Source organism: Saliphagus sp. GCM10025334, from assembly GCF_042663485.1.
Classification (GTDB): domain Archaea; phylum Halobacteriota; class Halobacteria; order Halobacteriales; family Natrialbaceae; genus Natronosalvus.
In genome coordinates this window covers 221,633-276,724 of the sequence record NZ_JBHTAF010000003.1, presented here as the reverse complement: position 1 = coordinate 276,724, position 55,092 = coordinate 221,633, and the positions used below count along the sequence as shown (strand labels likewise).

Annotated in this window: 58 protein-coding genes and 2 pseudogenes (2 of these 60 only partly in view); 37 read left to right on the top strand and 23 right to left on the bottom strand. The window is 65.5% G+C overall.

Features of this window, described 5'->3' with window-relative positions; genetic code table 11:
• The 5 genes from ACFQO4_RS13560 to ACFQO4_RS13540 form a co-directional block, all read right to left on the bottom strand.
• On the bottom strand, positions 1-492 hold the 5' portion of the coding sequence (locus ACFQO4_RS13560; RefSeq protein ID WP_500261419.1) for a dihydrolipoyl dehydrogenase. The gene continues 1,020 nt to the left of window position 1, outside the view; only the first 492 of its 1,512 coding nucleotides appear in the window; it begins with the start codon at positions 490-492; its stop codon lies off the left edge, out of view.
• Between the two features lie 72 nt (positions 493-564).
• The gene (locus tag ACFQO4_RS13555; RefSeq protein ID WP_500261418.1) at positions 565-795 is read right to left on the bottom strand and encodes an Lrp/AsnC family transcriptional regulator; all 231 of its coding nucleotides are present in this window, start codon (positions 793-795) and stop codon (positions 565-567) included.
• A gap of 1 nt (position 796) precedes the next feature.
• Complete coding sequence (locus tag ACFQO4_RS13550; protein ID WP_500261417.1) at positions 797-1,540, bottom strand: potassium channel family protein; 744 nt, start codon at positions 1,538-1,540, stop codon at positions 797-799.
• Positions 1,541-1,648: 108 nt separating this feature from the next.
• The gene (locus ACFQO4_RS13545; RefSeq protein ID WP_500261416.1) at positions 1,649-2,797 is read right to left on the bottom strand and encodes an MFS transporter; all 1,149 of its coding nucleotides are present in this window, start codon (positions 2,795-2,797) and stop codon (positions 1,649-1,651) included.
• A 213-nt stretch (positions 2,798-3,010) separates the two neighbouring features.
• Positions 3,011-3,607: a winged helix-turn-helix transcriptional regulator gene (locus ACFQO4_RS13540; RefSeq protein ID WP_500261415.1), complete on the bottom strand. Its 597-nt coding sequence runs from the start codon at positions 3,605-3,607 to the stop codon at positions 3,011-3,013.
• 439 nt (positions 3,608-4,046) lie between these two features.
• Between ACFQO4_RS13540 and ACFQO4_RS13535 the strand changes: the two genes are divergently transcribed.
• From ACFQO4_RS13535 to ACFQO4_RS13510, 6 genes are read left to right on the top strand one after another with little or no spacing between them, the layout of a single operon-like run.
• Positions 4,047-5,666 carry an ABC transporter substrate-binding protein gene (locus ACFQO4_RS13535; protein WP_500261414.1) on the top strand — a complete coding sequence of 540 codons (1,620 nt, stop codon included), beginning with the start codon at positions 4,047-4,049 and terminating at the stop codon, positions 5,664-5,666.
• A gap of 30 nt (positions 5,667-5,696) precedes the next feature.
• Entirely contained in the window at positions 5,697-6,644 is a 948-nt protein-coding gene (gene nikB, locus ACFQO4_RS13530) for a nickel ABC transporter permease (RefSeq protein ID WP_500261413.1), read from the top strand.
• Positions 6,641-7,567, top strand: coding sequence for a nickel transporter permease (nikC, locus tag ACFQO4_RS13525; RefSeq protein WP_500261412.1), 927 nt, complete (start codon positions 6,641-6,643; stop codon positions 7,565-7,567). Before nikB ends, nikC begins: the two co-directional genes overlap by 4 nt.
• A gap of 2 nt (positions 7,568-7,569) precedes the next feature.
• Positions 7,570-8,640 carry an ABC transporter ATP-binding protein gene (locus tag ACFQO4_RS13520; protein ID WP_500261411.1) on the top strand — a complete coding sequence of 357 codons (1,071 nt, stop codon included), beginning with the start codon at positions 7,570-7,572 and terminating at the stop codon, positions 8,638-8,640.
• Positions 8,637-9,692, top strand: coding sequence for an ABC transporter ATP-binding protein (locus ACFQO4_RS13515; protein WP_500261410.1), 1,056 nt, complete (start codon positions 8,637-8,639; stop codon positions 9,690-9,692). The genes ACFQO4_RS13520 and ACFQO4_RS13515 overlap by 4 nt, the downstream gene beginning before the upstream one ends.
• Positions 9,693-9,712: 20 nt before the next feature.
• A complete protein-coding gene (locus ACFQO4_RS13510; RefSeq protein ID WP_500261409.1) occupies positions 9,713-10,297 on the top strand; it encodes a hypothetical protein in 585 nt (194 codons plus the stop codon).
• Between the two features lie 38 nt (positions 10,298-10,335).
• Here ACFQO4_RS13510 and ACFQO4_RS13505 read toward each other — a convergent pair whose 3' ends face one another.
• Positions 10,336-10,533, bottom strand: a complete 198-nt coding sequence (locus ACFQO4_RS13505) for a heavy-metal-associated domain-containing protein (protein ID WP_254157503.1) — start codon at positions 10,531-10,533, stop codon at positions 10,336-10,338.
• Positions 10,534-10,694: 161 nt separating this feature from the next.
• Here ACFQO4_RS13505 and ACFQO4_RS13500 point away from each other — a divergent pair, with 161 nt between their 5' ends.
• The gene (locus ACFQO4_RS13500; RefSeq protein WP_253437094.1) at positions 10,695-10,925 is read left to right on the top strand and encodes an Lrp/AsnC ligand binding domain-containing protein; all 231 of its coding nucleotides are present in this window, start codon (positions 10,695-10,697) and stop codon (positions 10,923-10,925) included.
• A 181-nt stretch (positions 10,926-11,106) separates the two neighbouring features.
• On the opposite strand, the gene ACFQO4_RS13495 is transcribed toward ACFQO4_RS13500, so the two are convergent.
• The gene (locus tag ACFQO4_RS13495; protein WP_500261408.1) at positions 11,107-11,649 is read right to left on the bottom strand and encodes a DUF5813 family protein; all 543 of its coding nucleotides are present in this window, start codon (positions 11,647-11,649) and stop codon (positions 11,107-11,109) included.
• Between the two features lie 209 nt (positions 11,650-11,858).
• On the opposite strand from ACFQO4_RS13495, the gene ACFQO4_RS13490 reads away from it, so the two are divergent.
• Positions 11,859-12,005 (top strand): hypothetical protein, encoded by a 147-nt coding sequence (locus tag ACFQO4_RS13490; protein WP_500261407.1) that lies wholly within the window; start codon positions 11,859-11,861, stop codon positions 12,003-12,005.
• Between the two features lie 6 nt (positions 12,006-12,011).
• On the opposite strand, the gene ACFQO4_RS13485 is transcribed toward ACFQO4_RS13490, so the two are convergent.
• A complete protein-coding gene (locus ACFQO4_RS13485; RefSeq protein WP_253437085.1) occupies positions 12,012-12,401 on the bottom strand; it encodes a DUF7522 family protein in 390 nt (129 codons plus the stop codon).
• A 159-nt stretch (positions 12,402-12,560) separates the two neighbouring features.
• Between ACFQO4_RS13485 and pan2 the strand changes: the two genes are divergently transcribed.
• Together pan2 and ACFQO4_RS13475 are read left to right on the top strand one after the other, a co-directional pair.
• Entirely contained in the window at positions 12,561-13,787 is a 1,227-nt protein-coding gene (pan2, locus tag ACFQO4_RS13480) for a proteasome-activating nucleotidase Pan2 (RefSeq protein ID WP_500261406.1), read from the top strand.
• A gap of 110 nt (positions 13,788-13,897) precedes the next feature.
• On the top strand, positions 13,898-14,380 hold the full coding sequence (locus ACFQO4_RS13475; RefSeq protein ID WP_500261405.1) for a pyruvoyl-dependent arginine decarboxylase: 483 nt from the start codon (positions 13,898-13,900) through the stop codon (positions 14,378-14,380).
• Between the two features lie 120 nt (positions 14,381-14,500).
• Here the strand turns inward: ACFQO4_RS13475 and ACFQO4_RS13470 are convergent, their stop codons facing one another.
• The 3 genes and pseudogenes from ACFQO4_RS13470 to ACFQO4_RS13460 form a co-directional block, all read right to left on the bottom strand.
• Complete coding sequence (locus tag ACFQO4_RS13470; protein ID WP_500261404.1) at positions 14,501-16,420, bottom strand: aldehyde ferredoxin oxidoreductase family protein; 1,920 nt, start codon at positions 16,418-16,420, stop codon at positions 14,501-14,503.
• A gap of 206 nt (positions 16,421-16,626) precedes the next feature.
• A complete protein-coding gene (locus ACFQO4_RS13465; RefSeq protein ID WP_312909103.1) occupies positions 16,627-16,809 on the bottom strand; it encodes a DUF1328 family protein in 183 nt (60 codons plus the stop codon).
• A 103-nt stretch (positions 16,810-16,912) separates the two neighbouring features.
• Positions 16,913-18,481, bottom strand: a pseudogene (locus ACFQO4_RS13460) (bacterio-opsin activator domain-containing protein); the annotation flags it as partial.
• Between the two features lie 107 nt (positions 18,482-18,588).
• Between ACFQO4_RS13460 and ACFQO4_RS13455 the strand changes: the two are divergent.
• On the top strand, positions 18,589-18,798 hold the full coding sequence (locus ACFQO4_RS13455) for an HVO_0649 family zinc finger protein (protein ID WP_254157481.1): 210 nt from the start codon (positions 18,589-18,591) through the stop codon (positions 18,796-18,798).
• A gap of 163 nt (positions 18,799-18,961) precedes the next feature.
• On the top strand, positions 18,962-19,591 hold the full coding sequence (locus ACFQO4_RS13450) for an HAD family hydrolase (protein ID WP_500261403.1): 630 nt from the start codon (positions 18,962-18,964) through the stop codon (positions 19,589-19,591).
• Here ACFQO4_RS13450 and ACFQO4_RS13445 read toward each other — a convergent pair.
• The 3 genes from ACFQO4_RS13445 to ACFQO4_RS13435 all read right to left on the bottom strand — a co-directional run bounded on the left by ACFQO4_RS13445 (position 19,588) and on the right by ACFQO4_RS13435 (position 23,726).
• Positions 19,588-20,235, bottom strand: a complete 648-nt coding sequence (locus ACFQO4_RS13445; protein WP_500261402.1) for a helix-turn-helix domain-containing protein — start codon at positions 20,233-20,235, stop codon at positions 19,588-19,590. The two genes, ACFQO4_RS13450 and ACFQO4_RS13445, sit on opposite strands and share 4 nt — an antisense overlap.
• An 80-nt stretch (positions 20,236-20,315) precedes the next feature.
• Entirely contained in the window at positions 20,316-22,190 is a 1,875-nt protein-coding gene (locus ACFQO4_RS13440; RefSeq protein ID WP_500261401.1) for a molybdopterin biosynthesis protein, read from the bottom strand.
• A 234-nt stretch (positions 22,191-22,424) separates the two neighbouring features.
• A complete protein-coding gene (locus ACFQO4_RS13435; protein ID WP_500261400.1) occupies positions 22,425-23,726 on the bottom strand; it encodes a molybdopterin molybdotransferase MoeA in 1,302 nt (433 codons plus the stop codon).
• A gap of 91 nt (positions 23,727-23,817) precedes the next feature.
• Between ACFQO4_RS13435 and ACFQO4_RS13430 the strand changes: the two genes are divergently transcribed.
• The 5 genes from ACFQO4_RS13430 to ACFQO4_RS13410 all read left to right on the top strand — a co-directional run bounded on the left by ACFQO4_RS13430 (position 23,818) and on the right by ACFQO4_RS13410 (position 29,201).
• Entirely contained in the window at positions 23,818-24,642 is an 825-nt protein-coding gene (locus ACFQO4_RS13430; protein WP_500261399.1) for an E3 ubiquitin--protein ligase, read from the top strand.
• 165 nt (positions 24,643-24,807) lie between these two features.
• A complete protein-coding gene (locus ACFQO4_RS13425) occupies positions 24,808-25,203 on the top strand; it encodes an Hsp20/alpha crystallin family protein (protein WP_500261398.1) in 396 nt (131 codons plus the stop codon).
• A gap of 75 nt (positions 25,204-25,278) precedes the next feature.
• Complete coding sequence (locus tag ACFQO4_RS13420; protein WP_500261397.1) at positions 25,279-26,883, top strand: ABC1 kinase family protein; 1,605 nt, start codon at positions 25,279-25,281, stop codon at positions 26,881-26,883.
• Between the two features lie 83 nt (positions 26,884-26,966).
• Positions 26,967-28,049 (top strand): enolase-like domain-containing protein, encoded by a 1,083-nt coding sequence (locus ACFQO4_RS13415; RefSeq protein ID WP_500261396.1) that lies wholly within the window; start codon positions 26,967-26,969, stop codon positions 28,047-28,049.
• Positions 28,050-28,112: 63 nt separating this feature from the next.
• Positions 28,113-29,201 (top strand): aminotransferase class I/II-fold pyridoxal phosphate-dependent enzyme, encoded by a 1,089-nt coding sequence (locus tag ACFQO4_RS13410; protein WP_500261395.1) that lies wholly within the window; start codon positions 28,113-28,115, stop codon positions 29,199-29,201.
• Position 29,202: 1 nt separating this feature from the next.
• Here ACFQO4_RS13410 and ACFQO4_RS13405 read toward each other — a convergent pair whose 3' ends face one another.
• Positions 29,203-29,769: a DUF8102 family protein gene (locus tag ACFQO4_RS13405; protein WP_500261394.1), complete on the bottom strand. Its 567-nt coding sequence runs from the start codon at positions 29,767-29,769 to the stop codon at positions 29,203-29,205.
• Between the two features lie 112 nt (positions 29,770-29,881).
• Here ACFQO4_RS13405 and ACFQO4_RS13400 point away from each other — a divergent pair, with 112 nt between their 5' ends.
• The 5 genes from ACFQO4_RS13400 (at position 29,882) to deoC (ending at position 33,624) form a co-directional block, all read left to right on the top strand.
• Positions 29,882-30,676 (top strand): DNA polymerase sliding clamp, encoded by a 795-nt coding sequence (locus ACFQO4_RS13400; protein WP_500261393.1) that lies wholly within the window; start codon positions 29,882-29,884, stop codon positions 30,674-30,676.
• A gap of 111 nt (positions 30,677-30,787) precedes the next feature.
• A complete protein-coding gene (locus tag ACFQO4_RS13395; protein ID WP_500261392.1) occupies positions 30,788-31,162 on the top strand; it encodes a translation initiation factor IF-5A in 375 nt (124 codons plus the stop codon).
• Positions 31,162-32,013: an arginase family protein gene (locus tag ACFQO4_RS13390; RefSeq protein ID WP_500261391.1), complete on the top strand. Its 852-nt coding sequence runs from the start codon at positions 31,162-31,164 to the stop codon at positions 32,011-32,013. Before ACFQO4_RS13395 ends, ACFQO4_RS13390 begins: the two co-directional genes overlap by 1 nt.
• Positions 32,014-32,319: 306 nt before the next feature.
• Complete coding sequence (locus ACFQO4_RS13385) at positions 32,320-32,820, top strand: DUF5797 family protein (protein ID WP_500261390.1); 501 nt, start codon at positions 32,320-32,322, stop codon at positions 32,818-32,820.
• A 165-nt stretch (positions 32,821-32,985) separates the two neighbouring features.
• A complete protein-coding gene (gene deoC, locus ACFQO4_RS13380) occupies positions 32,986-33,624 on the top strand; it encodes a deoxyribose-phosphate aldolase (RefSeq protein ID WP_500261389.1) in 639 nt (212 codons plus the stop codon).
• A gap of 37 nt (positions 33,625-33,661) precedes the next feature.
• Here the strand turns inward: deoC and ACFQO4_RS13375 are convergent, their stop codons facing one another.
• Positions 33,662-35,050 carry a M28 family peptidase gene (locus ACFQO4_RS13375; RefSeq protein WP_500261388.1) on the bottom strand — a complete coding sequence of 463 codons (1,389 nt, stop codon included), beginning with the start codon at positions 35,048-35,050 and terminating at the stop codon, positions 33,662-33,664.
• Positions 35,051-35,263: 213 nt separating this feature from the next.
• Here ACFQO4_RS13375 and ACFQO4_RS13370 point away from each other — a divergent pair, with 213 nt between their 5' ends.
• The 6 genes and pseudogenes from ACFQO4_RS13370 (at position 35,264) to ACFQO4_RS13345 (ending at position 40,283) form a co-directional block, all read left to right on the top strand.
• Positions 35,264-35,728, top strand: a complete 465-nt coding sequence (locus ACFQO4_RS13370; RefSeq protein ID WP_500261387.1) for a universal stress protein — start codon at positions 35,264-35,266, stop codon at positions 35,726-35,728.
• 82 nt (positions 35,729-35,810) lie between these two features.
• Positions 35,811-37,574 carry an archaeosine synthase subunit alpha gene (arcS, locus tag ACFQO4_RS13365; RefSeq protein ID WP_500261386.1) on the top strand — a complete coding sequence of 588 codons (1,764 nt, stop codon included), beginning with the start codon at positions 35,811-35,813 and terminating at the stop codon, positions 37,572-37,574.
• 74 nt (positions 37,575-37,648) lie between these two features.
• Positions 37,649-37,759: pseudogene (locus tag ACFQO4_RS13360) on the top strand (ArsR family transcriptional regulator); the annotation flags it as partial.
• 13 nt (positions 37,760-37,772) lie between these two features.
• Positions 37,773-37,985, top strand: coding sequence for a hypothetical protein (locus ACFQO4_RS13355; protein WP_500261385.1), 213 nt, complete (start codon positions 37,773-37,775; stop codon positions 37,983-37,985).
• Positions 37,986-38,133: 148 nt separating this feature from the next.
• Positions 38,134-39,042, top strand: coding sequence for a universal stress protein (locus ACFQO4_RS13350; protein WP_500261384.1), 909 nt, complete (start codon positions 38,134-38,136; stop codon positions 39,040-39,042).
• A gap of 11 nt (positions 39,043-39,053) precedes the next feature.
• Positions 39,054-40,283 (top strand): inorganic phosphate transporter, encoded by a 1,230-nt coding sequence (locus ACFQO4_RS13345; RefSeq protein WP_500261383.1) that lies wholly within the window; start codon positions 39,054-39,056, stop codon positions 40,281-40,283.
• A 14-nt stretch (positions 40,284-40,297) separates the two neighbouring features.
• Here the strand turns inward: ACFQO4_RS13345 and ACFQO4_RS13340 are convergent, their stop codons facing one another.
• Complete coding sequence (locus ACFQO4_RS13340) at positions 40,298-40,729, bottom strand: universal stress protein (protein ID WP_500261382.1); 432 nt, start codon at positions 40,727-40,729, stop codon at positions 40,298-40,300.
• Positions 40,730-40,878: 149 nt separating this feature from the next.
• On the opposite strand from ACFQO4_RS13340, the gene gatD reads away from it, so the two are divergent.
• The 3 genes from gatD (at position 40,879) to ACFQO4_RS13325 (ending at position 43,422) form a co-directional block, all read left to right on the top strand.
• Entirely contained in the window at positions 40,879-42,147 is a 1,269-nt protein-coding gene (gene gatD / locus ACFQO4_RS13335) for a Glu-tRNA(Gln) amidotransferase subunit GatD (protein WP_500261381.1), read from the top strand.
• Positions 42,148-42,150: 3 nt separating this feature from the next.
• Positions 42,151-43,149, top strand: a complete 999-nt coding sequence (locus ACFQO4_RS13330; RefSeq protein WP_500261380.1) for a GNAT family N-acetyltransferase — start codon at positions 42,151-42,153, stop codon at positions 43,147-43,149.
• Positions 43,150-43,287: 138 nt separating this feature from the next.
• On the top strand, positions 43,288-43,422 hold the full coding sequence (locus ACFQO4_RS13325) for a hypothetical protein (RefSeq protein WP_312909079.1): 135 nt from the start codon (positions 43,288-43,290) through the stop codon (positions 43,420-43,422).
• Positions 43,423-43,492: 70 nt separating this feature from the next.
• Here the strand turns inward: ACFQO4_RS13325 and ACFQO4_RS13320 are convergent, their stop codons facing one another.
• The 3 genes from ACFQO4_RS13320 to ACFQO4_RS13310 are packed head-to-tail and all read right to left on the bottom strand — an operon-like array spanning position 43,493 to position 46,324.
• Positions 43,493-43,792 carry a ubiquitin-like small modifier protein 1 gene (locus ACFQO4_RS13320; RefSeq protein WP_500261379.1) on the bottom strand — a complete coding sequence of 100 codons (300 nt, stop codon included), beginning with the start codon at positions 43,790-43,792 and terminating at the stop codon, positions 43,493-43,495.
• A gap of 31 nt (positions 43,793-43,823) precedes the next feature.
• Entirely contained in the window at positions 43,824-45,044 is a 1,221-nt protein-coding gene (locus ACFQO4_RS13315; protein WP_500261378.1) for a DUF8167 domain-containing protein, read from the bottom strand.
• On the bottom strand, positions 45,041-46,324 hold the full coding sequence (locus tag ACFQO4_RS13310) for a DUF8167 domain-containing protein (RefSeq protein ID WP_500261377.1): 1,284 nt from the start codon (positions 46,322-46,324) through the stop codon (positions 45,041-45,043). The genes ACFQO4_RS13315 and ACFQO4_RS13310 overlap by 4 nt, the downstream gene beginning before the upstream one ends.
• 184 nt (positions 46,325-46,508) lie before the next feature.
• Between ACFQO4_RS13310 and ACFQO4_RS13305 the strand changes: the two genes are divergently transcribed.
• Positions 46,509-47,693 carry an NAD-binding protein gene (locus ACFQO4_RS13305; protein ID WP_500261376.1) on the top strand — a complete coding sequence of 395 codons (1,185 nt, stop codon included), beginning with the start codon at positions 46,509-46,511 and terminating at the stop codon, positions 47,691-47,693.
• 91 nt (positions 47,694-47,784) lie between these two features.
• Here ACFQO4_RS13305 and ACFQO4_RS13300 read toward each other — a convergent pair whose 3' ends face one another.
• From ACFQO4_RS13300 to ACFQO4_RS13290, 3 genes are all read right to left on the bottom strand, one after another.
• Positions 47,785-48,039, bottom strand: a complete 255-nt coding sequence (locus tag ACFQO4_RS13300; protein WP_500261375.1) for a hypothetical protein — start codon at positions 48,037-48,039, stop codon at positions 47,785-47,787.
• Between the two features lie 101 nt (positions 48,040-48,140).
• Complete coding sequence (locus ACFQO4_RS13295; RefSeq protein ID WP_500261374.1) at positions 48,141-49,196, bottom strand: sensor histidine kinase; 1,056 nt, start codon at positions 49,194-49,196, stop codon at positions 48,141-48,143.
• Between the two features lie 84 nt (positions 49,197-49,280).
• Entirely contained in the window at positions 49,281-50,225 is a 945-nt protein-coding gene (locus tag ACFQO4_RS13290) for a calcium/sodium antiporter (RefSeq protein WP_500261373.1), read from the bottom strand.
• Positions 50,226-50,361: 136 nt separating this feature from the next.
• Here ACFQO4_RS13290 and ACFQO4_RS13285 point away from each other — a divergent pair, with 136 nt between their 5' ends.
• From ACFQO4_RS13285 to ACFQO4_RS13265, 5 genes are all read left to right on the top strand, one after another.
• Complete coding sequence (locus tag ACFQO4_RS13285) at positions 50,362-51,171, top strand: shikimate dehydrogenase (RefSeq protein WP_500261372.1); 810 nt, start codon at positions 50,362-50,364, stop codon at positions 51,169-51,171.
• Between the two features lie 79 nt (positions 51,172-51,250).
• Positions 51,251-51,934: a helix-hairpin-helix domain-containing protein gene (locus tag ACFQO4_RS13280; protein ID WP_500261371.1), complete on the top strand. Its 684-nt coding sequence runs from the start codon at positions 51,251-51,253 to the stop codon at positions 51,932-51,934.
• Between the two features lie 126 nt (positions 51,935-52,060).
• On the top strand, positions 52,061-53,767 hold the full coding sequence (pabB, locus tag ACFQO4_RS13275; RefSeq protein WP_500261370.1) for an aminodeoxychorismate synthase, component I: 1,707 nt from the start codon (positions 52,061-52,063) through the stop codon (positions 53,765-53,767).
• Positions 53,760-54,470: an anthranilate synthase component II gene (locus ACFQO4_RS13270; RefSeq protein ID WP_500261369.1), complete on the top strand. Its 711-nt coding sequence runs from the start codon at positions 53,760-53,762 to the stop codon at positions 54,468-54,470. The genes pabB and ACFQO4_RS13270 overlap by 8 nt, the downstream gene beginning before the upstream one ends.
• 48 nt (positions 54,471-54,518) lie before the next feature.
• Positions 54,519-55,092: the 5' portion of an aminotransferase class IV gene (locus tag ACFQO4_RS13265; protein WP_500261368.1), read on the top strand. The gene runs 326 nt beyond the window's last position; 574 of the gene's 900 nt are visible here — the first part of the coding sequence; the start codon lies at positions 54,519-54,521; its stop codon lies beyond the right edge, outside the window.

Below are 55,092 nucleotides of genomic sequence, written 5' to 3'. Positions count from 1 at the left end.
CTCGGTACTGGTCAGGTACTCGACGTCCTGAATGCCCTCGATCGGCGGGATTGTCGGGCGAGTCCCAGCCGCGATGAGGATCGTGTCGGCCCGGAGGCGTTCGCCGTCATCCTCGCCGCCGGAGATCTCGAGCGTTCGGTCGTCGACGAACCGTCCCTCGGCCTCGAACAGCGCGTGATCTGGTGAGGAGCGCAGGCCGCGACGGATCGATTCGGCGTCCGCTTTCACGTCTTCGTTGACCTCGTGGACGATACCGGCGAAGTCGACGTCGTCGACGCTCGCATCGATTCCGAACTCGCCGGCGGACTCGATCGTCTCGAGGACGTCGGCGTGATAGAGCAACATCTTCGAGGGGATGCAGCCACGATTGAGACACGTTCCGCCGAGACGCCCCTTTTCGACCACGGCAACGGACTGTCCCTGGTTGACGGCTGCGTTCGCCACGTCGAGGCCCGAGCCCGATCCAACGACGAGAAAGTCGAACTCTTGCATACGGGTTTCACGGGACAAAACAGCATAAATCACTGAGGTCGAACCGATCGCCTGGCAACTCGAGACTACCGATCAGTCCATCGCGATGTACGTCTGGGTGTCCTCGACGCCCTGAATGCCCTGAATCCGCGTCGCGGAGATGTCCTTCACCGCAGCGGGCGTCTCGACGCGCGCCTTCGCGATGATGTCGACGTCGCCCGCGACGATGTGCGCCGATTCGACGCCCTCGATCGCTTCGACGCTATCCCTGAGTCGATCCGCCTCGCCTGTATTCGCCTTGATCATGATGAACGCAGTGACCATACTAGTTGCCTCCGTCGTGTTCGCCGTCGCTCGCTGCACCCGGGGCCCGATCGACAATTCCGCCGTCGGCGGACACCGCCCGATCCGGTGACTCGCCCACGAGAATTTGCCTGACGTCGCTCAACACGTCGAAATCCGCCAGGACGACCAGGCGGTCGCCGGTCTCGAGCGACTCGTCCTCGGTCGGAATCGCGAGCTGGTGGCCCGCCTTGCCGAACGCGAGCAGGGTTGCGTTGGCCGGCAGCTGGAGTTCGCTGATCGTGTACCCCCGAACCGGGGCTTCGTCGGTGATCGTCAACTCGACGACCTGGAGGTGCTGGGCGATGTCCGCGATGGCCCGGATCGTCCCGCCCAGGAGCGCGTTCTTCGCGCCCATCGCGCCCAGCCGCTCGGGGTAGATCACGTCGTCGACCTCGTCGGCGTACTTGCGGTAGATCTCCTCGCGGTAGTCCTCGTCGATGCGCATGATCGTCCGACAGCCGTGGTGTTTGGCGATCATACAGGCCGCGAAGTTGACGTTCAGGTCGCCCGTCAATGCCCCGAGGGCGTCGGCTCGACGGACCCCCGCTTCCTCGAGGACCTCCTCGCGGGAGCCGTCGCCCTGGACGACCTCGAAGTCTTGCCCGCGCGCACGGCGGACCTTCGCCTCGTCGTACTCGACCAGCGTTACCTCGTGGCCCTCCTCACGTAAGACGCGCGCAGTGCGGAGGCCGACCCGACCGGCGCCGATGATGACGAACCGCATGGAGTGGGCTACGCCGGCAGCCGTGAATAATGTTACCCCGGTTCACGGCTTCGTTCGAGGGAGCAAGTAGGCGAGATGATTCGTCGTTCTAACGAGGCCCGTGAGCCGTTAGTCCGACGAAATCTTGGCTACCGTGTCGTCACTTCGAAGCGGCGAACTCAACGCGAGCAATGCCCCCGAGCCAGCTATGAGGACGAGACCGGCCAGAGAGAGGGCCAGAATCGGGCTCGTCACGTCCGAGATGACGCCGCTTCCGAGCTGGAACGGGATCACGGTGACCGAGCTGACCATCGCCATCGCGCTCAACACGGAGGCACGGCCGGTCGTTCCGACGTGGATATTGACGTGCTGGATCGCGAGCGAGCGCGATGTTTCAACGACGCTACGCGCGCCCAGAAGGACCGGGATGGCGAGTACTGGTGCGAACCAGAGTGCCACTAACCCCGTACCGACGAGAAACGGGACCGTGGCGAACCAGCCTTTGACGCCGACGGTCTCGTAAATTCGACCGGTGTGATAGCTCAACCCGCCGGATACGAGGCTCACAATCGCGTAGAACCAGCCGAGAAGCGGCTCGACGGTCGACTGCGAGGCGCCTAACTCGAGGACGGCCGTTTCGAAGACAGGCTGGAGGAATATCGAGGTGACGTATAGGACCGCTGCAAAGAGAACAAAGTAGTACAGGACGAACGCTCTAATCTGGCGGATTCCGATGGTCTTTTTAATCAGATTCACCGATTCCCGAAACCGTAATCGATCGGTAGTAGCGCGTTGGTAGCTCTTCGGCTCGGGCATCGTAAACACGACGGCAATGCCGATAGCCATCACCCCCGCGGCGAGAAAGAACGGATACGCGAGGTTTATCCCGCCGATGTAGCCACCGATGACTGACGCACCGGCGCCAATAGCGAGCGCGAGCGCTTCGCCCCGTCCACGAACGTGAGGAAAGTGATCGCTTCGGTCCAGGTCAGTCAGACTGTCGTACAGCCACGCGTCCTCGCTCCCGGACCGGAAGTTATAGCCCATCGACCAGGTGACGAACAGTACCAGTAACTCGAGAAACGAGTTCGCGAAACCGATCGCAACGAGAGTCGCTGTGATGAGTACCGACCCGATCAGTAACGACGGTCGGCGACCGAACCGGTCGCTCACGTAACCGGTCGGCACCTCGCCCAACAGGGTGGTCAGGTTGTACGCGGCCTCGAGGATTACGACCTGCGTAAATGAGAGCCCCTGTGAGAGAAAATAGAGGTACATGATAGGGCGGTAGAACTCGACAGCCTTTGTCGATTTGTAGAGATAATACTTTAGAATCGTAGGCGAAATCGACAAATTACTTTTGATAGGCATAGTGGTTAATGAGGTCGGCTATCGAGCATTAATCTTGTTATGACAGAACACGAGACAGCGTAATACTTCGGTTACCGGCGTTCGCGACGCGGTGAACGAGTCGTTACGAGCGAGACCGTCTCAGGATTCGGATTGCGGGCGTAACCGGTCTTGGCGTTCGGTAAAGCGATTCTCGCAGGAGGTACAGCAGAACTGTTTCAGCTCGCCATCGACCCGCGTTACGACGCCCTCACTGGTGACGGTGTTGCCGCACTCGGCACAGGAGAGGGCGAATTCGGTCCCGCTAAGCGTGAACGAGCGGTCGGTTTCCGTCAGCAGCGTCACTTCATACTCAAGGATCATCGATTGATCGAACTGTGTGACAATCCACTCTCGTGGGTTGTTCTCTGGTACGTTCGCGTAAAAGATGAAGTCGGAGCTGATCGTCGCGTAAATGTGTTCCACCTCGGGGATCGTCGCCAACTGCTGTTTGATGATGTCGAAGCATTCCGGGCGAACGGAAAGGGTGACGAGAATTGGGAGGCTCCGCCGTAGCTGTGAGCGGTCGATGTCGATGGTAAACTGGCGAATAATCCCCTGTTCCTCAAGCTTGCTGATCCGGTCGGAAACAGCGGGAGCCGAGAGGTCAACCGCGTTTGCGACTTCGTTAAATGGGCGTCGACCGTCTTCGGCCAGTAGGCGAAGAATCTCGAGGTCCGTCTCATCGAAGCTTCTCATGCTAATGATAGTTCTAACCGACCATTATATAATTTACTTTGGAGCTCATCATTCCTATTGATCTTAACCAGATCGGGACGCCCGGAAATTGGATAGTCTACACAGCATGGGCTTTTCGGCGGGTATTGTGATCGAATTCACCAATTCCGTCGTCAGCGGTCCAGATGAGAGGTTACGGTGGATGGAAACACGAACATCGATCGTTCGGTTTTCATTATTCGAACTTGCTGTAGTTATGCTAAATACAGTATTTGCCCTGGTAAGTAAACTGCAACCAGTAATATTGGATTGATATAGTCTCAATTTATGAATTAAGATTATATATTAAACTACAACTCTCTCTAAAACACGAGCTTATATAAATAACCAGCCGTACGGACATACAACACTTATGTTTGGAGGGGCCAGATGGATGGTATCGATTACGAAGTGTTAGAATATGACACGCAATAAGCAATTGAACGATAGACGGAAGGTACTAAAGGCTCTGGGTGGCGCTGGTATCGTCTCATTAGCCGGATGTCTTGGTGGCGATTCAGATGACGGTAACGGAAACGGGAATGGCAACGGCAATAGCAACGGTGACTCGGACGATCAGGACCGGAGTGAACAGGAGCAACTTCCGGGCGCGACGATCGCGCTGAACGACGATCCGACGCGAGACGACTGGAACCACTATGGCGGAGTAATCCCCTACTGGACGAACATTCTCGAACCACTAGTCTGGGTCTCGGCGGACATGGAACTGGAACCGTGGCTCGCGACCGACTGGGAACAGGTCGAAGACACGGTGTGGGAGTTCTCACTCCGCGAAGGCGTCACGTTCCACAACGGCAAGGAAATGACCGCCGACGACGTCGTCTTCTCGTTCGAGGCTGTCCTCGAGGAGTGGGCGTGGGCCCCGGGGTGGATCCACGTCGAGTCGGGTGACGTCGTGGCGCTCGACAACTACACGGTCGAGTTCACGACGACGGATCCGTTCCCAACGTTCCCAGGGACGATCGCACACAACCTGGTCGCGATACAGCACCCCGATCGAGATCACGAGTCCGGCACCGTTATCGGCACCGGACCATTCCAGGTCGACGAGATCGAGAAACAGCAGGAGGTCAGGACAACGGCCTTCGAGGACTACTGGAACGACGAACCGATCCTCGAGGAACTCACGTTCCGCGTGATCGAGGATCCCAACACCCGAACGCTCGCGCTGGAAAATCGCGAGATCGACCTCGCGCTCGCGCCGCCCCGCACGCGAGTCTCGTCGATTGAGGACGACGACTCGCTCTATCTCGAGCGCCAGAACCGCCCCGGTGCCGGGTACGTCGGCATCAACCTCTACAAGTCGCCGACCGACGATGCGGACCTCCGTCGCGCGCTGAACCACGCCGTCTCACAGGAGACGATTGTCGAGACGATACTCGAGGAAGTCGGCCAACCCGCCCGCGGCCCGATCTCACCGGTCATTTACTGGTCCGCCCACGACGACATCGACGGGTACGAGAAAGACGACGACCGCGCTGCCGACCTCGTTTCGGATTCGAGTTACAACGGTGAGGAACTGTCGATCCTCGTGGCGAACGACATGGTCGACGGTCGCGAAATCGCCCAGGTCATCCAGGGAGCGCTCGACGGGATTGGGGTCGACTCGGAGATTCAAGTCCTCGAGCGGGCTGCCTTTTCGGAAGCCGAACGAGACGGAGAGGCCCACCTCATCCTGAAAGAAAGCGGATCGAACAGCGGCGACGCCGACTACATCATCTACGAGGGATTCCACTCGGAGGGCGACGTCAACCAGCGCCTCTACGGGGAGGACGGTACGGGGCTGCACAACCTCGGCGGGGAGGTTGACGAACTGATCGAACAGGGGTTCCAGACGGGCGACGAGGTGGAGAAGGCCTCGGCCTACAAGGAGGCTCAGCAGCACATCGCCGACCAGGCCGTGACGATCCCGCTCTACTACAGCGAGTTCATTGCGGCGGCCCACGCGAACATCGACGGCGCCGAACTGGGTGCGATTCCACAGTTCTCCCGCTGGACGAAACTCGAGCACTGGGAGTAGCCTACGAGTCTCTTCCAGAATAGATATACGATGTGGAAATTTGTCCTCAGACGGTCCGTAACGTCCTTGTTCGTCCTCTTCGGGGTGTCAGTCCTGACCTTCCTCATGGTGTTTTTCACGCCGGGGGATCCCGCGGAGACGATTCTCCGCCAGCAGATGGGTGGACGGACGCCACCGGATACAGCGATCGAGCAGTTTCGAATAGAACAGGGGTTGAACGATCCAATACTCGTTCAGTACGGAGATTGGGTCACGAACATCCTGCAGGGGAACCTCGGCCAGTCCTACCACAACGACGCCTCGGTCGTCCAGTTGATTTTCGAAAACCTCTGGCCGACGTTCGAACTGGCTCTCGCCGGACTGTTCGTCGCCCTCGTTATCGCGGTCCCGACGGGCGTCATCAGCGCCGTTCACAAGGGCGGTCGACTCGACTACGGGAGCCAACTTGTCGCGCTCCTCGGACTATCGATGCCGAACTTCTGGCTGGGTTACCTGCTTATGCTCGTCTTCGCGATTCAGTTGGGCGTGTTACCAACGTCCGGGTACGGCACGGCCGATCGACTCGTGTTGCCGGCGATCACACTCGGTACTGGCATGGCGGCGATCGTCACCCGCCTGCTCCGGTCGTCCATGCTCGAGGTGCTCGACGAGGAGTACATTCGCACAGCGCGATCGAAGGGATTGCGTGAGCGTATTGTGGTCTACAAACACGCCCTGCGTAACGCTCTCATCCCCGTGATCACGATCGTCGGGCTTCAGTTCGGGTATCTCCTCAATGGAGCCGTCATCATCGAGATGGTCTTTCAGCGACCAGGTCTTGGGCGACTCCTGATCGATTCGATCTTCGCCCGCGACTACCCGATCGTCCAGGGACTCGTCCTCGTAATCGCGATGTTCTTCGTCGTCACGAACTTCCTGGTTGACGTCACCTACCGATACGTCGACCCCCGAATCTCGTTCGAAGGTGCATCCAAATGACTGACGCAAACCTCGGCAAACGCGCGTCGCTCGACGGTCAAACCCGCCGCGAGCGGTTACGATCGCTGTACAACTCACGAAAGGCACGACAGTTTCGGTCGAACACGTTGAACGTCGTCGGACTGATGATCGTTCTGACCATCCTTTTCAGCGCCCTGCTCGCCCCGTTTCTGACGCCGTACGAGCCGGCCAAACAGGATCTCGAGAACCGCCTCGAGTCCCCGTCGGTCGACCACCCGCTGGGGACCGACCAGCTCGGCCGTGACATCCTGACGCGATTGCTCTACGGCGCTCGCATCTCACTGCGAATCGGCGTCGCCGTCGTCGGTATCTCGCTGGCGATCGGCACGGCAGTGGGAGTGACGGCCGGGTATGCTGGCGGCTACGTGGACGAAGCGCTGATGCGGTTCGTCGACGTCCTGCTGGCGTTTCCGGGGCTCTTGCTCGCGCTCGTCATCGCCGGCATCCTCGGGCCCAGTCTGACGAACATCATGATCGCGCTCGCCGTCGTCGGCTGGACCAGATACGCTCGCGTGATACGCGGGAGCGTACTCTCGGTCAAAGAACAGGAGTTCGTCAAGGCTAGCCAGTTGATGGGTGTCGGTCGTCTCACGATCGTCGGTCGCCACATCGTGCCAAACGTCATCGGTCCGGTGGTCGTCCTCGCGACGATCGACATGGCCGGCGTGATCCTCGGGACCGCCGGACTGTCGTTCCTGGGTCTCGGCGCTCAGCCGCCGACGCCCGAGTGGGGGACGATGATATCCGAAGGACGAAACTACCTGCAGGACGCCTGGTGGGTCGTGAACTTCCCCGGCCTGGCGATCATGCTCGCGGTTCTCGGATTCAACTTGCTCGGTGACGGGCTTCGTGACGTCCTCGATCCCCGGGAGACGGACGCGGTACAGAACGAGGGATTCTAAGCATGACAGAACCACTGCTCTCGGTCGAAAATTTACACACCTGCTTCGATACGTACGAAGGAACCGTTCACGCCGTCAACGGTGTGAGTTTCGACGTCGCCCAGGGAGAGATCCTCGGCATCGTGGGCGAGAGCGGCAGCGGGAAATCCGTCACCGCGCTCTCGACGATGCGACTCGAGAACCCTGGACGGATCGCCGAAGGATCGATTCGGTTCCGGGACACGGAGTTGACGACGGCCAGCGACCGCGAGATCCGACGGATCCGCGGCGATGGCCTCTCGATGGTGTTCCAGGATCCGATGACGACGCTCAACCCCGTCTTCACGGTCGGGGAACAAATCGTCGAGTCGCTGAAGATCCACGACGACCCGACTGATCAAACGCTTCGGGAGTATCTCCGCGTGCCGCTCTTGCACGACCGCTCGGACTGGCGGGAAAAGCGCGCGCGGGTCGTCGAATTGATGGAGGAGGTCGGAATCCCTAACCCGGCCGAACGACTCGACGCCTATCCACACGAGTTCTCGGGCGGGATGCGCCAGCGGGCGATGCTCGCCATCGCGCTCGCCAGCGAACCCGATCTCTTGATCGCGGACGAACCGACGACCGCCCTCGACGTGACGATTCAGGCACAGATCCTGCGAATCATTGCCAGACTCAGGGACGAACGGGACATGTCCGTCGTCATGATCACCCACGACTTGGGCGTCGTCGCCGACATCTGTGACCGGGTGGTCGTGATGTACGGCGGCGAGGTCATGGAGAGCGGACCGGTCGAAGAGATCCTGCAGGAACCCAAACACCCCTACACGCAGGCGTTGCTCGAGTGCATGCCCCAGGAAACCGCTCGAAAGGAGCGCCTGGAGACGATCGAGGGGCAGGTTCCGGATCAACTCGGCGACGTCACGGGGTGTCCGTTCGCGTCTCGGTGTGACTACGCTCGCGAGGCGTGTCGGTCGGGACCGATGCCGACGGTCGACTGCGGCGAGGATCACCGGGCGAAGTGCTGTGAAATTCGTCGGGTAAATGATGATCCCACGCTGGCCTCGACCCTCGACGCGGAGGGAGAACGATGAGCGCGCGAGTCGAATCGACGGACGACCGCGATCACGAGCGCGACGCGAGCAGGGTCGTCGAACTCGAGAACGTCACGAAGGAGTTCGCCCTCGACGACTCCCTGCTCGATCGTCTGTTCGGTACGCGGACGACGATCACCGCTGTCTCCGGCGTCTCGCTGGACGTGTACGAGGGTGAGACGCTCGGAATCGTCGGCGAGAGCGGCAGCGGAAAGTCGACGCTCGCGAACCTCGTTACGGGGCTTCACTCGCCGACGGCGGGCGACGTTCGGATCGATGGGCAACCCGTTGGGTCCGTAACGAAGCGCTCGAGCGAATTGCTGGCCGACGTAGGGGTCATCTTCCAGAACGCCAAATCGAGTGTCGATCCGCGGATGACCGTCAAGCAGGCGATCGCCGAACCGCTCAAGACGCAGGGTTGGTCGCGGGCCGATCGGAGAGACCGTATCGCCGAGTTGCTGGAACAGGTGAACCTCTCGGAGCGCCACGCTGATCGATACGCCCACGAACTTTCGGGTGGTCAAGCCCAGCGAGTCGCAATCGCCCGGGCGATCGCGACAGAGCCGCGGGTGCTCATACTCGACGAACCGGTATCCGCGCTCGATGCCTCGGTGAAAGGGAGCATCATCAACCTGCTGTTGCGTCTCCAGCGCGAGCTCAATCTCACCTACGTCCTCATCAGCCACGACCTGAGCGTCGTCAAGCACATCGCCGATCGCATTGCCGTCATGTACCTAGGTGAGTTGATGGAGGTTGGCGAAGCGGGTCGACTCTTCGAGTCGCCAGCCCATCCCTACACGGAGGCGTTACTCGCATCGATTCCCGACCTCGATCCCACCACGTCGGTGCTCGATGCAACCATTCTCGAGGGTGACATCCCGAGTCCGGTGGATCCGCCCAGTGGATGCGTCTTCCACACGCGATGTCCGATCGCCGAGGACCAGTGTCGAACGGACGTTCCCGACGCGGTTGACCTCGAGGGGACGGTTTCGAAGTGCCACTTCGCCGAGCGCGTCGCTCGGACGAACAACCAGCAGGAATATGGGTCATGACTCGAGATAGCGACGAGAGAATGGACGGCGACTCTCCGGCGAAAACGACCGACGATACGGAAGAAGCGAGCGACGCGGCACCAGTGGACCCGTCGGACGCCGAAGCGACCGTCCGGTCGGCGATCAGCGACGAACTGGGCGTCCCCGACACCCCGCCGGACCCGGAAACGAGTTCGCACGTCCTCCCCGACGAGAAACTCGCCTACCCCGACTTCACCTTCGAGTCGGGGTCGATGGACGAGGACGGGGGATTCGACCTCGAGCAACCTCTCGACCGCGAGTCGATGGGCGCGTGGCTCGAGGACCTCTCGAGCGGGCTCGCCAGTCACGACGTCGGGGTGTCGACGCCGACCGACCGAGCCATCTTCGGCGTCGGCACCGGCGACGTCTCGATGCGGTTCGATCCCGACGAAAACTACACGGGCACGCTCGAGGTCACGTTTTCGGTGAAGGCGAAGCTCATGACCTTCTCCGACGATCCCGACGAGCGCGAGGCGGGGGCTCGCGGCGGCGAAGGATTCATCCCGCTCGAGATGCTCACGAGCGAAAAGCGGCCGGAGCACTTCCGGTGTTACAACTGGATCGACGATCCGATCGATCGGTAAAACGTGTAGAACGAGCGGGCGTTCGCGGTGGGCCGCGTTCAGGCGGAGGCGTCGTAGCCCGCGTTCTGGATCGCTTCGACGAGCGCGTCGACGTTGGCGTCACCCTCGACGGTGACGGCGTCCGATTCGTTGTCCGCCGACGCCTCGACGACACCGTCGACGTCCTCGAGCGCCGATTCGACCGTGTCTTCGCAGCCGCCACAGCTCATGCCAGTTACCGTGATGGTTCGTGCCATACACTCACTTTGGGCTCCAGGTTTTTGCCAGTTACTGCTTCGACGTCTCGTTGCACTCACCGCGGGACTTTTGATACGAAAGTTTCGACGAATCCTCGAGCCGTCGGCGTCGGTGGCCGGGCAAACACTTTAGTCGTGCCAAGGAGTACCACACGAAAGAAATGGTTCACGCGTTCATCATGGTGAAGACCGCTGCCGGCAAATCCGAAGGACTCCTGGCGGGCATCCGCGACCTCGAGAGCGTGTCGGACGCCCACATCGTCGCCGGCAACTACGACATCATCGCCGAGGTCGACGCCGACGAGGTGTACGGCGTCCTGAAGGCGGCTTCGGGAGATATCCAGAGTCTCGATGGTGTTTCGGATACGAAGACCTACATCGCGATGGACTGAAGCGACGGTCACGAGACCGCGTCCAGCGCGGCGGGTTCGTCGCTCGAGTTCGTGTGGACCGGATCGAGCCCGCCGGAGGAATCTATCGCTCGAGTTCGTAGGGATGAGAGAGGACACAGTCCACCTCGAGCCAACAATGCGGACGCATCCGTTCAGCGTGGGACGAGGCGAGTGAGCATGATCAAAACGGGCTGTCGTAATCGTCGCCGTGGTCGCCAGCAGTACCTTCGCCAGCCCGCTCTCCCGCAGTCTGGGCGTTCTCGAGCAGCGTCGCCGCGGGGCCCCCGTACTCATATCCCGGAACGATGCCCTGCGCGTAGGTTCCCTCGACGTACTCGATCAGGGCCTTGGCGTCGTCGACCCCCTCCCTGGCGTCCCAGGCGACGTACTCGAGGGTGACCGTCACGACTCCGTCGTCGCGGTCAATTCGCGGCGCGTCGTGCGTGTCCGTTTCGGCGACCGTGAACACGTCCGCGAGTCGGCGTTCGAATGTCTCGAACCAACCGTCTTCGACTACGGGGGCGACGCGGTCGGCAGTCGCCGCGTCGAGCGTCGGCAGTCGGACGACGACGGTAATTGACCCATCTCGCGGCCCCTCGGCGGCGGTCGCTGTCACGCGCGCCTCGAATACCGTGGTCTCGAGCGCGTACGTCGCGTCGTCGACCGGCGAAAACGCCTCGTGCGCCTCGAGTGCGTCGGCGACGGCCGTCGGTAGCTTCGTCATACGTGGGCGAACGGTGGGTACGAAAATGGGTGTTACGCCAGCGGTGCGGCCTCGGCCTGCGATGTCAGGGTCTAATAGAACCGTCCCGTCACTTCGGCTACCATTTCACTGGCGTTCGGTCGGTTCCCGTCCATTTCGCCGCGAACAACAGTGGGATACAGCGTTAATGTCGTGCATAACTACACGTGGGTCGACCGTTCGTCGGAAGCATGGCACTCGATAAGTACGCTGCGGAGAAGCGACGGTTCGCTCGACTGCTCGGCACCGACGGGGAACTCGGTTCGGGATTACCGATCGGCTCCCCCGACGGACGGAGCGAGTCAGGCGACGACGACGAGCGGTCGGAAGCGTGTTGACGGCGCTTACTCGCGGTTGCGCTCGCCCAGGAACGACTCGAGACCGGTCGCGACTTCTTCGAAATCCTTGACCGTCAGCCCGTCGGTCGTCGCGAAGACGCCCTCCCGATCGGTCGTCACGCGGATGAGAAAGCCGTTTTCGAACACACGGATGGTGTACTCGTAGTCGCCCAGTTCGGAGCCCTCGTAGGCGGTCTGGGCGGTCTTGAAGCCGCGCCACTCGTGACCGATGAAGCTCGTGAGGTCGGCGTCGCGCTCGAGGTCGCCGCGGAGGTACAGCTGTTCGAAGTCGTCCCGGGTGAAGTACGTCACCGACCGGAGGCTGTCGCCGACGGCGGTTCGACAGGTGGTGACGATCTGATCGGCTCGTTCGTCCGTGAGCAGACCCGTGGCCATACCGGGAAAGGGAACCCCGGCCGCATAAATGGCGCGGGCGACGCTCGACGGGTTCTGGGCCCGCGCCGTGGACGTTCGCCGGCGAACCGAGGCCGCATCGATATCCTCACCGGGACCCAAAGGCAGATGTACCGTCGGCAGTTATGCTCGGTTGTCAGGATGTCTCGAAGTCCCTCGCTCCCCGACACACCGAGCCGGGAGATCGATCCCGATCTCCCGGACGAAGAACGGCTTGAAGCGCTCCACGACCACTTTCTACAGCTGACAGCTGCCAGCGAGCAACTGTCAGAGCAACTCGACGCCGCCCGCGACCGGCGAACGCGACTCAAAGAACAGGTCGACCGTACCAAACGCGAAAACGAGGTCCTCAAGAGTTCGTCGCTGTACCTCGCGACCGTTGAAGACCACCTGGGCGACGAGGTCATCGTCAAGCAACACGGGAACAACCAGGAGGTGCTCACCGAGATCGGCCCCGACCTCGCCGAGGAACTCGACTATGGTGACCGCGTCGCGGTCAACGATTCCTTCGGTATCCAGCGGATCCTCTCGGCGGAGACGGACGCCCGCGCGCAGACGATGGAGATCACGGAAAAACCCGACGTCAGCTACGACGACATCGGGGGGATCGACGACCAGGTTCGCGAGGTCAGAGAGGCCGTCGAGCAACCGCTCGCCCAGCCCGAGCTCTTCGAGAACGTGGGAATCGAACCGCCAGCCGGCGTCCTGCTCTACGGGCCGCCGGGCACGGGGAAGACGATGCTCGCCAAAGCTGTCGCCACCCAGACCGACGCCACCTTCATCAGGATGGCTGGCTCCGAACTCGTCCGCAAGTTCATCGGCGAGGGCTCCCGACTGGTTCGGGACCTCTTCGAGATGGCTCGCGAACGCGAACCCGCCGTCATCTTCATCGACGAAATCGACGCCATCGCCGCGAAGCGAACCGAGTCGAAGACCTCCGGCGACGCCGAGGTCCAGCGGACGATGATGCAGCTGCTGAACGAGATGGACGGCTTCGACGAGCGCGGCGACATCCGCATCATCGCAGCGACTAACCGCTTCGACATGCTCGACGACGCGATCCTCCGTCCAGGGCGGTTCGACCGTCTCATCGAGGTCCCCGAACCCGACGAGGACGGCCGCAAACAGATCTTCGAGATCCACACGCGGAACATGAACGTCGACGACGAGGTCGACTTCGAGGATCTCGCCGAACAGACGGTCGGGTTCACGGGCGCGGAAATCGAATCCGTCGCCACCGAGGCCGGGATGTTCGCCATCCGCAACGACCGGACGACCGTCGGGCAGTCGGACTTCGAGGCTGCCCTCGAGAAGATCGAGGCCGGCGAAGCGGAAGTCGTCACGTCGGCAAACTACTTCTTCGACTGAGCAACGCTGTCGACGCCTTCGAGCGACACACTCGAGGCCCGCAATTTACGTACCGGCACGACGCCACCGGAATCGCAAGCCCTTACGCCGTCGATCCCCGACTCCCGCTCATGAGTGCAATTCGCGTCGTCTGGGGGTCGGCGGTCGCCTCGACGGAGATGGCCTCCTACGACGCCGCCCTGGCCGACGCTGGCGTCGAAAACTACAACCTCGTGACGGTCTCGTCGGTGATTCCCGCAGCCGCCGACGTCGAGGCGGTCGGCACGGCGCCCGACCTCGGCCCCGCCGGGGAACGACTCACCGTGGTACAGGCTCGAGCCACCGTTCACGGCGAGGGACGCACCAGCGCCGCGCTCGCGTGGGCCCAGTCCGATTCGGGGAACGGTCCCGGCCTGTTCTACGAGAGCGCAGACGAGACCGACCCGGAATCCGTCAAATCCCGGGTACTCGAGGGGCTGGCGGGCGGACAGACCCTGCGCGAGTGGGTGTTCGACGAACCCGAGACGCGAATCGAGACAGTTCGGGGGGAACCGGACGGCTACGCGACGGCCGTGGTGCTGGCGGTGTACGGCGAGAGCGAGCCGATCTGCTAGCGGATTTTCGGAGCCGATTCTCGAGGCGCAGATGGAGCTAGCGCGCCGGCTGGACGCCGCTCGAGTGGGTCGGCTCGCGTCGAAAAATGGCAGGTGATCGGAAGCGAGTCGGCCTCGCAATCAGTCGTCCGCCGGAGCCGGCGAGTCGCCGGCCGAAACGCCGGTGCCGGGGCCCATATCGATGCCCAGTTCGTCGAGTTTCTCGTCGGGGACGACGCCGTCGACCCAGCCGCGGTGTTCGTAGTACTCTTCTTTCATCTCCTCGAGTTCGCAGTACTCGCCCTCGCTGGCGCCCTGGCCGCGGATACCGTCCTCGAGGAACCGATCCGGCAGGGAGTCGTCCGCGCCGTCGAAGCCGGCGAGGTTGTTGTAATAGCGCTCCAGGTTGTAGATGCGCTCGCCAGCCTCCATGAGTTCGTCCTCGCTCACGTCGAGCCCGGTCATGCCGTTGTACTGGGAGACGTACTCCTCGATGCCCTCCGCGAAGGCGTTGAACTTGCAGATGTCGAAGCTGTCGGAGATGGCGTGGAGGTCCTGGAAGGCGGCGGTCAACTCGCCTTTGCCTTCCCACTCGTAAGGATCGACCTTCTCGGGAATGCCGAGGATCTCGGCGGCGGGGGTGTATCCGCGCAGGTGACACGCCCCGCGGTTCGAGGTGGCGTAGCCGATGCCCATCCCCTTCATGCAGCGCGGGTCGTAGGCGGCGATGGTCTGGCCCTTGACTGCGAGCGAGTTGTCCTGAGCGTCCTTGCGGTCGGCGACCCGGCGCGGCCCCTCCGCGAGCAGGTCGGCGAGGTCGTCCTCGCGGCGACCGATTCGGTCGATCATGTCGATCATCGTCTCGTAGTCGCCCCACTCGAGGTCGCCCTCCTCGAGTTTGCCCTGCTCGGACATCTCCATGGCCATCGCCATCATGTTCCCCGTCTCGATGGTGTCGACGCCCACGTCGTTACAGCGCTCGATCATGAGGGCGACGGCGTCGCGGTCGGTATGTCCCGAGTTCGGGCCGAGCGCGTAGGCCGACTCGTACTCGTAGGACTCCGTCCGGACGTTCATCTCCTCGCCCTTGTGCATGGTCTGCACCTCGACTTCCTTCTTGCAGGCGACTGGACAGGAGTGACAGGTCGGTTCGTCGACGAGGATGTTCTCGCGGACGTTCTCGCCGGAGACACGCTCGGCGTCGATGTCGACGCCTTCGGCCTCGCGCATGCTCTCGGTCGAGGTGTACTGGGCGTTCTTCGTCGGGAGGCCGTCCATCTCCTCGCCGATGTTCATCAGGACGTTCGTCCCGTACATCGAGAGACCGCCCTCGTTTGGCGCGGTGACGTCCGACTCCTGGATCGCCTTCATCGCTTGCTGGTGGCCCTCCCTGAACGTCTCCTGGTCCGCGGGCTTGGGCATCTTCGTCGTCGACTTGACGACGACCGCCTTGAGATTCTTCGAACCCATCACGCAGCCGGTGCCACCCCGACCGGAGGCCCGATCGTCCTCGTTCATGATGCAGGCGTACTTCACGCCGTTCTCGCCGCCCGGGCCGATAGCCATCAGCGAGAGGTTCTTGCCGTAGGAGCCGTCTACTTCCTCCTCGAGTCGGTCTCGCGTCTCGTGGACGCCGCTTCCCCAGAGGTGAGAGGCGTCACGGAGTTCGACCTCGCCGTCCTCGACGACGGCGTAGACGGGGTCGTCGGCCTCCCCTTCGAACAGCAGGCCGTCGAATCCGGCCCACTTCAGCCGAGCGCCGGACCAGCCGCCGTGGTGGCTGTCGGTGACGGTGCCGGTCAGCGGCGATTTGGTACAGACCGCGATCCGACCGGACATCGGGACCTGCGAGCCAGTGAGCGGACCGTTCATGAACGCGAGCAGGTTCTCGGGCCCCTCCGGGTCGACGTCCGGGCCGTTTTCGAAGACGTACTTCACGCCGAGACCGCGAGCCCCGATGTACTTCCTGGCGTCCTCGTCGTCGATCGGCTCGTAGTCGACCGACCCCGAGGAGAGATCGATGCGAGCAACCCTGTCGTGAAAGCCGCCGAGTTCTGTCATGGTAAACTCTCTTCGTTATATTCGTTTCGTAGCCTGTTAGGCGTTCCCACGGGTCCGTAACCAATTGTACTTACGTCGTGGAAAACGTCGACGGACTCGGCCCGATGACGAGTCCGAACGCTGGCGTCGCTTCTCTGGTTTCGGGTCTCTAGCCTCTGGTTTCGGGTCTCGAGTCTCGGTACACAGAAACCGAGACTCGAGGGCGGCTACAGTAACAGGGCGACGATCGCGAGGATGATGAAGATCAACACGAAGATCCGTGCGATCTCCATACTCACCCCGGCGACGCCGCGGGCGCCGACCGCCGCGGCGATAATCGCCAGGACGAAGAAGATGATCGCCCAGTACAGGAAGCCGCCGCCACCGATCTGAAGCGGGATCTCGAGCATGTGTGATCAGCCACCACAATCGAGTATATAAACGCTGGTGACTGTCCTACTCGATTTTCGACGCTAAGGGACGACTACGCGATGGGCCGCGAGAATAAGCCGATCATTCTTCGGTCCGCTCGTCGCCGAAGAACGCCCGACAGAGTTTCGCTTCGGCGTTTCTGAGGTGTTCGTGAAACGTCGGCCGGGAGACGCCCATCGAACTGGCGAGTTCCTCACCGGTGGTCGGACGAGGCCACTCGAAGTAGCCGCCGAGGTAGGCCCGCTGGAGGGAAGCGAACTGGCGGTCGGTGAGTGCGTCCTCGAGTCCGGCGGCGAACTCTTCGCTGGTCTCGCCGCCGCGTTCGCGCTGACGAAACGAGAACACGTCCGCCCCGTCGTAGCGGGCCTGAACCGCCTCGACGACGCCACGGACGTTCGTCGAGTGTGGAATCTCGAGGCTGACCCGGGCACGGCCGTCCTCGGCCTCGATCGACTGGACGAGGATGCCGCGTTCGGAGAGCCACTCGACGAGGTCGTCCTCGGCGTCGAGTTCGATCAGCGTGCGGTCCGCCCGCTCGACGAGAACGGCGAGGTCGACCCCCTCGAGACCGTCGGCGGCCCCCGTTAGCTCCTCGGCGTCGGCGTTCGTGACCGTAAACAGCGATGCCGTGTCGTCGCCCGTTCGGTGAACCGATCGGCGGTACTCGAGGCGGCCGTCCGTTTCCGCGCTGATCGCGACCGGCGCGAGGGCGCGGTCGCGGATCTCGAGTTCGACGACGACGACGGCGTCGGTCGCGAGCATGCGACTCGTCTCCCGGGCGTTGATCCCGCTGGCGACCGCTCGCGCCAGTGCCGAGAGGATGATCGTTTCCCGGTCGTCGACGTCGCGTTCGGCGGCGCTGCAGACCGTCAGCGTTCCGTACTCGACGCCGTTGTAGTCGAGCGGAAACGAGGCGTGGGTCCACCCCTCGATCGTATCGACGGCGACCGACCCCGTGTCGAGGGTGGTCGTCGCCGGGTGGTCGGCCTCGATCGGCACGTCGCCGGGATCGACGCCGACGCTCGCTCGTACCTCGAGCGTGTCTGTTGCAGGGTTTCGCTCGCCGATCCAGGCCCCCTCGTAGGCGGCTTCCTCGGCGATTCGGTCACACACTGCAGTCTCGAGGTCGCTCCGGGATATCGATCCGGCGACGGCGCTGGTCACGTCCTGGATCAATCCCTCGACGCGCTCGAGGAGGTATTCGAGCTCCTCGGTTCGTTCCTCGAGGGCGAACTCGGCTGCCTTTCTGGCCGTGACGTCGTTCTGGAAGCCGACGTAGTGCGTGACGATTCCCGACTCGTCGCGAACGGGGGCAATCGTCACCTCATTCCAGAACTCGGTGCCGTCGTCTCGGTAGTTCCGGAGTTCGACCGTCGTCGGCCGTTCGTCCTCGATCGCAGCCCGCATTTCCGCGACGGCTTCGGGGCTCGAGTCCGGCCCCTGGAGGAATCGACAGTTTCGTCCGAGAACCGCCTCACCGTCGTAGCCGGTGAGTCGCTCGAAGGCCGGATTGATGTAGACCAGCGGATTGTCCTCGCGGGACGGATCGGAGAGCGAGACGCCAATCGGTGCCTCGTCAATAGCCCTCGCCATCACGGCTCGGTCAACGTCGCCTTCTCCGTGTCGTCCGTCCGTGTCGTCCATGTTCGTTCTAGTTTCGGACCGATCATAAAACGTCAGTCTCTGTCGTGGTGGTGAACATTCAGGGTATGTGATTGATGCGGACAATTATACGACCTCGAGTTGTATGTTAACACATGTCTATACAGCGAAGTCGGTCACCGTTCGAACGACTGCGCCAGCGACTCGATCGAACCAGCGCCCGGTGCCGAGAGTGCGGCTACGACGGCGACGACGCGGGCTGGCACGTGACGACGTCCGGACGGTCCGTCCACTACCGGTTCGTCTGTCCCTCCTGTGCCGGCGTCGAGACGAGGGAGGTCAGGCTCGAGTCACCGCGTCGGTGAGGGTCACAGTTCTGTGAGTTCCGCGCCCTCGAGCGAGTGACGAATGACGTCTGACCCTTGACGCCCGACGTCCGGTGTCCGGCGCCCGACAGAGGAAACCCCGTCACCGACGGCGCTTGCGGCGACACACACTTATAAGCGGAGCGATTATTGGTAGCTCCACATGGTCTCGGAGTACGACTTCTGGCTCCTCGATCTCGACGGAACCCTGGTCGACGTCGAGTGGTCCTACACCCGCGAGGTGTTCGACCGCGTCGGTGACCGGCTCGGTCGAGAGTTCACCGACCGGGAGGCCGACATCCTCTGGAACGGCCTCACCGGCTCTCGCGACGCCCAGCTCAGGGCCTGGGGCATCGAGCCATCGGCGTTCTGGGACGCCTTCCACGCCGAGGAGGACCCGCTCGTTCGCGCCGAACAGACGTACCTCCACGAAGACGCCGCGTTCGTCGGCGACCTCGAGACGCCGGTCGGCCTCGTCACTCACTGCCAGCAGTTCCTGGCCGATCCGGTCCTCGACCACGTCGGGATTCGCGACTGGTTCGACGACGTGCTGTGCTGTACCCCGGAGACGGGCTGGAAGCCCGACCCCACGCCCGTCGAACGGGTGATGACGAATCTGGGCGTCGCGAAAAACGGACACCGGGGCGTCCTCGCTGGCGACGGTGCTGGCGACGTCGGCGCAGCCTGGAACGCGGGTCTCGACGCGATCCACGTCGAACGCGTCGGCCACGACAGGCGCGGACGCTGCGTGCTCGGCGATTACCGCGTCCACTCGTTCGAAGAACTGTTCTAATCGGTCGTTTGCTCGTTCACTGGCTGTACCTCCGCGTCGACCAGCGTCCCGTACGCGCGCCGCAGTCGTTCCGAGAGCGCCTGGTGGGAGATGCCGAGGTCGCTCGCGAGTTCCTCCATCGAAATCTGGCGCGGAATCTTGAAGTACCCCTTCTCGAACGCGGCCGTCAACGCCTCGTGTTGCTCCGGCGTGAGCCGCGTATTCCCCGTCGACACCGTCGTGACGTCGGTAACGCGGATCAAATCGACCACGATGCCCTGGCTCTCGAGCGTCTCGTGGGTGTCGACGAGGTGTTCGCGCGTCCGAAACCGCATCTTGAACTGCCACCAGGAATCGACGCCGCTCGCCTCGAGCAACGAGCCGCCAGAGGAGAGCAACTCGTCGTAGAGGTACTGCGCGCGCTCGGAGTCGACGTCGTAGAGGAGCCGATCTTCGGCGCTCGCGACCAGTTCGAATCGCTCGATCGTGTCGTCGGCCGCGAAGGCGTTCTCGATCGCCTCGCAGGTCGTCCCCGAGACCCAGATCGACGGGAGCGTCTTCGACACCGAGGACTCGAGCTCGAGCCTGGCCTGTGGCGCTCGCTCGAACGTCGTTTCCATGGCCGTATCCGAGGCCGGGATCCGAAACTCGGCAATCGTCGACATCAGGCCCACTACACCGCTCGGGCGTAAAACTGCTACTTCGAAGATCCTGACTACCGGGGCCCTGAGACTGTCTCCGTGCGTTATTCGAGTTTCTCACGAAGGGCGGACTCGAGTTCTCGAACGCCCGGTTTGTCGACGCGGTCGGCCGCCGCCCAGACCCGGACGGGTTGCTCGCCGCAGGAAACGAATCCGAGGCTCAACCGCTTTGCCGTCTCCTGGAGTCCGAGTGCGACGTCCGCTTCCCCGCCGATGACCCGTCGAGCAGGGCTCTCGTGAGCGCGCAGCCCCAAGTTGAAGCCGTCGATGGCCGCGGTGAGGTCGTGACGGTCCCGGCCGCGTTCGTCCGCGAGTTCCGCGAGGGCGACGCCTAAGCTCGTTCGCAACCCCGAGTCGGTCGTCCGATTGACGAACCGCAGGTCGCGGTCGACGAGCGACTCGAGTCCCTCGATCTCGGCCGGGTTCCCCGCAGGCACGATCAGCCCCCACTCTCGATCCCAGGAACCGAGTTCGGTGCCCTCGGGTTCGCGATCCGGCTCGACCGGCCCGGCGACCACGGCCACGTCCGGCGTTCCCGTCCGAAGCCGCCGCAGTGCGGGTCGGGATCCGATCGGGAGGTATCGTGGTCGCTCGAGGCGGTCGAGAACGCGGTTGAGGGTTGGATCGTCCTCGCCGACGCCGAACAGCGTCGGGAGCCGACGATCGGGCGAGAACAGTCGGACCTCGAGTGCTGCGCCGACCTCGAGGTAGTCCGTGTTGGCATCGATCTCGACGACGCCGTCGGCCTCGACGAGGCTGGTCGTCGCCCCGCTCCCCTTGTCGACGGGGTAGACCAGGTACTCGCCGTCGCCGTCGGTCGTGACGCCGACCGGAAGCAGGCGATGACGGCCCTGCTCGGATCGCTCCTCTCGAGCCAGGCGACCGGTCAGCGTCGCCGTCTCGGGTTCCGGAACGCCGGCCGCCTCGCGGATGGCGGGCGCGACGAACGTCCGGAAGACCATCATCGCCGAGACGGGGTAGCCGGGGAGGCCGACGTAGGCGGACCGTCCCGCCGAATCCGACCGCTCGAGGCGCCCGATCAGCATCGGCTTGCCGGGTTTGACGCTCACGCCGTGCAACAGCAACTCGCCTTGTTCCTCGATCACGCGGTAAATCACGTCGACCGCGCTCGCGCTCGTCGATCCGGACGAGAGCACGAGATCGCACTCCTCGGCCGCCTCCCGAAGCACGCGCTCCATCTCGGCGGGGTCGTCGCCCGCGTGCGGGTAGAGCACCGCCTCGCCGCCTGCCTCCTCGACGCCCGCGGCGACCGTGTAGCTGTTGACGTCGTAGATCTGCCCGCGGGCACTTTCGAGGTCGTCGCCCGGGCGAACGAGCTCGTCACCGGTCGAGACGATTCCCACGCGAGGGCGGGCGCGAACGGGTACCTCGTCGACGCCCAGCGCCGAGAGCAGGCCGATCTCCCGCGGCGTCAGCTCCGTCCCCGGCCCAAGCGCCCGCTCGCCGGCGGCGACGTCGGCACCGGCGAACATGACGTTGTCTCCCGGCGCGACGCTCGTGCGGACCAGGACCGTCCCATCCTCGAGATCCGTCCGCTCGACGGGAACCATCGCGTCGGCCCCCGGCGGCATCACCGCCCCGGTCGAGATTTCGACCGCTTCGCCTGTTCCGACCTCGAGTCCCGGCTCCTCGCCGGCGTGAACCTCCCCCACCAGTTGGAGGCGGGCCGGATCGGCCTCGTCCGCGCCGAACGTGTCGCTCGCGCGGAGGGCGTAGCCGTCCAGGCTCGATCGATCGAAGCCGGGGACGTCGAGTTCTGCGTCGACGCGCGCCACCAGTACCCGGCCGCGCGCCTCCGACAGGGGAACGCGGTCGATGCCGCCCTCGAGCGACAGCGACTGGATCGCCTCGTGGGCTTCCTCGGGCGTCGCGAGATCCCGAAATTCCTTGCGGTCCATGGGCGTTCTTGGGAGCGATCCGGTAAAAACCTCGAGTGTCCGTCGGCGCGTTCGGCTCACTGCGCTCCGATCACTGTGCGGAGGTTTATATAAGAAGGAGCGGCCAACCCCGGCGTGAACTGACTCGGGACGCGATTCGCGCGGCGGTCGTGCGACACGACGGATCGCGGTCGCGGTCGCAGTCGCAGTGTGTCGCCTGTTCGCCACAGTCCGGCGCCTCGGTGACCAATCCTCTCAGAACCAGGGCTCCCAGTTCTCCACCGCCACTGTCTCACCCGCCGGAATTCCCTCTCGCTCTTCCGGGACGACGACCCAGCCGTCGGCGAGCGCGACGCTCGAGAGCACGCCCGACCCGCTCGCTCGCGTGGGAGTTGCGACCAGCTTCCCACCTTCGCTCCCGTCCTCACCTTCTTCGTCTGCCTCCTCGACTCCCTCATTCGCCTCGAGCGACACCCGAGCGAACGTCCGCGTTCCTGGTTCCGAGGCGATCTTTCGCTCGAGACGTGCCGTCACCGTCGGGTGAGGAGTCGCCTCGGTCCTCTGGAGCCACGCGAGCGTCGGCCGCAGGAACTGGACCGCGTTGATAAGACACGCCACAGGGTACCCCGGCAACGCGAGTACCGGCGTTTCCTCGACGATTCCGAGACAGACCGGGTGACCGGGTTTCAGCGCGACGCCGTGAACCAGCACCTCGCCGAGGTCGTCGATGACCTCCGGCAGGAGATCCCGCTGGCCGACCGAGGAACCGCCGGTCGTGACGACGACGTCCTTCGTCAGGTCGCGCTGGATCGCCACGCGAAGCGCCTCGGCGTCGTCCGTCACGACCTCGCGGTGGGTCGCGCGACCGCCCCAGCGCTCGACCAGTCGCGAGACCGTCAGCCCGTTGGTCTCGATCACCTCGCCGGGGTCGGGATCGGCCTGGACGACCTCCTCGCCGGTCGGCACGACGCCGACGGTCGGTCGACTCGAGACGAGCGGCCGGTCAGTCCCCGCCGACCGGAGGAGGCCGAGGTCCGAGGGGCGCAGTCGATGGCCCGGTTCGTACAGTTTCTGGCCAGCCTCGACGTCCTCCCCGACGGGCGCGACGTTCTCGCCCTCGGCGACCGCGTCGAGCACCTCGAGTTCGTCCGTCGCCCCGAGCGATTCGGCGTGCTCGAGCATGACGACCGCGTCGGCGTCGGCGGGGACGGCGCTCCCGGTGTGGACCCGACGGGCCGTTTCCGGGGGGAGCGCGGTTTCGGGGTCGGGCTGATCCTCGAGGGCCAAGACCGCGGGCGAGCGTTCACTCGCACCGAACGTGTCGGCCGCTCGCAGGGCGTAGCCGTCCATCGCCGCTCGCTCGTAGTGGGGGACGTCGACGTCTGCGGTGATCGGCTCGGCCAGGACGCGGCCGTCGGCGCGTGAGAGCGCCACGCGTTCCCGATCACACCCGACGCTTCGCTCCTCGAGGGCGGCCTCGAGGGTCGATCGGGCGTCGTCGACGCGGGTTCTGACTCTGAACCCCGACTCCGTTCGGTCGCGGTCGGCACCCTTCATACCGCATAGAGGGACGGCCGAGGAGGAAAAACGTGCGGGTCGGATGCGAACCCGACGACTTTTATCCTCACCTACAAATTGGAATCCGAACATGTCCGTCCTGGTCCTCTCTCTGGCCGCCCTCGGTATGCTCCTGGGCTTCGTCCTTCTCGGCTACGGGCTCCGCGAACTGGGCTTCGCCTATCGGCTCTTCGCACGCGAGCCGCACACGGTGCTCGACACGCCCAACGGCGGGTCCGTCGAACTGTCCGGAACCGTACTCGCCTGGGACGACGTCCTCGAGTCGCCGTTCACCGAGACGGCCTGTGTCGCCGTCGAGTACGCCGTCGAGGAGAAACGCCGGAAGTCGACCAACAACGGAAGTACCACGAAGTGGGTCGAAATCGACAGGGGGACCCTGGTCGTACCGTTCCGCCTCGAGGACGAGTCGGGGAACGTCCTGGTCGATCCGCGAGGGGCGGACCTGCGTCTCACGACGGACGCGCGGATTCGCGTCGAGGGAGGTGAGGCGCCGCCGACGCCGATCGCTCGCTACATCGAGCGCGACGAGGACGTCTCCGACGAGAACACGAACCTCTCGCTCGGGCCGCTCGAGATTTCGACCGGGCGGGATCGGCGCTACCTCAAGCGCCGGCTGGACGTCGGGGAGTCGGTCCACCTGCTTGGGACGGCCCGGCGAGATACGACAGCCTCTCGAGAGACCGGGCAGGTGAATGCCGTCGTCGAGCGGTCGGTCTCGCCGGAGTCGGGCCTGTTGGCTCACGTTCGCCACCGTCTGCTCGGTCCGCCGTTTTTACTCTTCGACGTGACCGAGCGCCGAGCGGCACGCCGCGTCGCGGTCCGGGGACTGCTCTCGACGCTCGCGGGCGTCCTGTTCCTCGTCATCTCTCTCGCCGTCGGCGGCGGGGGTCTCTGATCCTTTCGTGGGTATGGAGACGTTGGTCGGGACGGGAACAGTGGGTTGGTACAAGAGTGATTGGTCGGGACGGGACCGGTGAGTCGGCACGGTAACGATCGATCAACACGGAAACGATCGGTCGGGACCGCGGCCTTTTTCGTCACGGCGTTCGAACCGGTCACTATGTCAGCGCTGCGCGACGCCCTCCGGGACCTCTCCGACGCCGCGTTCTTCGACCTCCTCGAAAGCGACGATTCTTACCTCCTCGTGCTCGACGTGCCGGGGGTTTCCGCCGAGACCGTGGACGTCGCCGTCGAAGACGGCCGCATCCGGATCGAGGCTCGCCGCCAGAAGAATCTTCCCGAGGAGTACCACTACCTCGAGGAGAACCGTCCGCTCTTCGTCGACGTCGACCTTCCGCTGCCCGACGACGCGACGGAATCCGACGCTGCGGCGAGCGTCGACCGCGGCGTGCTCGAACTCGCCCTGCCGAAACGGGAGGGATCCGACAGGACGCCGATCGACGTCGTGAGCGATTCCGAGGATTCGGCCACCGGAGACGCCGACGGAGACGTCTAACCTGGGTGAGCTAACCTGGGCACCCTTCGCGCGTATCGACGGTTCGTCGTCGTCGCGTGGCACTTCCTGCCGCTGTTGCTGGCGTACGCCCGCGACCGCCGGCGCTGGCTCATCTTCGGACGACCGCGCCGTATCGGCTCGGAGACCCACCGCGAGCGGGCGGAAGTCCTGCTCGAGTCGTTGCTCACCCTCGGTCCGACGTTCATCAAACTCGGGCAGTTGCTCTCGACGCGACCGGACGTCCTCCCGCCGGCGTACATCGACGTGCTCTCGGCGCTCCAGGACGAGGTACCCCCGGCCGACTGGGCCGACGCACGGGTCGTACTCGAAGAGGACATCGGCCCGGTCGATACCCGTTTTCAGGACTTCGATACCGACGCAATCAGCGGTGCCAGCCTGGGACAGGTCTACCGCGCATCGATCGGCGGCGACGACGTCGCCGTGAAGATCCGGCGGCCGGGAATCGAGGCCCTCGTCGAGGCCGACCTCCGGGTGGTCCGGTGGTCGCTCCCGGTACTGATCCGGTTCGTCGACGAGTCCCGGTCGTTCTCCCTCGAGAACCTGGCCGACGAGTTCGCGAAGACGATTCGCGAGGAGATGGACTACCATCGCGAGGCCCGGATGCTCGCCGAGATCCGCTCGAACTTCGCCGACGACGATCGGTTTCTCATCCCGGAGGTGTACGAGGGCTACTCGAGCGACCGGGTCCTGACGATGGAGTATCTCGGCGGGACGAAGATCAACCGCGTCGACGAACTCGACGCGAAGGGAATCGACCGCCAGCAGGTCGCGGAGAACCTCCAGCGATCGTACCTCCAGATGATCATCGACGATGGAGTATTTCACGCCGATCCCCACCCCGGAAACCTGGCGGTGACCGACGACGGACGGATCGTCTTCTACGACTTCGGCATGAGCGGTCGCGTCGACGCGTTCGTCCAGGACAGGATCGTCGAGTTCTACATCGCGATCGCCAACCAGGACATCGACGCGATCCTCGATTCCCTCATCGCGATCGGGACGCTGAGTCCCGAGGCCGATCGGGCCGTGATGGCCGACGTGATGGAACTCGCCATCGCCGACGCGCGCGGCGAGGACATCGAGCAGTACCGCGTCCAGCAGATCGTCGGCCAGATCGAGGACTCGATCTACGAGTTTCCGTTCCGCCTCCCGAAGAACCTCGCGCTCGTGCTCCGGGTGGCGACCGTCGTCGAGGGCGTCTGCGTGACCCTCGATCCCGACTTCGACTTCATCGCAACGGCGACGGACTACCTCACCGAGCAGGGTTACCGCGAGGAGTCGATACAGCGGGTCCTCGAGGACACTGCGGGCGAGGTCAGGGACGCCAGTCGATCCGCCATCAGGATCCCGCCGAAACTCGAGCGAACCCTCGACCGATTCGAACGGGACGACCAGTTCGTCCGGGTCGGGGTCGAGGACAGCGATCAGGTGTTCGCTACCCTGGCGAAACGGCTCGTTTACGGCATGTTGTTGACCATGTCGCTGTTCTCGATGGGGGTGCTCTACGCGCTCGACGCACCCATCGCGGCGGTCGTCGCGGCGATCTTTTCGGTCGTCCTCTCGATCGTCCTCTACTGGTCGTTTCGGACGCCGAGTTCCATCTCGACGAAACCGCAGTTCACGCGCCAGAATCTCAGGCAGCGTCGGGAGCAGGAGTAACCGAGGCCAGTCAGTGGCGATCGGCCAGTCTCGAGCGCCACGAGCGCACGAACGTTCATCGGTCTGGCAACCCAACGAGACGTATGGATACGGACTTCGACCGTCTCGCCGACCTCGAGGTACACGTCGCCGACGTCGAACTCGAGCGACTCGAGCGGGACACGTCGAGCGATTTTACGCGGGTGACGACCGAGGTCGCGCTCTCGGGACCGCACTCGAGTAGTGAGCAAGTCACGGGACGCGGCGAAGACGTCACCTACGACGCCGAGGAACACGACGCCCTCCATCAGGTCGGGTTGCCGACCGACGACCTCGAGGGCGAGTTCACGCTGGCGTCGTTTTCTGACCACCTCGAGGACCTGGATCTGTTTCCGGCGGGCCCACCCGACCGCGAGGACTTCCGGGACTACCGATGCTGGGCGCTCGAGAGTGCGGCGCTCGACCTGGCGCTACGCCAGGCCGGAACCTCGCTCGGGGATGCGCTCGACCGCGAACCGAAACCGCTCCGCTTCGTCGCGAGCACCCGCCTCGGAGAGCCGCCGTCGACCGATCGGGTCGAGCGCCTTCGCGAAGCCGTTCCGTCCCTCGAGTTCAAGCTCGATCCGACGCCCAAGTGGACCGACGAGGTCATCGACGACCTGATCGCGACTGACGCCGCCCGAATTCTCGACCTGAAGGGACAGTACGAGGGGACCGAGGTCGACGTTCCGGCGGACCCGGACTTCTACGAGCGCATCCTCGAGTCGTTCCCGGAGGCCGTGATCGAGGATCCGGGCGTGACCGAGGAGACGCGCCCGCTGCTCGAGGCGCCCGACGTTCGAAACCGGCTCTCCTGGGACGCCCCCATTCACGGCGTCGAGGACATCGAGGCCCTGCCGTGGGAGCCGCGATGGCTGAACGTCAAGCCCTCCCGGTTTGGCTCGCTCGAGTCGCTGCTCGAGACGATCGCCTACTGCGAGGAGCGCGGGATTCGGTGTTACGGCGGCGGGCAGTTCGAACTCGGCGTCGGCCGCGGGCAGATTCAGCTGCTGGCCGCGCTGTACTATCCCGACGGCCCCAACGACGTCGCCCCCGGCGTCTACAACGACCCCGAGGTCGCCACCGAGTTGCCGCCGAGTCCGCTCGAGCCGCCGGCGGACGACGAGCGGGTCGGATTCCGGTGGTAGCAAGTCGGGTTTCTCTGCGAACGAGTCGGTGCCTCTTTGCCGTCTCGTCCCCCTCATTTTGGCATGCACATCGAACCTTTCGGCCTCGAGCGCTGGTTTGCCGAGTACGAACACGAGGCGGATATCATGCTCGCCGAGAGCGGAATTCGGAGCCTGCCGGCGAGTCGCTTCGACACCGATCCCGGCGATCTGGGGTACGTAATTCCGACCGACGGCGACCCTGACCTCCGGGCCGATATCGCGGACCGGTACGACCGCGAGGCCGACGAGGTGCTGTTCACCGTCGGCACCCAGGAGGCGAACTTCCTGGCGTTTTTGTCGCTGCTCGGCGCCGACGCGTCGTCGTCGCGACCGGCGGGGGACGGCCACGCTGTCGTCGTCACGCCCACCTACCAGGCGCTCCACGCCGTCCCCGACGCCGTCGGCGAGGTCACGCGCGTCCCGCTCGAGCCGCCGACGTGGGAACTCGAGGTCGACGCGGTCGCCGACGCGATCCGTCCCGACACCCGGGTGATCGTCCTCAACAACCCGAACAATCCCACGGGGCGGTACCATCCGCTCGAGCGAGTCGAGGCGCTCTACGACCTGGCGGCGGACAACGACGCCTACCTGCTCTGTGACGAGGTCTACCGCCTACTCGCCGACGACCCCCTGCCGCCGGTCGCCAGCCTCGGCCCCCATGGCCTCTCGACGACGAGTCTCACGAAAGCCTACGGCCTCGCCGGGACTCGATTCGGTTGGCTCGTCGGCGACCGCGAGGTGATCGAGGCCGCCTGGACCTGGAAGGATTACACCACCATCTCGCCCTCCATCTTCGGCCAGCACGTCGCGAAACAGGCCCTCGGCGAGCAAGAGGACGACATCCTCGAGGAGAACCGCGCCCTCGCGGCGACCCACCGCGACCGCGTTCGCGAGTTCGTCGACGCCCACGGCCTCGAGTGGTACGACCCCGTCGGCGTCAACGGATTCGTGACGATTCCCGACGCCTTCGAGAACGGGACCGAGTTCTGCCGGACGGTCGTCGAGGAGGAGAGCGTCGTGCTCGCGCCGGGCGACCTCTTCGGCTTCGAGGACTACTTCCGCATCGGGTTCGGCCTCCCGACCGAGGAACTCGAGGAGGGTCTCGAGCGCGTGGGTCGCGTAATCGGGTAAGTCAAAAGTTCGTTACCTTCGACTGGATTCGGCCATCGTCGATCTCGTCCACGTCGTCGATGTCGGAGAAGTACTGCGCCAGTTCGTCCCGTCGAATCTCCTCGCTGTCGTGGAGATAGGCGATTTCGGTGAGCGAGAGGGATTCGCCTCGCTTCAGTTTGTGTCGCAACTGATCGACGGTGAGCGACTGGTAGGTCACGTCTAGCGAGACCATCGCGGCGCGGTCCCGGCGCGCTTCGGCGAGGTTGATCCCCTCCGTCAACAGGGTCTGGAACTCGAGGTCGGTGTCGTCCGCGGCCAGGTAGAGGAAGGCCACCGCCGAGACCATCGCGTCGAACGCCTCGGTACCGTCGATTTCGCTGAACCGTTTCTCGAAGACGAGTTTTCGGTCGTCGTCGGACAGCGATTCGACGAGCAGTTCGAAGTCGCGAACGCCCTGGTAGAGTCGTTCGCGGATGCGAGCCCGCGTATTTCGCTCCGACTGGACGCTCGCGAGGTCGGACTCGCCGCGCAGGAACGCGCGGTCGGCGCTGCTCAGGATTCCGCGGGGACGACTGTCGCCCTTCATAATCCGATACAGGTTATCTACTATTCTATACACATATATAGATACCCCATTTCGAGTTATCTATCAACTCCGGCCAGGAACATTTATCCCTCTCATCCGAGGGTGACGGGGTATGGTCGAGCAAACAGTTCAGGAGTCGAACTCGAGCGCTAGCACGACGTTCCGCGGCGTGCTCGACGCCGAAACGATCAAACGAACCGTCGACGTCGCACACGCCGTCTTCGACGAGTGTCACCTGTACATCGACCCCGACGGGCTCCGCCTCGCGGCGATCGACGCGGCGACCGTCGTCCGAGCGGACGTCACGCTCGAGCGAACGGCCTTCGAATCGTTCGAGGGGGCTCCCGATCACCTCGGAATCGACCTCGAGCGACTCCGCGACGTCGTCGGAATCGCTGACCGCGACCAACTCGTCGCCCTCGAGGTGAATGCCGAGAGCCGGACGCTCTCGATTCGAATCGACGAACTCGAGTACACGCTCGCGCTCCTCGATCCGGCGACGATTCGCTCCCCGCCAGAGGCGTCGAGCGACGCGTTCGACCTCGCAGGATCAGTGGTCGCCAGTGCCGAGACCTTCGATCGGTCGGTGCGGGCCGCCGAGATGGTCTCGACGCACCTCGAGTTCGAACTCGACGCCGCCGACGAGGTGTTCGCGGTCCGCGCAGACGGCGACACGGACGACATCTCGCTCACACTGTCGGCGACCGACCTCGTCGACCTCGAACCAGCCGACGCCGTCTCCCTGTTCTCCGTCGATTACCTCGCGTCGATCAATCGGGCGATGCCGGACAGCGTCGACGTCGGTCTCGGACTGGGAACCGAGAAACCGCTGTCGATTCGCTACGAGTTCGCCAACGGAGGCGGCAACGTGGAGTACCTCGTCGCGCCGCGTATCGGCGCGACTTGAGGACCCGATTTTCGGTCCTCACCGTCTGCACGGATCGACCGCTCGAGGCCGTCGATTCGACGGGGAGCGCGATTCAATCCCTTTATCACGTTCGATTGATTACCCCGCTGTATGGCGAAGCAACAGAAAGAAGTTCGCGACCTCGGAGAAGGCGGCTACGTCCTGATCGACGACGCAGCGTGTAAAATCGACTCCTACTCGACGGCAAAGCCCGGCAAACACGGCAGCGCCAAGGCCCGAATCGAGGCTCGGGGCGTCTTCGACGGCAAGCGACGCTCGCTATCCCAGCCGGTCGACGCGAAGATCTGGGTCCCGATCATCAACCGCAAACAGGGTCAGATCGTCTCCGTCGACGGGGACGATATGCAGGTCATGGACCTCGAGTCCTACGAGACCATCACTATGCGCATCCCCGACGACATCGATCCTTCGCCCGACGACAACATCGAGTACCTCGAGATGGAAGGCCAGCGCAAGATCGTCTGATGTACCCAGGGGCGACCGCCGATCGAACGGAGGCGAACTTCGTGGTCGTCGGTGCGCCCCTCGACGCATCGACGACCTTCGCGCCGGGGACTCGCTTCGGTCCCCGACGCATCCGCCATTTTTCGGAGACGTTCGACGATTACGACCACCGGACGGGCCGGCGATTCACCGACTGCGCCGTCCACGACGCGGGCGATATTCGAGCGTGGGACGCGGTGGACGAGTACCTCGAGTTCCTGGAGGGCACCCTGCGCGACGTCCACTGGGACGACGCCGTCCCTCTGTTGCTCGGCGGCGAGCACACCGTCACCGCGGCGGGTGCGGGCGCGGTCGACCCGGACGTGTTCGTCTGTCTGGACGCCCACCTCGACCTGCGGAGCGAGTACGACGGCAACCCGCTCAGTCACGCCTGTGTGACCCGCCGCATCCTCGATCCCGGCGACTACGACGACGCACCCGACATCGACGTCGAGGAGGCGATCATCGTCGGTGCGCGGACGGGGAGCGAGGAGGAGTGGCAGCGCGCGAGGGAGGACGACGTGACCGTCGTTCCCCCCGAGGAGGCAGCGGCGTTCGTCCCCGAACTCGAGTCCCGCCTCGAGGGACGGGAGGCGTACCTCAGCGTCGACATCGACGGCGCCGACCCGGCCTACGCGCCGGGCACGGGGACGATGGAGCCGTTCGGCCTCGAGCCCCGGACGATGCGCGACGTCGTGCGGACTGTCGCACCACAAGCCACCGGGTTCGACGCGGTGGAGGTCAACGACCGCGACGACGGACAGGCCGCCTCGCTGGCTGGGAAGTTGCTCCGGGAGTTCGTCTTCTCGCGCGTTGATGCACTCGAGTCGTAGTCCGGGTTATCTGGACAACTCGAGCCGTACCCGGATTCTGAACACCGAATTCTCCAAACCTCGAATGCTCTGAACATCGGAATTGCTCGGTGTGACAGCCGACCGGTTCGAAGTCCTGTGTGTATTACAATAGATTTTATAGTATTGAACACAGTGGAGGCGTACCCGTACTGTTCCCCTCGAGCGCTCTCATTTCGAACCCATGCTGTTCGCGTCGTATCGGCCGACGCAGCGGCCAGCCTCGAGCCTCGTCCCCGTGACGCAACGCAAAAATAGCGGACGCCCGTACGTCGAGGTGATACGAGGATGACGCTCTCCGAGGAGGCTCGCGATCGACTGGCGGACGTGGTGGAGCTACAGCCGACGAAAAACAGCGAGTTGCAGGATCGGTGGAACCTCGAGAGCGGGAGCGAGGTCCACCAGTTCCTCGAGAACGAACTGGGTGAGTACTACTTCCGGGACGACAACAGCCTGATTCGGGCGACCCCCGAGGCGGCAGACCTGGTCGACGTCGAACCCGGCGTCGTCAGCGAGGAAGGCGAGGGTCCACCCTCGCGGATCCGCGTCCCCGAACTCCAGGCGCAAATCGTCGAGGTGCTCGCTGGACCCGAGGAGCGTTCCCAGAGCGTCGTCGCCGTCCTCCACGCCCTCCGGGATGCGTTCGACGTCGACCCCGACGTCGATGAGGTCCGATCCGGTCTCCAGAGTCTGCGGCGCAAGGACGTCGTCGAGGTCGAGTATCGGACGGTCCCCACGTTCCGACTGGCCGTCGAGCGCGACGACCTCGAGGTCGACGTCTCGGGGTGACTGCTGGCGACCTCAATGTCTTTTGGCGACCGCCGACGAGCTCGCCGTCTGGCGGTAACCGCCGTCGAGTTCGAGGTCGACGTCTCGAGGTAACTGCCACAAACCTCGACCCGGAGCCCGCCCACTACCGGGCGCCTTTTTATCCCACGAGCGAGTCGGGCCGGTATGGACCACAGCGAACTCGCACCCCTGATCGACCACACCGTCCTCGGCCCCGAGACGACGCCAGCGGACGTCGAACGCGTCCTGGACGAGGCTGCAGAACACGGAATGAACGCTTGCATTCCGCCGTACGCGGTCGGAGATGCTGCCGAAACCCACCCGGACGTCACGCTCGCGACCGTCATCGGCTTCCCGCACGGCCAGCACGACCACGAGGTGAAACACCTCGAGGGCGAACTCGCCTGGAAGGCCGGCGCCGACGAACTGGACGTGGTGATCAACGTCGGACTCCTGCAAGCCGGCGAGACGGACGCGGTCGAGGCCGAACTCGAGGAACTGGTCGCGGCCGTCCCCATCCCCGTCAAGGTGATCATCGAGACGGCGCTCCTGACCGACGAGGAGAAACGCGCGGCCTGTGAGGCGGCGAAGGCGGCCGACGCGGCGATGGTCAAGACGTCGACCGGGTTCGCCGATGGCGGGGCTACCGTCGCGGACGTGGAACTGATGAGCGAGTACCTTCCGGTCAAGGCGAGTGGCGGAGTGGGGAGCTACGAGGAAGCGCTGGATATGATCGACGCCGGCGCCGAGCGAATCGGCGCCTCGAGTGGGGTGGCGATTCTCGAGGGTGCTCCGGACGCCTGATCGGCGTCCCCGACCGGTTTCGGGGGAGCGCCCCGTCTCAATCCCAGGCGCGAGGCCAGGTATCCGACGCGCGCATCCCCGGTTCGTAGTGCTGTTCTCGAAACGCGTCCTGGAGATCCGCGGCGTCGATTCGTGGCGGGGTTCGCCTCGAGAGTGTGCGAACCAGGACTGCCGCGAGCATGGCGTGCGTTCGGACGTTTCGCGGGTCGACCTTGTCGCGGGTATCGGCAGCCGTGTGCCCCCAGCCGCGCCCTCGCTCGCCGCCGCTGGACGGTTCGCTGTGCAACTGGAGGGTGGGCACGCCGGCCCGGAGGAACGGCCAGTGGTCGCTGAACGGGTGTGGATCGGTCTCGTGAACGACGGACTGGCCGTAGCGTTCCCCGATTTCGGTCGCCAGGGCTTGCAACGGGTCGGAGGCGTGGGAGTACGCCTGCAGGTTCCGGAACCGGCCCGCCCCGTCGACGTTGACGACGGCGCGGACGGACTCGAGGTCGAGGCGCTCGGCCAGGGCCTCGGCGCCCAGCAGTCCAATCTCCTCGCAGCCGACGGCCGCGACGCGGACCCGACACCCGAGATCTGAGTCCACGGCGGCCAGAACCGACGCGGCGCCGAGGACCGTCGCGACACCACAACCGTTGTCGAGGGCCCCTTCGGCGACGTCGTGGGCGTCGTAGTGAGCGAGCACGAGGAGTTCGTCGTCAGTGTCGGGGCCGAGGGTGCCAACGACGTTCTGGCTCGAGCCGTCCGTGGTCGTCGCCTCGACGCGGAGGCTGGCCCGGGCCGTCGCGGATTCGTCCGCACCAGCCGCCGGCGAATCGGCGTACTCCGTCAACCAGTCGTGGGTCTCCGCGCTGACGCCGATTCCGGGGATGGCCGCCTCACGGTCGAACCGTAACGACCCGGTCGGCGGCAGTTGTCCAGGAACGTGATTCGCGAAGACGAACCCCCGCGCGCCGGCGTCGACGGCGTGACCGAACTTCTCCATGCGGTGGACGAACCGCTGGCCGGCCGGGGTGGTCGTGCTCGCGACGACGATGGCTCCCTCGACGGCCTCGCCAGCGGCGTCGATCTCCTCCGGGGTTCCGTAGCCGACGTCGACCAGCGGCGCCTCGAGGTCCGCAGCCGGGGCGTACGGGAGCGCGAGCGCCTCGAACTCGCGCTCGACGGGTTCGGTAACGACGAACGTCGTCTCCCCGCGCTCCCAGTACTGGATCGGAAACGACTCGAGACCGACGTTCGTCACACCGACGCGTTCGAACGCCTCGGCGACGAGGTCGGCCGCTGCCCGTTCGCCCGGCGACCCGCCCATGCGGCTCTCGAGCTGGGTGAGTTCGGTCAACAGCGCCCACGGTCGGTCGTCGGACCAGGCCCGCCCGAGCGCTCGTTCGAGCCGACTCGAGTCGTCCGGTTCCGTCGGTGTGGTCATACCCGTTGGCAGGACTCGAATCGAGAAAGTCGTTGGGTTGGCGCGAGAGACAGGCAGGCCCCCAATATGTGAATTCTGACACGAATTTCCGTGGTTCATTCGATCGTGTCACCACTCCCCAACCCCGTGAGACGGTCACAGACGTACGATACTGTTCCCCATGAGTCGTGTATTCACGCAAATACTATCACAATCCCGAGCGTATCAGTGAATATGAACACAGGACTCGTCGTCGTCGACGACACGGACCGACATCGATCGCTGCTCGAGACCGCCGGCGAACTCGCCGCCGGGGCAGACGCCGAACTCGTCTTGCTTCCCATGACCACGACGGACGAGGTCGACGCCGAACGCGAGGCAATCGGCCAGGTCAGCGACGCTCACGTCGCCGCCTACGGCACGGACACGATCGAAAATCGTCTCCTCCACAATACCGGCCAACTGGCACGTGAAGCACTCGAGACCGTCGAGGGCGAGGTCGACTTCACCGTCGTCCCGAAGATCGTCGACGCGAACACGGAGGCGACGGCGATTCTCGACGCCGCCGAGGATCACAGCTGCGATCACATCTTCCTCGTCGGCCGCAAGCGCTCCCGGACCGGGAAGGCCCTCTTCGGCAGTCTCGCCCAGACGATCATGCTCACCTTCGACGGGCAAGTGACCGTCGAACTCGAGTAAGCAACGCCAGCCCACGATTTTCGCGTCCCGGCGTTCGACCCGTATCGACAGCCTCTTTCACCCGCCGCGCTCGAGTGTGGATATGACCGACTACTTCGAAGTCCACGCGCGCGACGGGGCCGCGCGCCTGGGCGAACTCCGCCTCGAGACGCCGCGGACGACTCCGGCGCTCGTCGGCGACCTGCTCCAGGACGGCGGCTCGCTGTGGGCGGCCGACCGCACGGTTCCGGACGGCGACGAATCCTCGCTAACCGTCCTGCCCCACCGCGGCTTCCCCGGTGGGACGGCCGAACCCGTTCGCGAATCGTTCGCCGTCGACTACCCCAACGTCTCCTATCCGAGCGTCGCCGTGATCTCGAGCGCCAGCCCCGCCGACGAGGGTACCGACGCCTACGCCGTCTCTAACGTGCAGTCGATCGTCGGCCACGGGGCCGCGCTCGTCGAGGCCGTGGTCTCGGTCCGGGAGGCCATCCCGGCCGACACCGCACTGGTCTTCTCGGGCGTCGCGACCCCCCGAAACGTCGCTCTGCTCGCCTACGCGGGCGTCGACTGCTTCGACGCTACCAGAGCGACAATCAAGGGCACCCAGGGCAAGTACCTCACCACCGAGAGCGAGTACTTCCTCGAGGACCTCGAGGAACTGCCGTGTTCGTGCCCGGCCTGCCAGGGTCCCCGCGAGGAGTTCACGCGAGCGGGCTGCGCCGAGCACAACCGGAACGCCCTGGCCGCGGAACTCGCGGTCGTTCGCCAGCGGATCCGGGACGGCCGCCTGCGCGACTACGTCGAGGGCCAGGCTCGCCAGGAACAGTGGCTCACCGCCGCGATGCGCGAACTCGACGCGCAGTGGACCTACCTCGAGGAGCGAACGCCCATCGTCCGGGAGGCGGACCTCGACGCGGCGACCGAGGACACCCTCCGACGCGTCGAGATCCAGCGCTTCGCCGACCGCGTGACCAGCCGCTACCGCAACCGGTTCGACGAGCCGCTCGTGCTCGTGCCCTGCTCGGCCCGGAAACCCTACAGCGAGTCCCAGAGCCACAGCCAGTTCCACCGGGCGATCCAGTGGCGCGCCCACCTCGTCTCGATGACCTCGCCCATCGGCGTCGTCCCCCAGGAACTCGAGACGACCTACCCGGCCCAGCACTACGACACCGTCGTGACGGGTCGCTGGTCCGAGGACGAGAAAGGGTTCGTCGCCCGCGTCCTCCGGCGCTACCTCGAGCGCAACGCGTACCCGCGAATCGTCGCCCACGTGCCCGACGAGGGCTACCGCGACATCGTCGAGCGCGTCCAGGACGAATTCGACCTCGACGTGACCTACACGGTCGACCGAGGTGCCCACCCGACCGACGACGAGTCGCTGGCGAACCTGAGCGAGGTCCTCTCGGGTGAGTCCACGTATCAGAAGCGCGAACGCGAGCACAACACCGTCCGGGCGCTCGCGGATTACCTGCTCGGCGACGGCGCCGGCGACCACCTCTTCGAGGAGTTCCGGACGACGAGTCGCTATCCGCGCCTCCAGATTCGGGATACCGATTCCGAGGAGACGCAACTGGCGACGATGGTCCCCCAGTACGGCACCCTGTCGTTCACGCTCGAGGGTGCGAGACGCTGGGTCGAGAGCGACGCGCCGACGAAACGCCTCGAGATCGACGGCTTCGTTCCGCAGGGAAGCGTCCTGGCGCCGGGGGTCGTCGACGCCGACGAGGACATCCGCGTGGGCGACGAGGTCGTCGTCGAGGGGCCGAAGGCCTTCGGCGTCGGCCGCGCCGAGATGTTCGGCCGCGAGATGGTCGAGAGCACGCGCGGCGTGGCCTGTGAGATTCGCCACGTCGAGGAGAAATGAGAACCGGATTTTTCGACGGTTCTCGAGGCAACAACACTGAAGAAACCACCCTTCGTAACCACTCGAAGATGGCGTACTATCGGGCGACCGTGTTCGTCGAGGTCACACTCACCGAGGGCGCCAACGAACTGATCCGCGGCGAGTGGGCGGTCGAACGGCTGTACGATAGCTCGACGGAGGCGTGACCCCCTCGCCGCGATGAGTACACTCGCCTTTCTCGCGTTCGGCTGTTTCGCTCTCGGGGCGAGCGCGCTCGTATTTGTCCTCGTGGCGAATATCGAGCCACAGCCGGAGTATCCGCCGGTCATGACGACCACGATGCGATTCATCGGCGGGCTCATCGCCCTGTCCGGCGTCGTGCTGGGGCTCGTCTTTCTGGGATACGCGTTCCGCTCGTACACCGGTCTGTGAGCCGTTCCAGTGCGTTTCACGGTTTGGAATCATCACCACGTCTGGAGCTCGGTACGGCGATTCGATGTCCACGGTAGCCGTCAGGTCGTCCTCGAGACACCGTCAGGGAGACCATACCTTTTCATCACCATCCGTCGAACTAGTCTCGATGGACTACTCTCCGGAGTCCAGACCGGTGCTGGTCGCGGTGGCGAACCCCCAGCACGCCGAGCAACTGGTCCGGACCGCCAGCGACCTCGCCCGCCTCCTCGAGAGCCACGTCACGATCGTTTCGGTCGCCGTCAAACCCAGTTCCTCGCCGTTCTCGGTATACAAGGACGAAACGATCGTCGAACGCTTCGCCCAGGATACCCAGGAACTCCTCGACGCGGCAATCGCGGTGGCCCCCGAGGACGTCCCGATCGAACGCGAGATCGTCGTCGGTCGAACGATCGCCGACGGCGTGCTCAAGGCGATCAGACGCACCGATGCGCGCGCGCTCGTCATCGGGTGGCACGACAGTCGGAGTCGAACCGATGCGATCCTCGGCACGAACCTCGACCAACTCATCGAGAACGCACAGTGTGACCTCTACGTCGAGCGAATCGGCTACGAAGCGAACGGCGTCGATTCGATCCTGGTGCCGGTGGCCGGCGGTCCCCACGTTCGACCGGCGACGCTCGCGGCGAAGGCCATCGCCGCCCGCAACGACGCGACGGTGCACCTCCTCTCGGTCGTCGAACCGGACGTCGACGAGGACGCCGCGCGCGACCACCTCGAGGCAGGGGTGCAGTTGCTCGAGGATGCACCCGATTCCGCCTTCGGTCCCGATATCCGGGTCGAGACGGCGGTTCGAACCGGCGAGGACGTTCCCGTGACGATAGCGGAACTGGCACCCGATCACGACGTGATCGTCTTCGGCGTGACGCGCCAGGGGGCGATTCAGCGGCGACTCGTCGGATCGATTCCTCAGCGGGTCATCCCTCGAATCGACGAGACGGTCATCCTCGCGCGTTCGGGTGCCGTCGTTAGCCCGTCTCGTCTCGAGAAACTCAGGGGATTCTGGAGACGAGGGTAACGGTGGCGACGATGCTGGAACTGACGGTCGTACCAGCGGCGACGTTGACGTTCTGGACGTTCGTCGGACTCGCGACGATAGCGTGCCTGTTCATGGCGTGGTCACTCGGTGCGAACAGCAACTCGCCTCCGTTCGCGCCGGCGATCGGTGCCAACGCGGTTTCGACGCTCCGAGCCGCCTTCCTGATCGGAATTCTCGCCGCAGCAGGTGCCGTCACGCAGGGCGGGAGTATCTCCGAGACGGTCGGGGCCGAACTCATCCGCGGCGTCGCGATCACGCCGCTGGCCGCGACGACGGGACTGCTGGTCGCGGCGACGTTCATGTCGTTCGGCGTCTACTCCGGCTATCCGGTTCCCGCCGCTTTCGCGACGACCGGCGCGATGGTTGGCGTCGGACTCTCGCTTGGCGGCGACCCGGCGTTCGGCACGTACCGAGGAATCGTTACGTTCTGGTTGCTCGTCCCACCGTCGTCGGGCGGAATCGCGTTCTTGACGGCGAAACTCCTCCGCAGAGACGACATCCCGGAAACCGTCGGCGTTCCGGTGCTTGCGGCCGTCGTCGCGGGTATTCTCGGCAACATTCGACTCGGCGTGATTCCCCATCCCGACCGCTCGCAGGGATCAGTCGCGGAACTTGTCTCACACGCCCTCGGGAGCCCGACAGTCCTCGGCGTCGATCCGTCCGTCGTCGGGGCGACTGTCGTGTTCGCCGCCCTCGGCTTTCAGTTCATCCGTCGGAAGGTGGTCGCGTCGGTCGAACGGGGCATTCGGTCCTTTCTCCTCGTCCTGGGCGCCATCGTCGCGTTCAGTAGCGGCGGAAGCCAGGTCGGTCTGGCGACCGGACCGCTCGAGGCGCTCTACGGGACCGAACTCGGACTTCCGAGCGTCGTGTTGCTCGTCATCGGCGCGTCGGGAATCCTGGCGGGGGCGTGGATGGGGGCGCCGCGATTGCTGCAGGCGACGTCGCGGGAGTACGCCCAACTCGGGGTTCGGCGCTCGATTGCGGCGCTCGTGCCGGGGTTCGTCATCGCCCAGGCGGCGATCGCGCTGGGCATTCCGATTTCGTTCAACAATATCATCATCTCGGGCGTGATCGGCGGTGGACTGGCCGCCGGATCTGCCGGCGTCTCCCGGCGAAAAATCGGGGTGACGGTGCTCTTCTGGGTACTCACGCTATTCACGTCTATCGGGATCGGATTCGGACTCTACCGGCTGTGGTCGTCGCTCCTCGGGACGAGTTGAGGACAGAGTTACCGTCACCGGACGACCGTGACCGGCACGGGCGCCTCGCCGACCACGGTCGTCGCCACGGTGCCGAGCAGGCGGCGAACGGCGCCCATCCTGGGGCCGCCGTGGCCGCCCAGCACGACGTGATCGACGTCTTCGGTGTCGACGTACGCGAGGATCGTTTCGGCCGGTTCGCCGGTCTCGACGACCGTTTCGATCGTCCGCTCCTCCGACGAAACCTGGCGACGGGCGCGCCGAATCAACTTCTCGGCGCGGGCGCGCGCTGCCTCGAGTCGCTCCTCGTCGGGCTCGAGCACGCCGCCTTCGCTCATGCCTGCGTCGAGCGGGGTGACGACGTTCAACACGGTGATGGGACAGTCGAAAGTCTCGAGGGCGTGTGCGAGCGCATCGTCGGCTAACGGTGAGCCATCCAGCGGGACGAGCACGTGTGCCGGGGCCACGCATTCCCGTTCGAGGGCCAGCGGCTTGTATATCCTCCTGGTTGATGCGACCGGATTCCGGGTAAACGAAAGCGACCGTTCCGTGAGCCGAACACCGTCACCTGGCCCGAAAGCGTGCTTTCAAGTCCGACGACGCGAAAGCGACCACCATGAGTCAAACCCCAGCCCCCGGCGATCGAATCCGCGTCGATCGTGCGGGCCGGACGTACGAGGGCGTACTGCTCCCCTCGAGCACCGACGACCACGTCGTGGTTAAACTCGAGGGCGGGTACAACGTCGGTATCGATCGCGAGAAGGCAGACCTCGAGGTGCTCGCCGAGGACGTCTACGACGTCGGGAGCGCGCAGGCGGAGTCCGATGCCACCTCCGAGATCGAGTTCGACGAGGACCTCCCCACCATCGCGCTCATCTCGACCGGCGGCACCATCGCCTCGACGGTCGATTACCGGACGGGCGCCGTCACGGCCCAGTTCGACGCCGAGGACGTCCTCCGGGCGGTCCCCGACCTGGCGGGCCGAGCGAACTACCGCGGCCGGGTCGTCGCCAACATCCTCTCGGAGAACATGGAACCGCCGATCTGGCAGGACCTCGCCGATGCCGTCGCCGAGGAAATCGAAGATGGCGCCGACGGCGTCGTCGTCATGCATGGCACCGACACGATGCAGTACTCCGCGTCGGCGCTCGCGTTCATGCTCGAGACGCCGGTCCCCGTCGTCTTCACCGGTAGCCAGCGCTCCGCGGACCGCCCATCCTCTGACAACGTCATGAACGCCGTCTGCGCCGTCGAGGCCGCCAAAAGCGACTGCGCGGAGGTGCTCGTCTGCATGCACGCGAGCGAGAGCGACACCACCTGTGCACTCCACCGCGGCACTAGAGTTCGAAAGAACCACACGTCGCGCCGGGACGCCTTCGAAACCGTCGGCGCCGAACCGGTCGGCGAAGTCGACTACGACGACGAAACGGTCTCCTTTCAGGGCGAGTACCGCGAACGCGACGCGGTCGACCTCGCCGTCGAGGCTGACCTCGAGGAGGACGTCGAACTGGTCAAGTTCACCCCCGGTATGGACCCCGCCTTCCTCGACGTCGCCGCAGGGTCGGCGGGCCTGGTCCTCGAGGGAACCGGGCTCGGCCACGTCCACACCGACTTGATCCCGAAAATCGAGGAATTGGTCGACGAGGGCACGACGGTCGTCGTGACCAGCCAGTGTCTCGAGGGGCGAGTCTGTGACCGCGTCTACGACACGGGCCGGGACCTGCTCGCGGCGGGCGTCCTCGAGGGCGAGGACATGCTGCCGGGAACTGCGAAGGTGAAGCTCATGTGGGCGCTAGCGAACGCTAACGACCCCGAAGAAGCGATGCGAACCTCGCTCGCGGGCGAGATCCAGGAGCGATCCGTCCCGTGGGAGAGCCAGCGGTGAGCCATGTGCGACAGCCACACCGAACCTGGCGACTGGACTGACACTGACGACGCCCTCGAGATCCGGCGGGCGACACTCGAGGACCAGGACGCGGTCGTCGAACTGACGAGCGACATCTGGACCGATCGCGACGGGGACTATCTCCAGTACGTGTACCCGGACTGGCTCGAGGACCCCGACGAGGACCACAAGCGGACGTTCCTCGTGGACGCGAGCGGGAGCGACGCCGGCGGCGACGACGTGGCTGTCGCCGGACTCGTTCAGGCGGTCATGCTCTCGTCCGACGAGGCCTGGTTCCAGGGGTTGCGTATTCACCGCGACTACCGCCGTCGCGGCCTCAGCCGACGCCTCAATCGGGCGTGTTTCGACTGGGCGCGCGAACGCGGAGCGACCGTCGGCCGCCTGATGATCTTCTCCTGGAACGCACCCGCGCTCGGAGCGTCCCGGTCGGCCGGATACGAACCCGCGACGGAGTTCCGCTGGGCCCACCCCACCCCCGACTCCGATGCGTTCGGTCCCGATCAGGTGTCGACCGCCGACAACGCGGGTCGGGCGTGGCGCTACTGGAGCCAGAGCGCGGCTCGAGACCACCTCCGGGGACTGGCGCTCGACCCGGACGAGTCGTGGGCCCTGCGGGAACTCACCCGAGCGGACCTAGAGCGGTTCGCCGCCGACGAGAGCGTGTTCACGGTCGACCGGCCGAGCGGGGTCGCCGGCGTGAGCTACCGGAACCGGACCTACGACCGGGAGACGGAGGCGGGCGAGACCGAACACTGGGTCGAGTACGGCGTCAGCGCCTGGGACGACGTGGACGCCGCCCGCTCGCTGTTCGCCGCGATTGCCAGGGACGCGGCCCGCCTCGAGGCTGGCCGGACGCGCGTCCTGATCCCCGAAACGGTCGAAGCCGTCAGCGACGCCTCGTTCGCGGGTGCGCCGATTTCTGACGAGCCGGATTTCGTCCTCGAGGTGGACCTCAGCGGCTCTCGTGGGCAGGTCGAGTGAGGGCACGACTCGATACTGGCGCGCGCCTCGAGGCCGCTCGTCGGCCAGTTTCTACCCGACCGGGAGGCCGTCCGCCGACGAATCGGATCTGCTGAGTAACGACGAAAGGATTAACTATCGAGGCTCGGACCCTCGAGTATGTCGCTCGGAGACGCCCTGTTTACCTACGAGGAGAAACAACTTCCGCCGGTCGTCGTGATAACGACGGCGCTGCTGACCGTCGCGCTTGTCGCTGGAGCGGCGATTCGACTGGTGTTGACGCTCCTGTTGTGACTCGCGATTTTTTGCGACCGAAACCCAGACCACGACCTGAATCCAGAACCAGGCCGAAACCAGACCCCGGTCAGCCGCCGCTAACCGGCGGAAACAGCGCCAGTTCGTCTCCCGCCTCGAGTTCCGTCTCGAGTCCCTCCTCCTGTGATCGGACGTCCGCCCCGTTGCGAAGGAGGTTGATCTGGGAGCGCAACTCGCCGTCTTCCAGGACACGCTCGGCCAGCGCCGGTCGGTCCTTGAGCAGGGCGTCGAGGGCGTCCCCGACGGTGTCGCCGGGTTCGGCGGCCACGGACACCTCGCGGTCACCCGCGTGCTCGGCGAGATCGGCGAACAGCTTCCATTCCAGAGACGTGGATGTGGACGTGGTCATACTCGCGGCTATCGTCGCTGGAGGCAAGTAGCTACCGCTCCCGTTCCCGTTCCCGCTCATGCTCCCGAACCCGGGCCAGTTCGTCTGGCCGCCCCATGACGTAACAGGCGTCACCGACCTCGAGGCGCCGGTCGCCGTCGGGGAACGGTACCAGTGCAGGAGGCGTCTCCGCGCGGCCGCCTTCCGACGATTCGAGCACGAGCGGGAGTCCAGGTAGCGCGTCGACTCGGGCGTCGACGAGGGGGCCGTCGGCCTCGATGGAGACCGTCGCGACGGTCGCGTCGGCGGTCCGCAACAGGGCTCGAAGCCCCCGACTCGCGTCGGCCGTGCTGGGCCGCGTCACCAGTCGGAACTCGCGATTCGGTTCGAGGCTGGCGGCGTCGTCTTCCCCGATTGCGAGCGTGACGACGTCCCCCGCGGTCGCCCGGAGGTCCGCCGTCGCGATGCGGCGACTGTCAGGGCCGTCGGCGGCCCAGACCTCGACGACGTCGCCGGGGCTGGCGTCCGGGGCCGGATCGGCGCGAACCGCCACGGCGACCGACCCCGGCGCGAGGGTCGGCCCGATGCCCGACGGAACGCTCCCGACCGCGAGGTGGTCGATCGTCCCGTCCTGGCTCACCTCAAGGTCGACGTAGCCGATGCCGTAATCGGCCTCGAGGCGGTCGACCAGGCGCTCGCGCAGGGCAGCGACGGTGAGTCCGCGGGGGAACAGCAGCGTCTGACCGGCGACGAGGACTTTCGTGTCGTCGTCGACCGGATCGTAGCCTTCGGCGTCCTCGATCTCGTCGGGGAGGTCGACGGTGATGACCCGCCCGGCCGACCTGACCAGCCGGCTCACGTCGTCGATGGTCCGGGTGGAGGCGACGGTACCGACGTCTGCTGCCAGTCCGTCACCCGTTCGGCGGCCGCCGTCGGCCGCAATCGCGCTCGCGACGAACGACGCGATGGTAAAGGTCGCCGTCAACGGATCGAGTACGTCCGCGTCGCCGAGAATCGCGGACTGCAGCGCAGTCTGGGTGTTCAGCCACAGGGCGACCGCGACGAGCCCCGACAATACCGCGACGCCGTCCGGGATGCCGTCGCCGCTGTACCACCGGTAGACGAACGCCACGCCGGCGCCGATGGCCCCCGAGAGGACGACGAACCCGAGAATCCGCACGACCGCGTCGAGGACGAGTTCCGACGTTCCCGTCGACACGAGGGTGATTCCGACGACGAGGAGATCCGGGTTCGTGAGTGGGGCGACGATCATCGCACCCCCTCGGTGACGGTCGCTCGCGTCTCCGGTTCGAGGAAGGCCTCGACGTCGGGTTCGCGACCGGCGACGTACACCTCGTCGCCCGACTCGAGCAGTCCTTCGACGTCGGCGCCGAATTGCCAGTTTCGCGCGGTGCCGGCGTCGCCCGCGTCCGGTCGCCTGCGGGCGAGACAGACGAGGTCGCTCCCCTCGGCATCGAGTTGGCGAGCCGCGTCGGCCGTTCGAAGTACGGCCCGTCTGATCGCGTAGCCGGCCTCTCGGAGGCGCGAAAACGCCTCGAACGCGTCTTCGGTCGCACGCGCGCACACCGTGAGGCGGACCGACTCGGCGCCGAGGACGGTTCTCGCGCGTCGTCGTGGCAGGGAGACGGTGACTCGGCCGGTACCCCCGGCGGTGGCGAGTCGGGGCGCGTTCGCAGTGGGCGGGGTAACGGGCTCGTCCTCGCTCGAGTGTGCGTCGTTCGTGTCATCGGTTGCGGGGGCTTCAGTCGCGTCGTCGGCCGAAAGCGACTCGTCGACCTCCGTTCGGACGCTACAGACGGTGCCTCGGACGGGCTCGCCGTCGGCGTCGATGACGACCTCGTCGCCGCGAGCCGTCCCGGTCGGGACGAGCGCCGTGAACGAAACCGCCCGGTGGCCGTCGGGAATCCGTTTCGAGAGGCCGCTCGAGGGTGGCGCGGCGGCGATCGTCGCCTGGCCGCGTTCGTCGATCGAGACGTCGACGTCGGCGAGGTCGTGATCCGTCCGGAGGCGTTCCTCGAGGCGAACCGCGAGTTCCGACAGCGGGAGGTCAGCGGGGAAGCGCCACGAGCCGGTTTTCAGCGTCGATCGAAGCGCGGGCGACAGCGGCGGGTACCCCTCGAGGTCGTGAATCTCGCCGGTGGGTCGGACGGTCACCTGGCCGACGCTGCCGACGAACTCGACGACGTCCGCCGAGAGCGTTCGCTGGCGGAGCGCCGTCAGCGAGAGGTGTCGAGGGAGTTCGGCGCCGAGTTTGTCCCCCTGATTGTGAGCGTACAGCGCGAGCATCAACACGACCAGGACGGCGACGAGCAAACGGGGCGACTGGGTGATGTCGGGTTCCACTAGCCCGAGGAGGCCGCCCTGAACGCTCGCGATGGACAGGGCCATCACCACGACACCGAAGCCGGGGAGGCCGACGCCGGTGAAGTACCGGACCAGGAAGCCGAGCGAGCCGGCGGCGAACGCGGGCACGATGCCGGTCAACAGTCCCAGGTACAGGCCGAGCAGAATCTCGAGCGGGAGCGTTGCCATGCGTTGTGACAGTCACGGATCGGATAAACCAGTACCGACCGCGGCGAGCGCCTCGAGTGCACGTCGAGGAGTGGCGTCACCTCGAGCCGGTGTGGGCGCCTCGAATCGACGAGATCGACGAACGGTCGGTGCAACCCGCCCTGAAACCGTGTTCGTTTAATCGCTGGCCGACGACACCTCGAGTATGGTCGGTGAGCGCGTGGCCCGGCGATTGCCACAGAACTGGACCTGGATCGTCGGGACGCGAGCGGCGGTGCTTCTCTCGCTGGCCGTTGCCCTGTTGTCGGTCGCGACGGGCATCGTCAACATCGAGCAACCGGCCGCGGACTTCGGACCCGTCGCCACCTACGTTCCGACAGTCGTCCAGCAGGGCGTCGGCTTCACCGGAGCGCTGACGGGGTTCCTGATGGTCGCGAGCGCGCTCGCGCTCCGACGCGGGCTGCGAGTCGGCTGGTACGCGACCGTCGTCTTGCTCCCGATGACGGCGATTCAGGGGCTCCTCCAGGCGAGTCCCTACTCGATTCCCCTGGTCGTCCTCTCGGTGATCTCGCTCCCGACGGTGCTCGTCACTCGCCGACAATTCGACCGCGAACTCGGGTTGACGACGACCCAGCTGGCCGCGGGCGGGGCGCTCGTCGGCGTCCAGGCCTACGGCACCTTCGGCGCGTTCGCCCTCCGGGAAGACTTCGACGGCATCTCGAACCTCCTCGACGCCTTTTACTTCACGCTCGTCACCTCGAGCACCGTCGGCTACGGCGACATCGGGCCGACCTCCCCGGACGCACAGCTGTTCACCATGTCCGTCGTCGTCCTCGGCGTCGCCAGTTTCGGTATCGCCATCGGGGCACTGGTCGGCCCGGCGATTCAGACGCGGATCACGAAGACACTCGGAAAGATGACAGAATCACAGCTCGAACTCCTCGAGAATCACATCCTCGTCCTCGGTTACGGCGAGTTGACCGAACCGATCGTCGACGAACTCAACGCGGCCGGGCGCTCGTTCGTCATCGTCACGAACGACCGCGAGGCGGCGAGCGACCTCGCCGATCGCGACATCCCCGTCGTGACAGGCGACCCGAGCGACGAAGCGCCCCTCGAGCGCGCCCACATCGAGCGCGCGGCGGCCGTCGTCGTCGCGACGAACCACGACGCCGAGGACGCGCTCTCGGTGCTCACCGCGCGCGAACTCGCTTCGGACTTGCGGATCGTCGCGGCGGCGACCGATCGGGAGAACACGGCCAAACTCGAGCGTGCGGGTGCGGACGCCGTGATCAGCCCGGCAGTCCTGGGCGGGAGCCTGCTGGTTCGCTCGGCCCTCGGAAGCGACAATTCGGCGTTGATCGATCGCATACTCGAGAACGAGGAGTGATGACTCGGCACTGATCGATTACATTCTCGAGAACGAGGGGCGACGACGCTTGAAAGGCGCGCAGCATTTGTGTTCGGCCGTCGATTCGACTTCACTGCCTGGCTGGGCGAAGTCGGAACTGACGCTTCGTTCCCGGCAGCCGGACTGACTCGAGGGACCGCGCCGTTCGTACGAACCGAGCGGCCGCGAGCGCCCCGACGGCGCCGCCGATCGCCGTCAGCGCCGGAACCGGGTAGGACAGCGCGACCAGGAATCCGACGAACCCGACCAGCACGGCCAGGGAGACGACGAGACGCGGTGCCGTCGCGTCGTGGACGCGTTCGATGTGGGGGTAGTGTGGCATCATACAGGTACAGGTAGGACCGACACCCGTATAAATGTAATCTGAAAATCATTTCTGTAACGCAGGTTACTGAAATTCGCTTCGGTCGCGTTCGGTGAACGTCGTCACCTGCCCTGGACGCCCGTAAATTCGAAGCGAGCGCCACCAGTAGCGCTCTCGGCGACCGCGACGTCCCAGCCGTGAGCGTCGGCGATGGCGCGAACGATGGCGAGACCGAGGCCGGAACCGTCGGCCGTGGAGGAGACGCCCTGTTCGAAGACGGACTCACGGCGGCCTTCGGGGATACCCGGGCCGTCGTCCTCGACGTAAAAGCCGTTTTTGAGTGGGCCGATTCGAACTACGGTATCCGGTCCGGCGTGTTCGATCGCGTTCCGAAAGAGGTTCTCGAGAAGTCGTTTCGCTCGCGTCGGATCAGCACGAATCGTCCGGTTGCCCGAGAGTTCGTAGCTCGAGTCGCCCGTTTCGACCACGGCCCACGCCTCCGAGGCGAGGTCCACGAGTTGAACCGGCTCCCGGTCGGTGACTTGCGTGCCGTTTCGAGCGACCGACAGGGAGTCGTCGATCAACTCGTCCATTCGCTCGAGGGAGTGATCGACCGCCTCGAGGTGACTCGGATTTCCCGTCCGATAGGTCTCTTGGAGACGGCCCTGGGCCACGCTCAACGGGTTCCGCAGGTCGTGTGAGACGACGCTCGCGAACTCCTCGAGGCGCGCGTGCTGGCGTCTGGCCTCGCGGACGGCCGATCGCTGGCGTATTTCGTAGAGTCCGGCGACGGTTCCGGCGGCGACCCCGACGGTCCCGCTCATGAGCGTCAGATACAGCGGCATCGTGACACCGGCCCCGTCGAGGCGGAGGACGTGCAGGTGGAGCGCAGTGACGAGTGCGGCCGCCAGGAAGCCGCCGAGGCCGTAGGCGAAGACGGTGAGGCGGTCGCGGACGCCGACGCCGCCCGCGACAAGTCGTCGGTCGGCGAGGACGACGGCCGTCGCCGCGAGCAGCGGGAACGCACTCTCGAGGAGCGCCCGGCTCGAGGCGTTCTCGACGGCGATTCGAAAGCCGATGGTCGCCGCGAGCAGGAGGCCGAGTGCCGAGAGCGGCGACACGGGCAGGCGCTCGCCGAGGTCGGCCACCCAGTCGTCGTCCGCGACGGCGCGTTGCACGCTGTTGACTTCGCCCAGGGACGCATCAATCTACGGGATTGTCGCGGGCTCGAGTAGATCGAAGAAATCGGTCCGGAAGACGGGTCAAACGAACAGGAACCGGACGAACACGGCGTACGAAACGACGAGGACGGCCCCGTCGACCCGGGTCAATCGACGTCCGCGCCACATCATGCCGACGAGCACGAGTGTGAACGCGACCACGAGCGGGAGTTCGAACCGGAGCACGGAATCCGTGACCGTAATCGGCACGGCGACGGCGAGCAGTCCCAGCACGGCGACGATGTTGTAGATGTTCGAGCCGACGACGTTGCCAACGGTGAACTCGGTCTCCCCGCGAGCGGCCCCGACGGCCGAGGCGGCGAGTTCCGGCAGGGACGTCCCGAGCGCGAGGACCGTCACCCCGACGACGAATTCGGAGACGCCCATCGCCAGCAGGAGCGAGGAGCCGCCGGAGATAAGCCAGCGAGAGCCGACGAGCAGGGTAACCAGTCCGGCGAGGACGAAGGCGACGTCGCGCGCGGCGACGCCGTCCCGGCCTCCGTCAGGCATCTCGGCGGCTGCTGGGCTCGAGTTCACGGTGTGGAGGAGATACCCGGTGAACCCGGCCAGCACGGCCAGCAGTATTCCTCCCTCGAGTTTCCCGATCCGCCCGTCGAGGGCGAGCACGGGAAGCAAGACGGCCGCGAGGACCATGAACGGGACGTGGCGGCGCATCATCGCGTCGCTGATCGAGAGCGGTCGGATGAGCGCGGAGACGCCCAGGACGAGGGCGATGTTGGCGATGTTCGACCCGACGACCGTCCCGAAGCCGACGTCCGAGGAGACGTCGAGCGCGCCGAGGATGGCGACGAACAGTTCGGGGGCGGTCGTCGCGAAGGCGACCACGGTGACGCCGACGGTGGCCGCCCGGAGGCCGAGGCCGAGCGCGAGGTTGCCGGCGCCCTTGACGAGGAGTTCGGCTCCGCCGAAGAGCGCGCCGGCGCCGAGAGCGAGCAAGAGCGCGGAGAGGAGTGTTCCGTCGACCATCGATACGGGAGTGGTACTCGAGACGGTGGTATAAGGCGTGTGAAACGCGGTCGGTGCGGGCTACCGGATCACCGGATCGTCAGGAAAGCCTGCCGGAGTCACACCCGTTATACCCGTCCGGGAACCACTCACGCGCATGCAGGTCTTCGGTCTCCTCGGGAATCCGGTCGGCCACTCCCTCTCGCCACCGATGCACGAAGCCGCCTACGACGCACTCGACATCGACGCCCGATACGTTACGTTCGAGCCGGATGCGACCCCGGACGCGCTCGAGCGAGCTATCGACGGGGCGCAGGCGCTCGGGATCGCCGGCTGTAACGTGACGATCCCGTTCAAACAGGACGCGCTGACCGTCGTCGAGCCTGACCCGCTGGCGACGCGGATCGGCGCGGTGAACACGATCGACTTCTCCCCGGACGGGCCGCCCGCGGGGTACAACACCGACGCCGCCGGCGCCGTCCGTGCGCTCCGCGAACACGACGTCGCCCTCGAGGGAGCGCCGGCAGTCGTGGTCGGCGCCGGAGGGGCCGGTCGGGCGATCGCGTTCGGACTCGCCGACGGAGGGGCCGAGGTGACGGTCGTGAACCGGACGGTGTCGCGAGCCGAAGAACTCGCCGCAGTCGTCCCCGGCGCGACCGCCGGCGGACTCGACAGTCTCCCCGACGTGGTCCCGGATACCGACGTTCTGGTCAACGCGACCAGCGTCGGGATGGACGAGGACGTGTCGCCGGTCCCGGCGGACGCCCTCCACGGCCAACTGACAGTGATGGACGCGGTGTACAACCCACTGGAGACGCGCCTCCTCCAGGAGGCGGCGGACGCTGGCGCGGCGACCGTCGACGGTGCGTGGATGTTGCTCTACCAGGGCGTCGAGGCGTTCGAGCAGTGGACGGGGCTCGAGGCGCCGGTCGATCGGATGAACGAGGCGCTTCGGTCGCGGCTCTAACTCGTCGCATTTCGTGGGTGTAACGGCAACTGTCCGATATCAGACGACTTTAAGTAGCGGTGGTAACTACCCTCCGATAATGGGACTCCTGCAGAAGCTACAGTCGCTTCTCGGCATCGGTGACAGCGACGCCGACGCTCGGTCAACAGAGGGCCGTGACGGCGGTGTCACAATCGAACGAAAACGAGGCCACGATGCGGCAGAGACGTCGACCGATTCCGGGACGCCGACGGAGGAGGGAACGACCGAATCGACGAGTGGTCCATCCGGCGAGGACGAAGACGAGAACGAAGGCGTCGAGACGGAAGACGTGACGGACGAACCGATCGTCGAAGCGGAAGACGAATCCGCCGACGAAACCAGCGAGGCGGACGAGACCGACGAAACTGGAGACGCCACAGTCGACACGGACGACACGGACGAGGCCGCGGAAACGGCCGCCGCCGGCACCGACGCCTCGAGTTCGACCGACGCGATGACCGAGGTTCCCGACGGCGTCGACGAAGCCGCCGAACCGGCCGAAGCCACGGGACCGACCACCGAGGACGCAACCCCCGAGGCCAGCAAGGTGCCGGACGATCACAGCCAGGAACCGGTCGACGTTATCAAGGGCATCGGCCCCGCCTACGCCGACCGACTTGAGGGTGCCGGCGTCGAAACCGTCGCCGACCTCGCGACGGCAGACGCCGACTCGCTCTCGGAGGACACGGACATCTCCGCGAAGCGACTCCAGGGCTGGATCGACCGAGCGGAAGTCCGATAACTCGACTCATCGTTCGGTTTTCCTTTCTGCGTCGAGCGACGCCGACGGTACAGGGTCGAGACGATACGGACTCGAGCTAACGTGAGAACCGCAAAAGCGTTAGGCCACCCGTACGTCGACTCGAGCATGAACAAGCCGCGCGTCGTCACGGACGAGGAGGCGTTCCTCGAGGCCGCCAGGACGGTCCGTATCGACGCCGGCGACGATCACGTACCTGGACCGGGGAAAGCCAGCCGGATTCGTCTCCCCGTCGAAATCGCCGTCACCGTCGACGACCCCTTTCTCGCCTATCGTCGCGCTCGATGCGAGTCGGCTCCCGGCGCCTTCCTCGAGACGACCGGCGGCCAATCGGGCTGGGGCTACTTCGGGGTCGACCCCGTCGAGCGGCTGACCGTCGGGCCGGATGCGGCGGCACTCCGCGATCGGTCGGCATCGGGTTCGGAGCGCCTCGACACGCCGGAAATCGGCGAGGGCCTCGTTACGACGGCGGCGTCACAGTCACAGTCACAGTCGCCGACGCTCGCCGCCCTCGAGGGATTGCTCGAGGGCACGTCGCTCGTCCGTGGGGACTGCGACGTTCCCTATCCCTGTGGTGTCGTCGGCTGGCTCTCCTACGACGTCGCCCGCGAACTCGAGGACCTGCCCGGGAGCTCCGTCGACGACCGCGGGCTGCCCAGACTCGAGGTGGGCGTGTACGACCGTCTCGCGGCGTGGGAGTGTCCGGTCGACCCGGACGACCGCGTACGACTCAGGGTGACGGCTTGTCCGTCTATCGACGCCTCGACGCTCGAGGATGGGGATTCGACGAATAGTCTGGAGGCGGCCTACGAGCGCGCTCGCTCGCGGGCGCTCGAACTCGCCCGACGAGCGCTCGAGGGCGACCCCACCGTCGGCCCGCCACCGGTCGACGCGACGGAGGCGACCTTCGAGAGCACCTGCGGCCGGGACGCGTTCGCCGACCGCGTTCGGCGGGTCAAGCAGTACGTTCGCGACGGCGACACCTTCCAGGCGAACATTTCACAGCGTCTCGTCGCCCCCGCGGCGGTGCATCCCGTCGCCGCCTACGAGGCGCTCCGGGCCGTGAATCCGGCCCCGTACTCCTGTTTGCTCGAGGGGCGGTCCACGGACCTGGTGAGTGCGAGCCCTGAACTCCTCCTCGAGCGCGACGGTGCCTCCGTCCGCACCGAACCCATCGCCGGGACCCGTCCTAGGGGCGAGGATCCGGCGGCGGACGCGGCACTCGAGGCCGACCTCCGCGGTGACGAGAAGGAGCGCGCCGAACACGCGATGCTGGTCGACCTCGAGCGAAACGACCTCGGGAAGGTCTGTACCTACGGAAGCGTCGAGGTCGAGGAGTACCGCCGGGTCGATCGGTACTCCGAGGTCATGCACCTCGTCTCGAACGTCACCGGCCGCCTCCGACCCGACGCGACCCTCGGCGACGCGATCGCGGCGACGTTCCCCGGCGGAACGATCACGGGCGCGCCCAAGCCCCGGACGATGGCGATCATCGACGAGCTCGAGGCGACCCGACGCGGGCCGTACACCGGTGGCGTCGGCATCTTCGGGTTCGACGGGCGGGCGACGATAAACATCGTCATCCGAACGCTCGTCCGCCATGCCGAGGCGTATCACCTCCGGGTGGGCGCCGGGATCGTCCACGACTCCGACCCGGAGCGCGAGTACGACGAGACGCTCGCGAAGGCTCAGGCCTTGCTGAACGCGATCGACGCGGCGCTGGGCGAGCGGGCGGCGATGACGCTCGAGGCCAGCGGTGAGGTCGGTAGCGGTGTCGAAGTCGAGGACGACGACGACGGTGATCGCGATGACTGATCCCGACCACCCGACCCGCATCCTCGTCGTCGACAACTACGACTCCTTCGTCTACAACCTCGTCCAGTACGTCGGGGAAGCCGCAGACGAGGTCGTTGTCCGCCGAAACGACGCGATCACCCTCGAGGCCGTCCGCGCACTCGACCCGACCGGCATCGTCGTCTCGCCGGGACCCGGAACGCCCGCCGACGCGGGCGTCACGACCGATCTGTTCGCCGACCTCGCGTACCCCACCCTCGGGGTCTGTCTGGGCCATCAGGCGCTGTGTGCGGCCAACGGCGCGCCGGTCGTCCACGCTCCGGAGGTGGTCCACGGCAAGCCCTCGACGATCGAGCACACGGGCGAGGGGATCTTCGAGGGACTCCCGACGCGACTCCGAGTCGGTCGGTACCACTCGTTGGCTGTCGAACGGGAGTCGCTTCCGGGCGACCTGCTCGAGACGGCGTGGACGACCGACGAACGAGACGTGTTGATGGCCGTTCGCCACCGCGACCGCCCGCACCTGGGCGTCCAGTTCCACCCCGAGAGCATCCTGACGGGGACAGTCGATACCGGGTCCGACGACGAGTCGGACGAGGAATCGGATCGCTCGAATCGAGCGTACGCGAGCGGCGACCGCATCTCCCTCGAGATCGGCAGGCAGATGATCCGGACGTTCTGTACCTTCGCGGCCGAGTACGACGCCGGAGGCCACAATGCCTGAAGACAAATCTGGGGGTGACGATGCCTGAAGACCACTCCGGGGGTAACGATGATTGAGAACCAACCCGAAAGCGAGCGCCTGTATCACCTCGACGGCGAACTCGTCCCCGCGTCCGAGGCGACCGTCAGTGTCGACGACCGGGGCTTTCGCTACGGCGACGGTGCGTTCGAGACCCTGCGAGCCTACGGCGGTTCGATCTTCGAGTGGGAGGCCCACGCGGATCGTCTCGAAAGAACCTGCGAGGCGATCGGGCTCGGGCACGGCCTCTCCCGGGCCGAGCTGGCCGACAGAATCGAGGCGACCCTGGCTGCCAACGACCTCTCGGAGGCCTACGTTCGCCTGTCGATCACCCGCGGCGTCCAGCCCGGGACGCTCACACCTCGACTTGAGGTCAACCCGACCGTCGTGGTGTACGTCAAACCGCTCCCGAGGGGCGGCCTCGGGGGCGAGCCGGTGTGGGACGATCCGGCGACGCTCCAGACGGTCAGAGTGCGGCGAATCCCGGACGCTGCGCTCCCTGCGGGCGCGAAAACGCACAACTACCTGAACGGCATCCTCGCGCGGCAGGAACTCCACGACGCGGACGAGGCGCTCGTTCGCGACCTCGAGGGGGACGTCGCCG

Coding starts and splice junctions, on each gene's coding strand:
- ACFQO4_RS13555 (WP_500261418.1), bottom strand. CDS start 795: ATGGTCACTGCGTTCATCATGATCAAGGCGAATACAGGCGAGGCGGAT.
- ACFQO4_RS13550 (WP_500261417.1), bottom strand. CDS start 1,540: ATGCGGTTCGTCATCATCGGCGCCGGTCGGGTCGGCCTCCGCACTGCG.
- ACFQO4_RS13545 (WP_500261416.1), bottom strand. CDS start 2,797: ATGTACCTCTATTTTCTCTCACAGGGGCTCTCATTTACGCAGGTCGTA.
- ACFQO4_RS13540 (WP_500261415.1), bottom strand. CDS start 3,607: ATGAGAAGCTTCGATGAGACGGACCTCGAGATTCTTCGCCTACTGGCC.
- ACFQO4_RS13535 (WP_500261414.1), top strand. CDS start 4,047: ATGACACGCAATAAGCAATTGAACGATAGACGGAAGGTACTAAAGGCT.
- nikB (WP_500261413.1), top strand. CDS start 5,697: ATGTGGAAATTTGTCCTCAGACGGTCCGTAACGTCCTTGTTCGTCCTC.
- nikC (WP_500261412.1), top strand. CDS start 6,641: ATGACTGACGCAAACCTCGGCAAACGCGCGTCGCTCGACGGTCAAACC.
- ACFQO4_RS13520 (WP_500261411.1), top strand. CDS start 7,570: ATGACAGAACCACTGCTCTCGGTCGAAAATTTACACACCTGCTTCGAT.
- ACFQO4_RS13515 (WP_500261410.1), top strand. CDS start 8,637: ATGAGCGCGCGAGTCGAATCGACGGACGACCGCGATCACGAGCGCGAC.
- ACFQO4_RS13510 (WP_500261409.1), top strand. CDS start 9,713: ATGGACGGCGACTCTCCGGCGAAAACGACCGACGATACGGAAGAAGCG.
- ACFQO4_RS13505 (WP_254157503.1), bottom strand. CDS start 10,533: ATGGCACGAACCATCACGGTAACTGGCATGAGCTGTGGCGGCTGCGAA.
- ACFQO4_RS13500 (WP_253437094.1), top strand. CDS start 10,695: ATGGTTCACGCGTTCATCATGGTGAAGACCGCTGCCGGCAAATCCGAA.
- ACFQO4_RS13495 (WP_500261408.1), bottom strand. CDS start 11,649: ATGACGAAGCTACCGACGGCCGTCGCCGACGCACTCGAGGCGCACGAG.
- ACFQO4_RS13490 (WP_500261407.1), top strand. CDS start 11,859: ATGGCACTCGATAAGTACGCTGCGGAGAAGCGACGGTTCGCTCGACTG.
- ACFQO4_RS13485 (WP_253437085.1), bottom strand. CDS start 12,401: ATGGCCACGGGTCTGCTCACGGACGAACGAGCCGATCAGATCGTCACC.
- pan2 (WP_500261406.1), top strand. CDS start 12,561: ATGTCTCGAAGTCCCTCGCTCCCCGACACACCGAGCCGGGAGATCGAT.
- ACFQO4_RS13475 (WP_500261405.1), top strand. CDS start 13,898: ATGAGTGCAATTCGCGTCGTCTGGGGGTCGGCGGTCGCCTCGACGGAG.
- ACFQO4_RS13470 (WP_500261404.1), bottom strand. CDS start 16,420: ATGACAGAACTCGGCGGCTTTCACGACAGGGTTGCTCGCATCGATCTC.
- ACFQO4_RS13465 (WP_312909103.1), bottom strand. CDS start 16,809: ATGCTCGAGATCCCGCTTCAGATCGGTGGCGGCGGCTTCCTGTACTGG.
- ACFQO4_RS13455 (WP_254157481.1), top strand. CDS start 18,589: ATGTCTATACAGCGAAGTCGGTCACCGTTCGAACGACTGCGCCAGCGA.
- ACFQO4_RS13450 (WP_500261403.1), top strand. CDS start 18,962: ATGGTCTCGGAGTACGACTTCTGGCTCCTCGATCTCGACGGAACCCTG.
- ACFQO4_RS13445 (WP_500261402.1), bottom strand. CDS start 20,235: ATGTCGACGATTGCCGAGTTTCGGATCCCGGCCTCGGATACGGCCATG.
- ACFQO4_RS13440 (WP_500261401.1), bottom strand. CDS start 22,190: ATGGACCGCAAGGAATTTCGGGATCTCGCGACGCCCGAGGAAGCCCAC.
- ACFQO4_RS13435 (WP_500261400.1), bottom strand. CDS start 23,726: ATGAAGGGTGCCGACCGCGACCGAACGGAGTCGGGGTTCAGAGTCAGA.
- ACFQO4_RS13430 (WP_500261399.1), top strand. CDS start 23,818: ATGTCCGTCCTGGTCCTCTCTCTGGCCGCCCTCGGTATGCTCCTGGGC.
- ACFQO4_RS13425 (WP_500261398.1), top strand. CDS start 24,808: ATGTCAGCGCTGCGCGACGCCCTCCGGGACCTCTCCGACGCCGCGTTC.
- ACFQO4_RS13415 (WP_500261396.1), top strand. CDS start 26,967: ATGGATACGGACTTCGACCGTCTCGCCGACCTCGAGGTACACGTCGCC.
- ACFQO4_RS13410 (WP_500261395.1), top strand. CDS start 28,113: ATGCACATCGAACCTTTCGGCCTCGAGCGCTGGTTTGCCGAGTACGAA.
- ACFQO4_RS13405 (WP_500261394.1), bottom strand. CDS start 29,769: ATGAAGGGCGACAGTCGTCCCCGCGGAATCCTGAGCAGCGCCGACCGC.
- ACFQO4_RS13400 (WP_500261393.1), top strand. CDS start 29,882: ATGGTCGAGCAAACAGTTCAGGAGTCGAACTCGAGCGCTAGCACGACG.
- ACFQO4_RS13395 (WP_500261392.1), top strand. CDS start 30,788: ATGGCGAAGCAACAGAAAGAAGTTCGCGACCTCGGAGAAGGCGGCTAC.
- ACFQO4_RS13390 (WP_500261391.1), top strand. CDS start 31,162: ATGTACCCAGGGGCGACCGCCGATCGAACGGAGGCGAACTTCGTGGTC.
- ACFQO4_RS13385 (WP_500261390.1), top strand. CDS start 32,320: ATGACGCTCTCCGAGGAGGCTCGCGATCGACTGGCGGACGTGGTGGAG.
- deoC (WP_500261389.1), top strand. CDS start 32,986: ATGGACCACAGCGAACTCGCACCCCTGATCGACCACACCGTCCTCGGC.
- ACFQO4_RS13375 (WP_500261388.1), bottom strand. CDS start 35,050: ATGACCACACCGACGGAACCGGACGACTCGAGTCGGCTCGAACGAGCG.
- ACFQO4_RS13370 (WP_500261387.1), top strand. CDS start 35,264: ATGAACACAGGACTCGTCGTCGTCGACGACACGGACCGACATCGATCG.
- arcS (WP_500261386.1), top strand. CDS start 35,811: ATGACCGACTACTTCGAAGTCCACGCGCGCGACGGGGCCGCGCGCCTG.
- ACFQO4_RS13355 (WP_500261385.1), top strand. CDS start 37,773: ATGAGTACACTCGCCTTTCTCGCGTTCGGCTGTTTCGCTCTCGGGGCG.
- ACFQO4_RS13350 (WP_500261384.1), top strand. CDS start 38,134: ATGGACTACTCTCCGGAGTCCAGACCGGTGCTGGTCGCGGTGGCGAAC.
- ACFQO4_RS13345 (WP_500261383.1), top strand. CDS start 39,054: ATGCTGGAACTGACGGTCGTACCAGCGGCGACGTTGACGTTCTGGACG.
- gatD (WP_500261381.1), top strand. CDS start 40,879: ATGAGTCAAACCCCAGCCCCCGGCGATCGAATCCGCGTCGATCGTGCG.
- ACFQO4_RS13330 (WP_500261380.1), top strand. CDS start 42,151: ATGTGCGACAGCCACACCGAACCTGGCGACTGGACTGACACTGACGAC.
- ACFQO4_RS13325 (WP_312909079.1), top strand. CDS start 43,288: ATGTCGCTCGGAGACGCCCTGTTTACCTACGAGGAGAAACAACTTCCG.
- ACFQO4_RS13320 (WP_500261379.1), bottom strand. CDS start 43,792: ATGACCACGTCCACATCCACGTCTCTGGAATGGAAGCTGTTCGCCGAT.
- ACFQO4_RS13315 (WP_500261378.1), bottom strand. CDS start 45,044: ATGATCGTCGCCCCACTCACGAACCCGGATCTCCTCGTCGTCGGAATC.
- ACFQO4_RS13310 (WP_500261377.1), bottom strand. CDS start 46,324: ATGGCAACGCTCCCGCTCGAGATTCTGCTCGGCCTGTACCTGGGACTG.
- ACFQO4_RS13305 (WP_500261376.1), top strand. CDS start 46,509: ATGGTCGGTGAGCGCGTGGCCCGGCGATTGCCACAGAACTGGACCTGG.
- ACFQO4_RS13300 (WP_500261375.1), bottom strand. CDS start 48,039: ATGATGCCACACTACCCCCACATCGAACGCGTCCACGACGCGACGGCA.
- ACFQO4_RS13290 (WP_500261373.1), bottom strand. CDS start 50,225: ATGGTCGACGGAACACTCCTCTCCGCGCTCTTGCTCGCTCTCGGCGCC.
- ACFQO4_RS13285 (WP_500261372.1), top strand. CDS start 50,362: ATGCAGGTCTTCGGTCTCCTCGGGAATCCGGTCGGCCACTCCCTCTCG.
- ACFQO4_RS13280 (WP_500261371.1), top strand. CDS start 51,251: ATGGGACTCCTGCAGAAGCTACAGTCGCTTCTCGGCATCGGTGACAGC.
- pabB (WP_500261370.1), top strand. CDS start 52,061: ATGAACAAGCCGCGCGTCGTCACGGACGAGGAGGCGTTCCTCGAGGCC.
- ACFQO4_RS13270 (WP_500261369.1), top strand. CDS start 53,760: ATGACTGATCCCGACCACCCGACCCGCATCCTCGTCGTCGACAACTAC.